The organism is Bacillus sp. 11C (genome assembly GCF_055486375.1).
On the sequence record NZ_JBUPVZ010000006.1, the window covers coordinates 167,158 to 224,828 of the forward strand.

General features: G+C 44.7%; 61 protein-coding genes, 1 other RNA gene, 1 pseudogene and 3 other annotated features (1 of these 66 running past the window's edge). Of the genes and pseudogenes, 52 read left to right on the forward strand and 11 right to left on the reverse strand.

The features are described from left to right. Positions 1–701: LysM peptidoglycan-binding domain-containing protein (locus ACY3LV_RS10950; RefSeq protein WP_464863779.1), on the forward strand; the 701-nt coding region annotated here is incomplete at its 5' end. 32 nt (positions 702–733) lie between these two features. After that, positions 734–1,759: a spore coat protein CotN gene (gene cotN, locus ACY3LV_RS10955; protein WP_464863780.1), complete on the forward strand. Its 1,026-nt coding sequence runs from the start codon at positions 734–736 to the stop codon at positions 1,757–1,759. 18 nt (positions 1,760–1,777) lie between these two features. Here cotN and ACY3LV_RS10960 read toward each other — a convergent pair whose 3' ends face one another. Then, a complete protein-coding gene (locus tag ACY3LV_RS10960) occupies positions 1,778–1,969 on the reverse strand; it encodes a hypothetical protein (protein WP_087992323.1) in 192 nt (63 codons plus the stop codon). 165 nt (positions 1,970–2,134) lie between these two features. Further along, positions 2,135–2,357 (forward strand) — a binding site (T-box leader). A gap of 59 nt (positions 2,358–2,416) precedes the next feature. On the opposite strand from ACY3LV_RS10960, the gene valS reads away from it, so the two are divergent. The 16 genes from valS (at position 2,417) to rpmA (ending at position 16,840) form a co-directional block, all read left to right on the forward strand. Next, positions 2,417–5,059 (forward strand): valine--tRNA ligase, encoded by a 2,643-nt coding sequence (gene valS / locus ACY3LV_RS10965; protein ID WP_464863781.1) that lies wholly within the window; start codon positions 2,417–2,419, stop codon positions 5,057–5,059. Between the two features lie 59 nt (positions 5,060–5,118). Continuing rightward, positions 5,119–6,411, forward strand: coding sequence for a bifunctional folylpolyglutamate synthase/dihydrofolate synthase (locus tag ACY3LV_RS10970; RefSeq protein ID WP_464863782.1), 1,293 nt, complete (start codon positions 5,119–5,121; stop codon positions 6,409–6,411). 135 nt (positions 6,412–6,546) lie between these two features. Beyond that, complete coding sequence (locus ACY3LV_RS10975; RefSeq protein WP_464863783.1) at positions 6,547–7,293, forward strand: prepilin peptidase; 747 nt, start codon at positions 6,547–6,549, stop codon at positions 7,291–7,293. Positions 7,294–7,426: 133 nt separating this feature from the next. After that, on the forward strand, positions 7,427–8,425 hold the full coding sequence (locus ACY3LV_RS10980; protein WP_463325071.1) for an SPOR domain-containing protein: 999 nt from the start codon (positions 7,427–7,429) through the stop codon (positions 8,423–8,425). Positions 8,426–8,576: 151 nt separating this feature from the next. Further along, entirely contained in the window at positions 8,577–9,146 is a 570-nt protein-coding gene (locus tag ACY3LV_RS10985; RefSeq protein ID WP_289347808.1) for a Maf family nucleotide pyrophosphatase, read from the forward strand. Between the two features lie 36 nt (positions 9,147–9,182). Further along, on the forward strand, positions 9,183–9,878 hold the full coding sequence (gene radC, locus ACY3LV_RS10990) for a RadC family protein (protein WP_087992317.1): 696 nt from the start codon (positions 9,183–9,185) through the stop codon (positions 9,876–9,878). 91 nt (positions 9,879–9,969) lie between these two features. Further along, positions 9,970–10,983 (forward strand): cell shape-determining protein MreB, encoded by a 1,014-nt coding sequence (gene mreB, locus ACY3LV_RS10995; protein ID WP_087992316.1) that lies wholly within the window; start codon positions 9,970–9,972, stop codon positions 10,981–10,983. Between the two features lie 30 nt (positions 10,984–11,013). Next, positions 11,014–11,886, forward strand: coding sequence for a rod shape-determining protein MreC (gene mreC / locus ACY3LV_RS11000; protein ID WP_333561386.1), 873 nt, complete (start codon positions 11,014–11,016; stop codon positions 11,884–11,886). After that, entirely contained in the window at positions 11,883–12,401 is a 519-nt protein-coding gene (gene mreD / locus ACY3LV_RS11005) for a rod shape-determining protein MreD (protein WP_464863784.1), read from the forward strand. Before mreC ends, mreD begins: the two co-directional genes overlap by 4 nt. A 51-nt stretch (positions 12,402–12,452) precedes the next feature. Next, entirely contained in the window at positions 12,453–13,133 is a 681-nt protein-coding gene (gene minC / locus ACY3LV_RS11010) for a septum site-determining protein MinC (protein WP_148962239.1), read from the forward strand. Position 13,134: 1 nt separating this feature from the next. Continuing rightward, positions 13,135–13,941 (forward strand): septum site-determining protein MinD, encoded by an 807-nt coding sequence (gene minD, locus ACY3LV_RS11015; RefSeq protein WP_087992312.1) that lies wholly within the window; start codon positions 13,135–13,137, stop codon positions 13,939–13,941. A gap of 154 nt (positions 13,942–14,095) precedes the next feature. Next, on the forward strand, positions 14,096–14,890 hold the full coding sequence (spoIVFA, locus tag ACY3LV_RS11020) for a stage IV sporulation protein SpoIVFA (RefSeq protein ID WP_414956595.1): 795 nt from the start codon (positions 14,096–14,098) through the stop codon (positions 14,888–14,890). Further along, positions 14,883–15,749, forward strand: coding sequence for a stage IV sporulation intramembrane metalloprotease SpoIVFB (gene spoIVFB / locus ACY3LV_RS11025; protein ID WP_464863785.1), 867 nt, complete (start codon positions 14,883–14,885; stop codon positions 15,747–15,749). Before spoIVFA ends, spoIVFB begins: the two co-directional genes overlap by 8 nt. Before the next feature lie 57 nt (positions 15,750–15,806). Further along, positions 15,807–15,880: a sequence feature (ribosomal protein L21 leader region), on the forward strand. A 13-nt stretch (positions 15,881–15,893) separates the two neighbouring features. Next, entirely contained in the window at positions 15,894–16,202 is a 309-nt protein-coding gene (gene rplU / locus ACY3LV_RS11030; RefSeq protein WP_087992308.1) for a 50S ribosomal protein L21, read from the forward strand. 2 nt (positions 16,203–16,204) lie between these two features. Continuing rightward, positions 16,205–16,543 (forward strand): ribosomal-processing cysteine protease Prp, encoded by a 339-nt coding sequence (locus ACY3LV_RS11035; protein WP_003229669.1) that lies wholly within the window; start codon positions 16,205–16,207, stop codon positions 16,541–16,543. A 12-nt stretch (positions 16,544–16,555) separates the two neighbouring features. Further along, positions 16,556–16,840 (forward strand): 50S ribosomal protein L27, encoded by a 285-nt coding sequence (gene rpmA / locus ACY3LV_RS11040; RefSeq protein ID WP_003152662.1) that lies wholly within the window; start codon positions 16,556–16,558, stop codon positions 16,838–16,840. 117 nt (positions 16,841–16,957) lie between these two features. On the opposite strand, the pseudogene ACY3LV_RS11045 reads toward rpmA, so the two are convergent. Further along, a pseudogene (locus tag ACY3LV_RS11045) lies at positions 16,958–17,096 on the reverse strand (hypothetical protein). Between the two features lie 62 nt (positions 17,097–17,158). On the opposite strand from ACY3LV_RS11045, the gene ACY3LV_RS11050 reads away from it, so the two are divergent. Genes ACY3LV_RS11050 through pheA form a run of 4 tightly spaced genes read left to right on the forward strand, consistent with a single transcriptional unit; the run spans position 17,159 to position 20,432 of the window. Continuing rightward, positions 17,159–17,737, forward strand: coding sequence for a Spo0B C-terminal domain-containing protein (locus tag ACY3LV_RS11050; RefSeq protein WP_464863786.1), 579 nt, complete (start codon positions 17,159–17,161; stop codon positions 17,735–17,737). Positions 17,738–17,770: 33 nt separating this feature from the next. Next, the gene (obgE, locus tag ACY3LV_RS11055; RefSeq protein WP_333517230.1) at positions 17,771–19,057 is read left to right on the forward strand and encodes a GTPase ObgE; all 1,287 of its coding nucleotides are present in this window, start codon (positions 17,771–17,773) and stop codon (positions 19,055–19,057) included. Positions 19,058–19,114: 57 nt separating this feature from the next. After that, on the forward strand, positions 19,115–19,558 hold the full coding sequence (thrR, locus tag ACY3LV_RS11060) for a transcriptional regulator ThrR (RefSeq protein ID WP_088326658.1): 444 nt from the start codon (positions 19,115–19,117) through the stop codon (positions 19,556–19,558). Positions 19,559–19,574: 16 nt separating this feature from the next. After that, positions 19,575–20,432, forward strand: coding sequence for a prephenate dehydratase (gene pheA, locus ACY3LV_RS11065; protein ID WP_148962234.1), 858 nt, complete (start codon positions 19,575–19,577; stop codon positions 20,430–20,432). A 24-nt stretch (positions 20,433–20,456) separates the two neighbouring features. Here the strand turns inward: pheA and ACY3LV_RS11070 are convergent, their stop codons facing one another. Continuing rightward, positions 20,457–20,999, reverse strand: coding sequence for a 3H domain-containing protein (locus ACY3LV_RS11070; protein WP_464863787.1), 543 nt, complete (start codon positions 20,997–20,999; stop codon positions 20,457–20,459). Continuing rightward, positions 20,959–22,146, reverse strand: coding sequence for an IscS subfamily cysteine desulfurase (locus ACY3LV_RS11075; protein ID WP_464863788.1), 1,188 nt, complete (start codon positions 22,144–22,146; stop codon positions 20,959–20,961). Before ACY3LV_RS11075 ends, ACY3LV_RS11070 begins: the two co-directional genes overlap by 41 nt. A gap of 102 nt (positions 22,147–22,248) precedes the next feature. On the opposite strand from ACY3LV_RS11075, the gene nadB reads away from it, so the two are divergent. The 6 genes from nadB (at position 22,249) to ACY3LV_RS11105 (ending at position 28,614) form a co-directional block, all read left to right on the forward strand. Then, positions 22,249–23,841 carry an L-aspartate oxidase gene (nadB, locus tag ACY3LV_RS11080; RefSeq protein WP_464863789.1) on the forward strand — a complete coding sequence of 531 codons (1,593 nt, stop codon included), beginning with the start codon at positions 22,249–22,251 and terminating at the stop codon, positions 23,839–23,841. Further along, positions 23,795–24,664, forward strand: coding sequence for a carboxylating nicotinate-nucleotide diphosphorylase (nadC, locus tag ACY3LV_RS11085; RefSeq protein WP_148962231.1), 870 nt, complete (start codon positions 23,795–23,797; stop codon positions 24,662–24,664). Before nadB ends, nadC begins: the two co-directional genes overlap by 47 nt. Further along, positions 24,651–25,757 carry a quinolinate synthase NadA gene (gene nadA, locus ACY3LV_RS11090; RefSeq protein ID WP_464863790.1) on the forward strand — a complete coding sequence of 369 codons (1,107 nt, stop codon included), beginning with the start codon at positions 24,651–24,653 and terminating at the stop codon, positions 25,755–25,757. The genes nadC and nadA overlap by 14 nt, the downstream gene beginning before the upstream one ends. A gap of 114 nt (positions 25,758–25,871) precedes the next feature. Next, complete coding sequence (gene safA / locus ACY3LV_RS11095; RefSeq protein WP_464863791.1) at positions 25,872–27,047, forward strand: spore coat assembly protein SafA; 1,176 nt, start codon at positions 25,872–25,874, stop codon at positions 27,045–27,047. A gap of 146 nt (positions 27,048–27,193) precedes the next feature. Further along, the gene (locus tag ACY3LV_RS11100; RefSeq protein ID WP_333517223.1) at positions 27,194–27,790 is read left to right on the forward strand and encodes a YhcN/YlaJ family sporulation lipoprotein; all 597 of its coding nucleotides are present in this window, start codon (positions 27,194–27,196) and stop codon (positions 27,788–27,790) included. Positions 27,791–27,891: 101 nt separating this feature from the next. After that, entirely contained in the window at positions 27,892–28,614 is a 723-nt protein-coding gene (locus ACY3LV_RS11105) for a YebC/PmpR family DNA-binding transcriptional regulator (RefSeq protein ID WP_333561495.1), read from the forward strand. A 40-nt stretch (positions 28,615–28,654) separates the two neighbouring features. On the opposite strand, the gene ACY3LV_RS11110 is transcribed toward ACY3LV_RS11105, so the two are convergent. From ACY3LV_RS11110 to ACY3LV_RS11120, 3 genes are all read right to left on the reverse strand, one after another. Beyond that, positions 28,655–30,109, reverse strand: coding sequence for an alanine/glycine:cation symporter family protein (locus tag ACY3LV_RS11110; RefSeq protein WP_333517222.1), 1,455 nt, complete (start codon positions 30,107–30,109; stop codon positions 28,655–28,657). 259 nt (positions 30,110–30,368) lie between these two features. Further along, positions 30,369–30,638: a DUF5412 family protein gene (locus ACY3LV_RS11115; RefSeq protein WP_464863801.1), complete on the reverse strand. Its 270-nt coding sequence runs from the start codon at positions 30,636–30,638 to the stop codon at positions 30,369–30,371. Beyond that, on the reverse strand, positions 30,639–30,761 hold the full coding sequence (locus ACY3LV_RS11120; RefSeq protein ID WP_289628032.1) for a hypothetical protein: 123 nt from the start codon (positions 30,759–30,761) through the stop codon (positions 30,639–30,641). It lies immediately after the preceding gene. A gap of 114 nt (positions 30,762–30,875) precedes the next feature. Here ACY3LV_RS11120 and ACY3LV_RS11125 point away from each other — a divergent pair, with 114 nt between their 5' ends. After that, positions 30,876–30,998 carry a hypothetical protein gene (locus ACY3LV_RS11125; protein WP_148962226.1) on the forward strand — a complete coding sequence of 41 codons (123 nt, stop codon included), beginning with the start codon at positions 30,876–30,878 and terminating at the stop codon, positions 30,996–30,998. Positions 30,999–31,043: 45 nt separating this feature from the next. Here ACY3LV_RS11125 and ACY3LV_RS11130 read toward each other — a convergent pair whose 3' ends face one another. Next, positions 31,044–31,691 carry a phosphotransferase gene (locus ACY3LV_RS11130; protein ID WP_087992297.1) on the reverse strand — a complete coding sequence of 216 codons (648 nt, stop codon included), beginning with the start codon at positions 31,689–31,691 and terminating at the stop codon, positions 31,044–31,046. Positions 31,692–31,927: 236 nt separating this feature from the next. Here ACY3LV_RS11130 and iolG point away from each other — a divergent pair, with 236 nt between their 5' ends. The 9 genes from iolG (at position 31,928) to yajC (ending at position 39,381) form a co-directional block, all read left to right on the forward strand. Continuing rightward, positions 31,928–32,953, forward strand: coding sequence for an inositol 2-dehydrogenase (gene iolG / locus ACY3LV_RS11135; RefSeq protein WP_464863792.1), 1,026 nt, complete (start codon positions 31,928–31,930; stop codon positions 32,951–32,953). A 71-nt stretch (positions 32,954–33,024) separates the two neighbouring features. Further along, entirely contained in the window at positions 33,025–34,332 is a 1,308-nt protein-coding gene (locus tag ACY3LV_RS11140) for an MFS transporter (RefSeq protein ID WP_333561376.1), read from the forward strand. Between the two features lie 47 nt (positions 34,333–34,379). Next, positions 34,380–34,892 (forward strand): sporulation cell-cell signaling protein BofC, encoded by a 513-nt coding sequence (bofC, locus tag ACY3LV_RS11145; RefSeq protein ID WP_333561375.1) that lies wholly within the window; start codon positions 34,380–34,382, stop codon positions 34,890–34,892. Positions 34,893–35,030: 138 nt separating this feature from the next. Beyond that, the gene (ruvA, locus tag ACY3LV_RS11150) at positions 35,031–35,636 is read left to right on the forward strand and encodes a Holliday junction branch migration protein RuvA (RefSeq protein ID WP_148962221.1); all 606 of its coding nucleotides are present in this window, start codon (positions 35,031–35,033) and stop codon (positions 35,634–35,636) included. Between the two features lie 10 nt (positions 35,637–35,646). Further along, complete coding sequence (gene ruvB, locus ACY3LV_RS11155; RefSeq protein WP_072183425.1) at positions 35,647–36,651, forward strand: Holliday junction branch migration DNA helicase RuvB; 1,005 nt, start codon at positions 35,647–35,649, stop codon at positions 36,649–36,651. Further along, the gene (locus ACY3LV_RS11160) at positions 36,644–36,844 is read left to right on the forward strand and encodes a DUF2905 domain-containing protein (protein WP_087992292.1); all 201 of its coding nucleotides are present in this window, start codon (positions 36,644–36,646) and stop codon (positions 36,842–36,844) included. The genes ruvB and ACY3LV_RS11160 overlap by 8 nt, the downstream gene beginning before the upstream one ends. Positions 36,845–36,873: 29 nt before the next feature. Then, positions 36,874–37,902 (forward strand): tRNA preQ1(34) S-adenosylmethionine ribosyltransferase-isomerase QueA, encoded by a 1,029-nt coding sequence (queA, locus tag ACY3LV_RS11165; protein WP_148962220.1) that lies wholly within the window; start codon positions 36,874–36,876, stop codon positions 37,900–37,902. Positions 37,903–37,928: 26 nt separating this feature from the next. Beyond that, complete coding sequence (tgt, locus tag ACY3LV_RS11170; RefSeq protein WP_148962219.1) at positions 37,929–39,074, forward strand: tRNA guanosine(34) transglycosylase Tgt; 1,146 nt, start codon at positions 37,929–37,931, stop codon at positions 39,072–39,074. Between the two features lie 40 nt (positions 39,075–39,114). Further along, positions 39,115–39,381 (forward strand): preprotein translocase subunit YajC, encoded by a 267-nt coding sequence (gene yajC / locus ACY3LV_RS11175; RefSeq protein ID WP_087992289.1) that lies wholly within the window; start codon positions 39,115–39,117, stop codon positions 39,379–39,381. A 66-nt stretch (positions 39,382–39,447) separates the two neighbouring features. On the opposite strand, the gene ACY3LV_RS11180 is transcribed toward yajC, so the two are convergent. Continuing rightward, positions 39,448–39,837 (reverse strand): TIGR04086 family membrane protein, encoded by a 390-nt coding sequence (locus ACY3LV_RS11180; protein WP_464863793.1) that lies wholly within the window; start codon positions 39,835–39,837, stop codon positions 39,448–39,450. Positions 39,838–40,034: 197 nt separating this feature from the next. Here ACY3LV_RS11180 and ACY3LV_RS11185 point away from each other — a divergent pair, with 197 nt between their 5' ends. Then, positions 40,035–40,691: a DUF421 domain-containing protein gene (locus tag ACY3LV_RS11185; RefSeq protein WP_333561372.1), complete on the forward strand. Its 657-nt coding sequence runs from the start codon at positions 40,035–40,037 to the stop codon at positions 40,689–40,691. 3 nt (positions 40,692–40,694) lie between these two features. Here the strand turns inward: ACY3LV_RS11185 and spoVB are convergent, their stop codons facing one another. Beyond that, on the reverse strand, positions 40,695–42,251 hold the full coding sequence (gene spoVB, locus ACY3LV_RS11190; protein WP_148962217.1) for a stage V sporulation protein B: 1,557 nt from the start codon (positions 42,249–42,251) through the stop codon (positions 40,695–40,697). A gap of 116 nt (positions 42,252–42,367) precedes the next feature. Between spoVB and comN the strand changes: the two genes are divergently transcribed. The 8 genes from comN (at position 42,368) to dtd (ending at position 51,752) form a co-directional block, all read left to right on the forward strand. Further along, positions 42,368–42,664, forward strand: a complete 297-nt coding sequence (comN, locus tag ACY3LV_RS11195; protein WP_087992285.1) for a post-transcriptional regulator ComN — start codon at positions 42,368–42,370, stop codon at positions 42,662–42,664. A gap of 38 nt (positions 42,665–42,702) precedes the next feature. Further along, positions 42,703–44,916 (forward strand): protein translocase subunit SecDF, encoded by a 2,214-nt coding sequence (gene secDF / locus ACY3LV_RS11200; protein WP_464863794.1) that lies wholly within the window; start codon positions 42,703–42,705, stop codon positions 44,914–44,916. A gap of 159 nt (positions 44,917–45,075) precedes the next feature. Next, complete coding sequence (locus tag ACY3LV_RS11205; protein WP_087992283.1) at positions 45,076–45,573, forward strand: cation:proton antiporter regulatory subunit; 498 nt, start codon at positions 45,076–45,078, stop codon at positions 45,571–45,573. 76 nt (positions 45,574–45,649) lie between these two features. Then, entirely contained in the window at positions 45,650–45,982 is a 333-nt protein-coding gene (locus ACY3LV_RS11210) for a LapA family protein (RefSeq protein ID WP_148962215.1), read from the forward strand. A 66-nt stretch (positions 45,983–46,048) separates the two neighbouring features. Then, on the forward strand, positions 46,049–48,409 hold the full coding sequence (gene recJ / locus ACY3LV_RS11215; protein WP_464863795.1) for a single-stranded-DNA-specific exonuclease RecJ: 2,361 nt from the start codon (positions 46,049–46,051) through the stop codon (positions 48,407–48,409). Positions 48,410–48,414: 5 nt separating this feature from the next. Beyond that, entirely contained in the window at positions 48,415–48,927 is a 513-nt protein-coding gene (locus tag ACY3LV_RS11220) for an adenine phosphoribosyltransferase (RefSeq protein ID WP_148962213.1), read from the forward strand. A 167-nt stretch (positions 48,928–49,094) separates the two neighbouring features. Beyond that, positions 49,095–51,299, forward strand: coding sequence for a GTP diphosphokinase (relA, locus tag ACY3LV_RS11225; RefSeq protein WP_087992279.1), 2,205 nt, complete (start codon positions 49,095–49,097; stop codon positions 51,297–51,299). 12 nt (positions 51,300–51,311) lie between these two features. Then, positions 51,312–51,752 carry a D-aminoacyl-tRNA deacylase gene (gene dtd / locus ACY3LV_RS11230; RefSeq protein WP_464863796.1) on the forward strand — a complete coding sequence of 147 codons (441 nt, stop codon included), beginning with the start codon at positions 51,312–51,314 and terminating at the stop codon, positions 51,750–51,752. Positions 51,753–51,777: 25 nt separating this feature from the next. On the opposite strand, the gene ACY3LV_RS11235 is transcribed toward dtd, so the two are convergent. Further along, complete coding sequence (locus ACY3LV_RS11235; protein WP_333561367.1) at positions 51,778–53,331, reverse strand: SH3 domain-containing protein; 1,554 nt, start codon at positions 53,329–53,331, stop codon at positions 51,778–51,780. A gap of 132 nt (positions 53,332–53,463) precedes the next feature. On the opposite strand from ACY3LV_RS11235, the gene ACY3LV_RS11240 reads away from it, so the two are divergent. The 5 genes from ACY3LV_RS11240 to ACY3LV_RS11260 all read left to right on the forward strand — a co-directional run. Then, positions 53,464–53,634, forward strand: coding sequence for a YrzK family protein (locus ACY3LV_RS11240; RefSeq protein WP_148962211.1), 171 nt, complete (start codon positions 53,464–53,466; stop codon positions 53,632–53,634). A 60-nt stretch (positions 53,635–53,694) separates the two neighbouring features. Beyond that, positions 53,695–53,926: a binding site (T-box leader), on the forward strand. A 91-nt stretch (positions 53,927–54,017) separates the two neighbouring features. After that, positions 54,018–55,292, forward strand: coding sequence for a histidine--tRNA ligase (gene hisS, locus ACY3LV_RS11245; RefSeq protein WP_148962210.1), 1,275 nt, complete (start codon positions 54,018–54,020; stop codon positions 55,290–55,292). A gap of 13 nt (positions 55,293–55,305) precedes the next feature. Continuing rightward, entirely contained in the window at positions 55,306–57,084 is a 1,779-nt protein-coding gene (gene aspS, locus ACY3LV_RS11250; protein ID WP_148962209.1) for an aspartate--tRNA ligase, read from the forward strand. Positions 57,085–57,144: 60 nt separating this feature from the next. After that, positions 57,145–57,337, forward strand: a non-coding RNA gene (gene ssrS, locus ACY3LV_RS11255) — 6S RNA. A gap of 83 nt (positions 57,338–57,420) precedes the next feature. Beyond that, positions 57,421–57,671, forward strand: the 5' portion of a protein-coding gene (locus tag ACY3LV_RS11260; protein ID WP_087992273.1) for a tRNA threonylcarbamoyladenosine dehydratase. Its footprint extends 514 nt past the window's final position; the window shows 251 of its 765 coding nt (coding positions 1–251); it begins with the start codon at positions 57,421–57,423; its stop codon lies beyond the right edge, outside the window.

The following is a 57,671-nucleotide window of genomic DNA, read 5'->3' on the forward strand; positions in this document are numbered from 1 at the left end:
CGGAAGAAGCAGACCAAGCGGAGTACACTGAACCTGTACTTCGTCAAAAAACGGAAAAAGCTCCGGAGACTGTGTCTGAGACCGTTCTGTCCATAGAAGAAAGCAGAACGAAGGAACCAGCGTCAGCTGCATATTTGGAGAATGACGAATCCGTTTCACACCTTCATTTCAATCAAAAAGACAGCTCGGAGGAGACACCTCAAGAAGAGCTTACACCAGTATACCGTACCTTCCTGCCCGAACAAGAAGAGGAAGATTCTTTTTATTCAGCGCCAAAACTGCTGGAAAAGGAAGAACAAGAGGAAGAAAGCTTTGAAATTGAAGTGAGAAAAACACCTCCGGCTGAAGAGCCTGAGAAAGAAACACCTTTTCATTCCTTCCAGCTGCCTGAGACCTCTGAGACAGAAAGGAAGGAAGCAGATGATGTTCCTAAAGTTGCTCCTTCTGCTAAAACAAAGGAACCTCAAACAAAGGAAAGTGATAATTCTCTTTATTTAACAAAACTCTTTACGAGAGAAGAGGATGAGTTTTCGAGAATGAAAATATGCATTGTTCAGCAGGAAGATACGATCGAACGTTTATGCGAACGGTATGAAATTACTTCCCAGCAGCTGATCAGAATGAATTCATTAGCCTTGGACGATGAATTGAAAGCAGGACAGATCCTCTATATTCCGCAATATAACAACAGCCATGCGTAAGCTGTAAGCGATCGGAAAATGTGGTGAATGGAATGGAAGATACCCAATCGGTTCTTCAGGAGTACGGACTGACTGCTCAATTTATTGAGCCTGTCAGTCCTCTTGTGTGGAAAGTGTATACAGACAACGGCGTATTTGCCCTGAAAAAATTGAAATCGGTTCGCGGCAAACAGTTTACAGATCACATGGTGGCGATAGAGGAAAAAGGTTTTCGTTCATTTGTACCCGTTTACAGAACAAATAGCGGAGAGTTTTTCTCAGCCGGCTTACAATCAGGAGATTCCTATTATTTAATGCCTTGGCTTCAATTTGACCAGGAGGAAGAACGGGATCAGAAACATGATTATTTATTTAGAGAAACAGCCCGTCTTCACGAGAGAACCGCGCAGGAAATGAAGGTCAGACGTGATGATATTGAACGTTATTACGGACAAACGAAAAAAAAGTGGGAACATGATAAAATTTTCTATGAACAGTTTGTAGACAGAGCTGAGAAGGAATGGTACCTTTCCCCTTTTGAACTGCAGGCCGCAACCTATTTTTCAGAAACCATTTCCGCGGTGAACTTTGCACTGGAGCGGATAGAGGACTGGTATGAGTCGGCTAAAGAAAATGGTGTCTCAAGGGTTGTCATGAACCACGGCAGTCTGTCTATTCACCATTTTCTATATAATGATGCCGGGACAGGGTATTTGACAAACTTTGAAAGAGCGTCTGTCGGCCCGCCGCAAAACGATTTGCTCGGTTTTTATACAAAGATGTTCAGGGGCTTTCCAAAAGCTTGTCCGGAATGCGCCGAATGGTTTTATGCATATACGAAATCATTCCCTTTGCGTGAAGCGGAAGTCAGCCTTTTTCTTAGCTATATGGCATACCCGGCAGCCATGTACAAGGTGCTCAACCGTTATCAAACAGGGAAAAGACAACTTGAAAAAAATGAATGTACGCAATTATTAAAGGCTTACTGGCAAATGAAAAATATAGAGCCTTTTGTGATGAAAATTCATCAGATTGAACAAGAGAAAAAATTCCAGGCTGAAAACGAGTCCACGTCTTAATGGCGCGGACTTGTTTGTTTATATCCATTCTAAATGAAGGGCGCAAGCTAAAAAGATTAGGATTGCGAGCAGCAAAACATCAAAGGTTGTCGGAAAGAAAATGGTTCTGATTCCTTGAAAAATTGTAATGGGGATAATCACTTGCGCGGATACAAGCCGAATTTGCTTGACCCACGGCGGCAGCGAATAAGAGCTAAAACGTTTCTTCACGGTGCATCCTCCTCTACGCATTTACAAGCATCATATGTAAACTTGGGCAATAGGTGCCTGCCTACCTGTATAGAAAGCGGCGTTTTTGGAAAAGATGATTGACGAATCAAAAACACTTTTACTATAATAAAGAACATAAATAATGTATATAATGAGCTGATAAATACACCTGCTTAGAACGGGAAGAGTACAAAAAAGGCGCATGCAGAGAGAGAAGCCGTTTGCTGAAAGGCTTCTTATGTTGTCTGATTGGAAGGTCGCCCGGGAGCATAATTTCTTGAAAGAAGAGTAGAGAAATTCGGGAAACACCCGTTATCCGTTGTAAGTGCATGAACTGATAGAGTTCATGAAAAAAGGTGGTACCGCGAAAGAGCTTTTCGTCCTTTTACAGGGATGAAGAGCTCTTTTTTCGTTCTCAGTCATTTTTAAACATGCTGGAGGGTTATCATGGAAACGAATGAACAAACAATGCCGACGAAATACGATCCGGCAGCGATTGAAAAAGACCGATATGATTTTTGGCTGAAAGGCAAATTTTTTGAAGCGGGCAGTGACCAGACAAAAGAGCCATATTCTGTTGTCATTCCGCCGCCGAACGTAACAGGAAGACTTCACCTTGGCCACGCGTGGGACACAACGCTGCAAGACATTGTAACAAGAATGAAACGCATGCAGGGCTATGATGTGCTGTGGCTTCCGGGTATGGACCATGCCGGCATCGCGACACAGGCTAAAGTGGAAGCGAAACTTCGTGAAGAAGGCACATCCCGCTACGATTTGGGCCGCGAGAAATTCCTCGAAGAAACGTGGAAGTGGAAGGAAGAGTATGCTGACTTTATTCGCAGCCAGTGGGCGAAATTAGGCCTTGGCCTTGATTATTCCCGTGAACGTTTCACGCTGGATGAAGGCCTAAGCAAAGCGGTTCGTGAAGTTTTCGTTAAGCTTTATAAAAAAGGCTTGATCTACAGAGGCGAATATATTATTAACTGGGACCCTGCGACAAAAACAGCCCTATCCGACATTGAGGTCATTTACAAGGATGTTCAGGGCGCGTTCTACCATATGAGCTATCCGCTCGCTGACGGTTCAGGCTCAATTGAAATTGCGACGACACGTCCTGAAACGATGCTCGGTGATACAGCCGTTGCCGTTCACCCTGAAGATGAGCGCTATAAGCACCTGATCGGAAAAACGGTGATCCTGCCGATTGCAAATCGTGAAATCCCGATTGTCGGTGATGACTACGTTGATATGGAATTTGGTTCAGGTGCTGTGAAAATTACGCCTGCTCATGATCCGAACGACTTCGAGCTTGGCAACCGCCACAATTTAGAACGCATTCTTGTCATGAATGAAGACGGAACGATGAATGAAAACGCTCTGCAATATCAAGGTATGGATCGTTTTGAATGCCGCAAAAAGCTCGTGAAAGATTTACAGGAGGCGGGAGTTCTCTTTAAAATCGAGGATCATATGCACTCGGTCGGCCATAGTGAACGAAGCGGGGTTGTTGTTGAGCCATATCTATCTACACAATGGTTTGTGCGCATGCAGCCGCTTGCTGATGCGGCGATTGATCTGCAGAAGAAAGACGAGAAAGTCAACTTTGTGCCTGACCGTTTTGAAAAAACGTATTTACACTGGATGGAAAACATCCGCGACTGGTGTATTTCCCGTCAGCTGTGGTGGGGCCACCGCATTCCTGCCTGGTATCATAAAGAAACGGGCGAGTTATATGTCGGGCTTGAAGCGCCTGAGGACAGCGAAAATTGGGAACAGGATACAGACGTACTGGATACATGGTTCAGTTCTGCGCTCTGGCCTTTCTCCACGATGGGCTGGCCTGATGTAACAGCTGAAGACTTTAAACGCTACTACCCGACAGACGTTCTCGTGACAGGGTACGATATCATTTTCTTCTGGGTGTCACGCATGATTTTCCAAGGCATTGAATTTACAGGCGAGCGCCCGTTCAAAGATGTTTTAATCCACGGCTTAATCCGTGACGAGCAAGGCCGGAAAATGAGTAAATCTCTTGGCAACGGTGTCGATCCGATGGATGTCATTGACAAGTACGGAGCCGATTCTCTGCGTTATTTCCTTGCGACTGGAAGCTCTCCTGGCCAGGATCTGCGCTTCAGCTATGAAAAAGTGGAATCGACTTGGAATTTTGCCAATAAAATTTGGAATGCCTCCCGTTTTGCATTAATGAACATGGATGGCATGACATACGATGAGCTTGATTTGTCAGGCGAAAAATCAGTTGCTGACAAGTGGATTTTAACGCGATTAAATGAAACGATCGAGCACGTGACCCAGCTTGCTGATCGATATGAATTCGGTGAAGTCGGCCGCCATTTATACAACTTTATTTGGGACGATTTCTGTGATTGGTATATTGAAATGGCGAAGCTTCCTCTTTACGGAGAAGACGAAGCGGCTAAGAAAACAACCCGTTCCATCCTTGCTTACGTACTGGATCAAACGATGCGCCTGCTCCACCCGTTTATGCCGTTCTTAACGGAGGAAATTTGGCAGCACCTTCCTCACCAAGGGGAATCCATTACAGTAAGCCAATGGCCTGTTGCAGTACCGGAGCATACCGATACTGAAGCGGCAGCTGACATGAAGCTTCTTGTTGAGCTGATTCGTTCTGTGCGCAATATCCGCAGTGAAGTCAATACGCCAATGAGCAAGCAGGTTGAACTGTATATTAAAACAAGCACAGACGAAATAGCAGCCCGTCTCGAAGCGAACCGTTCATACGTTGAACGCTTTACGAATCCGAGCGTACTTAAAATCGGCACGGATATCGAGGCCGTTGATAAGGCGATGACGGCTGTTGTTTCAGGAGCAGAGGTTATTCTTCCGCTTGAAGGTTTAATTAATATTGATGAAGAAATTGCTCGTCTGCAAAAAGAATTCGATAAGCTGACAAAAGAAGTCGAGCGCGTCCAAAAGAAACTTGGAAATGAAGGATTTATGAAAAAAGCGCCTGCGCACGTAATTGATGAAGAGCGTGAAAAAGAAAAAGATTATGTGGCAAAGCGTGACGCTGTTCAAAAACGAATGGCTGAGCTGAAGGGCTAATGAAAAGCCGGGGCGGTTTCTAGAGAAACCGCCTTGTCTTATAAAAGAGGGGATTATCATTGTTTAGTGCATATGAAGAAGCGCGCAGCTGGATTCACGGGCGGCTGAAATTCGGTGTGAAGCCCGGACTCGGCCGAATGGAGCAGCTGATGGCGCGGTTAGGGCATCCTGAAAAGAAAATCCGCGCGTTCCACATCGCAGGAACAAACGGTAAAGGATCAACTGTCGCTTTTATCCGTTCTATGCTGCAAGAAGCTGGATATACGGTTGGAACGTTTACGTCACCTTATATCATTACGTTTAATGAACGGATCAGCGTTAACGGGACACCGATTTCAGATGAGGAATGGACAGCACTTGTCAATCAGATGAAACCGCACGTTGAAGCGCTTGATCAAACGAAATACGGACAGCCGACCGAATTTGAAATTATGACGGCGTGTGCGTTTTTATATTTTGCTGAGTTTCATAAGGTCGACTTTGTTATTTTTGAAACAGGTCTAGGCGGTAGATTCGATTCTACGAATGTGGTTGAACCGCTTTTAACAGTGATTACAAGCATCGGGCACGATCATATGAACATTTTGGGAAACACCCTTGAAGAAATTGCAGGAGAAAAGGCCGGAATTATTAAAGAAGGTATTCCAATCGTTACAGCTGTTACCCAGCCGGAAGCCTTACAGGTCATTCGTCATGAAGCTGAACGACATGCTGCGCCGTTTCAGTCATTACATGATACATGTGTTATTTTCAATGGACTGGCTCTGCCTGCCGGAGAACAGTTTTCATTTAAAACGGGCGAGAAGTGCTATGACGATATTCGGACATCTCTGATCGGCACCCACCAAAGACAAAATGCGGCTTTGTCCATTTTGGCTGTTGAGTGCCTCAATAGGGAGAATATTGTTCATATCAGTGATGAAGAGTTAAGAAGCGGGCTGGTAAAGGCTGCTTGGCCGGGACGGTTAGAGCTTGTTCAAGAACATCCGCCGGTATATTTAGACGGTGCACATAACGAAGAAGGCGTTGAAAAGCTGGCGGAAACGATGAAACAGCGTTTCCCTGATTCCCGCATTTCTGTGGTGTTTAGCGCGTTAAAGGACAAACCGTATCACGATATGATTAAGAAATTGGAAACCATAGCGTATGCGATTCATTTTGCTTCTTTTGATTTCCCGCGTGCTTCTCTTGCAAAAGATCTCTATGATGTAAGTGAAATCAGCAATAAAAGCTGGGATGAAGATCCGGACAATGTGATCGAATTCATAGAAAGCAAAAAGGGCTCAAATGAAATTGTGCTGATTACCGGATCGCTCTATTTTATTTCTGACATTCGCAAAAGGTTAAAATAATAGGTCTAGCCCCGGCAGTATCGAAAATGAGATTTTGCCGGGGCTTTTTACGCGTAAAATCGAAAATTCCCGATTAGAGTTTAGGCGCTCATTCTGCTACAATCCATGCCAGTATCTTGTAAAGGTGTGTTGTCTATGCTTCCCATTCTATTTATCCTCGGGCTGATCCTTGGTTCGTTTTATTATACGGCCGGGTGCCGTATCCCCTTGCGTATATCTATTGTCAAGCCTCGTTCGGCATGCTCGTTTTGCCGGCGGACATTAACTCCCGCAGAATTAATTCCCATCCTGTCATTCCTTTTCCAAAAAGGCAAATGTAAAAGCTGCGGGCATAGAATTTCTTTTATGTATCCCGCGGCAGAGCTTGTGACAGCGTGTTTATTTACCGCTGCAGGAATACGCTTTGGCCCATCTCCGGAGCTGTTTCCCGCTGTTGTGTTTACCTCTCTTCTTATCATGGTTGCAGTGACAGATATTCATTTTATGCTGATTCCAAATCGAATATTGATTTTCTTTCTCCCCTTTTTAGCGGCAGCCAGATTGATTTCTCCGCTTGATTCCTGGTATGCCGGCCTGTTAGGTGCGGCAGCCGGATTTCTTTTCCTTGGCTTAATTGCCTTACTCACCCATGGGGGAATAGGGGGAGGAGATATTAAATTATTTGCGGTGATTGGCTTCGTGCTTGGTGTGAAAATGCTGGCAGCTGCCTTTTTCTTTTCTATTTTGATAGGTGCATTGTATGGAGCGGCAGCCGTTCTGGCTGGAAGACTCGCCAAAGGGCAGCCGCTTCCCTTTGCCCCCGCAATTGCGGCAGGGAGCATTTTAGCCTATTTATACGGCGACTCTATTATTTCTTTTTATATGAAGGTGGCATTGGGCTGACCGCTGAAAAATTTGACGAACGTTTTTTGGACAAGACGACAAAAGTCTTGTTCTTTTTTTTTTCGCCTGTGCTAAAGTGTGTAGCATGAAAAGCCGACAAGAACGGTCAAGCAAACGAAGGGAGGAAGCGGAATTGAAAAAAAGGAAGAATAAAAAAAACAATAAAGCCGCAGAAAAAGCCCTCAAGGTGACGATTAATGGAAAAGAAGAGACGGTTTACGAACAAGAAACGCCTGAAACTGAGATGGAAAAAAACATGACATTTTCAAATTGGGAGGAAAAGAGAAAGGCAGAACAAGAGGTCGCGGCATCCCATGAACATCCTGATGAAGATGAATTTAACTGGAATTCCGAAGAGGACAAGGTGTTTAAAGAGGATCCAAAAGTCGTTCCGCCCTATCAAAAGAAGAAAACAAAGCTGTATGCAAAAGGAAAAGCGGGGACGGCCAAACCCGTAAAAAGAGTGGCGGCGACGATTGCCTTTGCAGCTGTCATAGGCACCGGATTAGGCTTATTCGCGTTGAACATCTCGGGCAATAAAGAAGCGGCAGCCCCGGCCTCTTTAGATGATTCACTAGGCAGCCAAACGGCAAAAGCCGGAGATGCTTCTGCTGATAAACAAAGCTCAGGCGCAGAAAAACAGGCGGCACCAGCTGAAGGTACATATGAAACGTACGCTGTACAAGCCGGAAAATTCTCAAATGAAAAGGGTGCCGAAACGTTAACAGAACAACTGACCGAAAAAGGTTATTCCGCCGTGTCACTGTCAAAGGATGACGGGTATACGTATGTCATCGCAGGTTTAGCCAGTGATAAGGACGTGTCACAGCAATTAGGGCAGCTTTTAATCGACAGTGATTTTGAAGCCTGGGGAGGCAAGGAGCTTTCCTTATCAATAGAGTCAGATATGACAGATTCTTTCAAGGAAACAGCTGAGCTTGCAGCAAAGGCGATTCTCGGCGAAGACATTACAAAAGCGAGTGTAGAAAAAATAGAAAAGTCGCTTGGTAAAACAGAAGCATCAGGAGCAGGAGAGAAAAAAGCGATTTTGCAGGCATTAAAGGAATTAGAGGACCCAAGTGCTGAAGCCGGGTGGAAGGCTCAGCAGCAGCTGTTAGCCGTCATTAAATAAGAGAAAGTACCTGAGCCTTCGTCCTTTAGCGACAGGCTTTTTTTATTTTGTCATGAAAAAGTTATTTTTCTGAAATTGTGACAAGCCTCATGATTTGATAGGATAAACGAGTATCTTTTTTTCTTAAGCAAACCCTGAAAGGATGACGAACATGACAAAACCGCTAATACTTGCTTCACAATCTCCACGCAGGAAAGAACTCCTCGATCTTCTCCAGCTGCCCTACTCCATTATTGTCAGTGAAGTAGAGGAAAAATTAAATCGAAACTTTTCACCAGAAGAAAACGTCCAATGGTTGGCAAAACAAAAAGCTAAGGCTGTATCTGATCTCCACCCGCATGCAATCGTTATCGGCGCTGATACAATGGTATGCCTAGACGGCGAATGTCTCGGCAAACCGCAAGATCAAGAAGAAGCTGCTTCTATGCTGCGGAGGCTTTCAGGCCGAAGTCATTCAGTAATCACCGCGGTCAGTATACAAGCTGAAAATCACAGCGAGACGTTTTATGATAAGACAGAAGTTGCGTTTTGGCCCCTCAGTGAAGAAGAGGTTTGGACTTATATTGAAACAAAAGAGCCGATGGATAAAGCAGGTGCATACGGCATCCAAGGAAGAGGCGCGCTTTTTGTAAAGAAAATAGACGGAGATTATTATTCAGTCATGGGACTGCCTATATCAAAAACGATGAGAGCTCTTCGCCATTTTGATATAAAGGCATGACGGTTCTATAAACGGGAAGGGAAAGAAAAGGAGTGCTTGATCATACACGATCTGCCATTAAAACTTAGAGATTTCCCAACGAAAGATAAGCCAAGAGAACGGCTTCTGAAAGTCGGAGCCGAGAACTTAGCCAATCATGAACTTTTGGCTATATTATTACGGACAGGCACGAAACACGAATCTGTTATGGACCTGTCAAACCGGCTCCTGCTCACTTTTGACGGACTGCGTCTGCTGAAAGAAGCATCAGTTGAAGAGCTGTCGAGCATCCCGGGAATCGGTATGGTAAAAGCGGTTCAAATACTGGCGGCAGTTGAGCTTGGAAGCCGTATTCATAAATTAGCCAACGAAGAACATTTCGTCATTCGCTCCCCGGAAGACGGCGCAAATCTTGTCATGGAGGATATGCGCTTTTTAACCCAGGAGCATTTTGTCTGTTTATACTTAAATACAAAAAATCAAGTCATCCATAAACGCACCGTATTTATCGGAAGCCTGAATTCATCTATTGTCCACCCGCGGGAGGTGTTTAAAGAAGCGTTTAAACGATCTGCCGCTTCCTTTATCTGTGTTCATAATCATCCTTCTGGAGATCCGACGCCGAGCAGGGAAGATATTGAAGTGACAAGACGCCTGTTTGAATGCGGAAACCTGATTGGTATCGAGCTGCTTGACCATTTGGTGATCGGGGATAAAAAATTTGTGAGTTTAAAGGAAAAAGGATATTTGTAACACTTTTTTTTTCGTCGAATTAAGCTATAATAGAGTTTATGAGTTTTTCCCTTTAGGGTATTTTTGCTTTAAGAAAGGAAGATACATACATATGTTTGGAATTGGTGCAAGAGACCTTGGTATAGATCTTGGAACTGCGAATACGCTTGTTTTTGTAAAAGGAAAAGGAATTGTCGTGAGAGAGCCGTCAGTAGTCGCTTTGCAAACGGATACGAAGTCGATTGTTGCTGTCGGAAATGATGCGAAAAATATGATCGGACGGACACCGGGCAACGTGGTGGCCCTTCGCCCGATGAAAGACGGCGTTATCGCTGATTATGAAACAACGGCTACAATGATGAAATATTACATCAATCAAGCCATTAAAAATAAAGGCATGTTTGCCAGAAAACCATATGTCATGGTTTGTGTCCCATCAGGCATTACAGCTGTTGAAGAACGCGCTGTCATCGATGCGACAAGACAGGCGGGAGCGCGTGACGCGTATCCGATTGAAGAGCCGTTTGCCGCAGCAATCGGAGCCAATCTGCCGGTTTGGGAACCGACTGGAAGCATGGTAGTTGATATCGGAGGCGGTACGACAGAGGTTGCGATTATTTCCCTTGGCGGCATTGTAACGTCACAGTCAATCCGCGTAGCCGGTGATGAGATGGATGATGCGATTATCAACTACATCAGAAAAACGTACAACCTGATGATCGGTGACCGTACGGCTGAAGCGATTAAAATGGAGATCGGATCTGCAGAAGCTCCTGAAGAATCCGATAAAATGGAAATCCGCGGACGCGATTTATTGACAGGTCTGCCGAAAACAATCGAAATTACAGGAAAAGAAATTTCTGGTGCTCTGCGCGACACTGTATCTACAATTGTGGAAGCGGTGAAGAGCACACTTGAAAAAACACCGCCTGAGCTTGCAGCTGATATTATGGACAGAGGCATTGTGTTAACCGGCGGCGGAGCGCTTCTTCGCAACTTGGACAAAGTCATCAGCGAAGAAACAAAAATGCCGGTCCTTATCGCCGAAGACCCGCTTGATTGTGTAGCGATCGGAACAGGAAAAGCACTGGAGCACATCCATCTTTTCAAAGGGAAAACTAGATAATCGGGAGTTCAATAGAAGAGGTGTAACACGATGCCGAATAAACGGTTAATGCTATTACTTCTGTGTATTATCATATTGGTGGCTATGATTGGGTTTTCGCTGAAGGGCGGCCGCAATACCACCTGGCCTGAGAAAGTGATCGGCGATACGACGGGAGTATTTCAAAATATTTTTCATACGCCTGCCGAATTTTTTGCAGGGATATTTGAGAACATTAATGATTTAAAAAACACATACAAAGAAAACGAGCGTCTGAGAGAGAAGCTTGACGGACAGACACAATATGAAGCCAAACTTCAAGAACTTGAAGAAGAAAACAAATCCTTGCGTGCCGAGCTTGGCCATGTCAATTCGATTAAAGATTACAAGCCGATTTTAGCGACGGTCATTGCCAGAAGCCCAGACAATTGGGCGAAACAGGTCACCATTAATAAGGGGACTCAGCAAAACGTAGCGAAAGATATGGCTGTTACAAACGAAAAAGGCGCATTAATCGGCAAGATCAAAAGCTCCGGACTTAACAATTTTACGTCTGCTGTTCAGCTTTTAAGCGATACTGACCGCAATAACAGAGTCGCGACGAAAATTTCCGGAAAAAAAGGCGGCAAAGGCTACGGATTGATCGAAGGCTATGACAGAGACAAGAAACGGCTTAAGATGTCAATTATTGAGCGCAAGGATAAACAAGACGTGAAAAAAGGCGATCTTATTGAAACATCTGGAACAGGCGGAGTTTTCCCAGAGGGGCTGACAATCGGTGAAGTGACGGATATTGAGTCAGATTCCTATGGATTAACGAAAGTTGCTTATGTAAAACCTGCAGCTGACCTTACCGATTTAAATAATGTGATCGTTGTTAACCGTGATGTGCCGACAGTCGATACAGAGGAGGAAGGATCGTGAAACGTTTCCTTCTCCCTTTCGTTATGATGCTTGTTTTTTCTGCGGAAAGCATTTTTACAGATCTGGTGCATTTTCCGTTCGTTACAGATGATCAGGTGCTTGTCCCGCGTTTTCTGATGCTAGTATTGATATTCATGTCGGCTTTCATCAATCAAAAACACGCGATGATTTACGGATTTATTTTTGGCCTTCTATATGACATGAACTATACAAGTCTATTAGGCGTTTATATGTTTGGGTTTGCCGGGTTATGCTATTTGGCTTCAAAAGCGTTTAAAGTACTGCATACAAACGCATTTGTGGTAATATTGATAGCTGTTCTCGCTGTCTGCGTGCTCGAGTTTTTCGTGTTCGGCATCCAGTCTTTGATTCATAAAGACATCATGACGTTTAACGGATTTGTGCTTGACCGGTTTATACCGACAGTTTTATTAAATATTGCAGCCGCTCTTATTCTGGTTCTGCCATTTAGATTATTTTTTAAGAGTCTAAAGAAAGAATTGAGAGATGAGTAAAAAGGATTTTATCTTTTTTTGACGAAATAAGTATGTTGTTGAGGTGATATTGTGAAGACCAAAAAGCAGCAATATGTAACAATAAAAGGAACAAAGAATGGGTTAACATTGCATCTGGATGATGCGTGTTCTTTTGATGAGCTTCTCGATGGTCTTCAGAATATGCTGTCAATTGAACAATATACGGATGGTAAAGGCCAGAAAATCAGCGTCCATGTTAAGCTGGGAAATCGCTTTTTATATAAAGAGCAAGAGGAACAGCTGACCGAGTTGATCGCGTCAAAGAAGGATTTGTTTGTTCATTCTATTGACAGTGAAGTCATTACTAAAAAAGAAGCACAGCGTATGAAAGAGGAAGCTGAAATTATTTCTGTTTCAAAAATTGTCCGATCAGGCCAAGTGCTGCAGGTGAAAGGCGACTTGCTTCTGATCGGTGATGTGAATCCCGGCGGAACAGTCAGGGCCGGAGGGAACATTTTTGTTCTGGGCTCACTGAAAGGTGTCGCGCACGCGGGATATAACGGAAATAATCAAGCGGTCATCGCCGCCTCTGAAATGCTGCCGACACAATTAAGAATCAATCACGTGTTAAATCGCTCCCCAGACCACATTCAAAAAGGGAACGAAATGGAATGTGCTTACTTAGATACAGACGGAAATATGGTCATTGAACGCCTTCAACATTTGGCTCATTTAAGACCTGATCTAACAAGGCTTGAGGGAGGAATGTGAATTGGGTGAGGCTATCGTAATAACTTCGGGAAAAGGCGGAGTAGGTAAAACGACAACATCTGCGAACCTCGGTACCGCCTTAGCCATTTTAGGGAAGCGTGTATGCTTAGTAGATACTGATATAGGACTACGCAACCTAGATGTTGTAATGGGGCTTGAAAATAGAATTATTTACGATCTTGTAGACGTTGTAGAGGAAAGATGCAAAATGCATCAGGCGCTCGTAAAAGACAAACGTTTCGATGATCTGCTCTATTTAATGCCTGCTGCTCAAACGAGCGATAAGACGGCTGTTGCTCCTGAACAAATTAAAAATATGGTCCAACAGCTCAAACAGGAATTTGATTATGTCATCATAGACTGTCCTGCCGGAATTGAACAAGGATACAAAAATGCCGTTTCCGGAGCTGATAAAGCAATTGTGGTCACAACGCCTGAAATCTCAGCTGTTCGTGATGCTGACCGTATTATAGGGCTGTTGGAGCAAGAGGAAAACATTGAACCGCCGCGGCTCGTTGTAAACAGAATCAGAAATCACCTGATGAAAAACGGTGACACGATGGATATCGACGAAATTGCACAGCATTTGTCGATCGATTTGCTCGGAATCGTGGCTGATGATGATGAAGTCATTAAAGCTTCCAACCATGGCGAACCGATTGCAATGGACCCGAAAAACCGCGCTTCCATTGCATATCGCAATATTGCCCGCCGCATTTTAGGCGAATCTGTTCCTTTGCAGGTGCTTGAAGAGCAAAACAAAGGAATGATGGCTAAGATTAAGTCGTTTTTCGGAGTAAGATCTTAATGTGATAGAATCAAAGAGAAGAATCTGACAAAGCAAATGCTGTGTCAGATTTTTTTGTTTTTGTCTGCTTTGTGCTTGAGTAAGAGTAAAATGAATATTTGCCATGGACAAGACATATGATGTACAAACCCAACGAATGCAAAGGATGATGGCAATGAGTCACAGAGCAGATGAAATCAGAAAACGATTAGAGAAAAGAAGAAAACAGCATTCCGGCTCAAAACGTTTCTCTACTCAGACAGTTTCTGAAAAGCAGAAACCCCCGTCTTGGGTGATGGTAACGGATCAGGAAAAGCATGGAACTCTTCCGGTCTATGAAGATAATATTTCGAAATTCAACGGAAAACACCCTTTGGTTAAAACAGATTCAATTATCCTAAAATGTCTTCTGTCAGCCTGCCTTGTTCTCGTTTCCGCCATAGTCTATAAAACGAATATTGGACCCGTCAGCCAGATTAAACCCGTCGTTGCCAAAACCTTCGAAACTGAATTTCAATTTGCCTCAGCAAGCCATTGGTTTGAAACGAAATTTGGCAATCCGCTTGCTTTTCTGGCTCCTGAACATAAAAATAAGGAACAGCAGATCACAGTGGGTCAAGATCTGATCGCGCCTGCATCCGGGAAAGTGCAGCAGGATTTTCAGGACAATGGGGAAGGGATTAAAGTTGAAACAAGCAGCGATACAATTGATAGCATAAAAGAAGGCTATGTAGTTGAAGTCAGCAAAGACAGCCAGACGGGACTGACAGTTAAGGTGCAGCATGCTGACAACACCTATAGTATTTATGGCAAGCTCAAAGATGTCGAAGTTGCGTTATATGATTTTGTAGATAAAGGCAAAAAGCTCGGTTCGATTAAACTGGATGATCATAATAAAGGGGTCTATTATTTCGCCATGAAAGACGGCGATAAATTTATTGATCCGATTCAGGTGATTTCATTTGAATAAATGGCTCGACCTTATCTTGAAAATACATGTGCATCCTTTTCTTTGGATTATCGCTGCGCTGGGGCTAGTCACAGGCCATATGAAAGCATTGTTATGCCTGCTTCTGATTGTGCTGATCCATGAGCTGGGGCATGCTGCTCTGGCCGTGTTTTTTTCTTGGAGAATCAAGCGAGTTTTTTTGCTGCCGTTTGGCGGGACGGTTGAAGTGGAAGAGCACGGGAATCGGCCGTTAAAGGAAGAGTTTGCGGTGATTATTGCCGGTCCTCTTCAGCACATCTGGCTTCAGCTTGCAGCCTGGATGTTTGCAGAATTCTCATTGATTCATCAGCATACCTTTGAACTCTTCACCTTTTATAACCTTTCTATTTTATTTGTCAATCTGCTGCCGATCTGGCCTCTTGATGGCGGAAAGCTGTTATTTTTGTTGTTTTCCAAGCAGCTTCCTTTTCAAAGAGCTCACAGGCTGAATTTAAAAACATCGCTCTGCTTCTGCCTGCTGCTTGGGTGCTGGGTTTTATTTATGGTTCCTCTGCAAATCAGTGCATGGATTTTGTTTGTCTTTCTGGCTGTTTCTTTGTTTGAGGAATACAGGCAAAGGCACTATATCCATGTGAGATTTCTGCTTGAACGGTATTACGGAAAAAATCGTGAGCTCGAAAAACTGCTGCCGCTCAATGTAAAGGCAGAGGACAAAGTCTATCATGTGATGGCCGAGTTCAAGCGCGGCTGCAAACATCCGATTATTATAGAGAAATCAGGGCAGAAACTCAGTCAGCTTGACGAGAATGAAGTGCTGCATGCTTATTTTGCCGATAAGCGGACGAATTCCTCCATGGAAGAACTGCTGCTGCCTTACTAAAATGGATTGACAAACGTCTTGTGTTTTGGTATATTTTTTAATGTTATGGATGTAGCACCATTGCTACAACCGCTCAGTACAGGTGTTAAGAGCTTAAAGCCCCCTGGTATCTGGCGAGTCTTAGTCTAATAGGAGGTGCAGAGAATGTACGCAATCATTAAAACAGGCGGTAAACAAATCAAAGTTGAAGAAGGCCAAACTGTTTTCATCGAAAAACTTGCTGTTGAAGCAGGTGAAACAGTTACTTTTGAAGACGTTTTGTTTGTTGGCGGAGACAACGTGAAAGTCGGCAACCCTACAGTTGAAGGCGCGACAGTAACGGCTAAAGTTGAAAAACAAGGCCGCGCGAAAAAAATCACTGTTTTCAGATACAAAGCAAAGAAAAACGTTCATAAAAAACAAGGTCATCGTCAGCCTTACACTAAAGTGACGATCGAAAAAATCAACGCGTAAGCATGATTCAGGCAACAATCAGAAGGTCTCATGATAAAGGCATATTGTCTTTTGAAATGACAGGCCACGCGAATTTTGCTGAACATGGACAAGATCTTGTTTGTGCCGGAGTAACAGCCGTTGTGTTTGGAGCTGTTAACGCAGTCATTGTGCTCGCGGGCTTCGAGCCGCTTCTTGATATAGGGGAGGACGGGGGTTATTTTTACTTTGAATTCCCTGAATCACTTGATCCGGAGGCGCGCCAAAAAGCTCAGCTGCTGATTGAAGGCATGATTGTTTCGTTGGAGACAATTGAACGGGATTACAAAGATAACTTGCGTGTGACCACAAACATAATATAGGAGGTGAGCTACATGCTTAGATTAGATCTTCAGTTTTTCGCTTCTAAAAAAGGAGTAGGTTCTACAAAGAACGGACGTGACTCTGAGTCTAAACGTTTAGGTGCTAAACGTGCTGACGGTCAATTCGTAACAGGCGGTTCTATCCTTTACCGTCAACGCGGAACAAAAATTTACCCAGGTGAAAACGTGGGCCGCGGCGGAGATGACACTCTATTTGCGAAAATCGACGGAACTGTTAAATTCGAACGTTTCGGCCGTGACCGCAAAAAAGTGAGCGTATATCCTGTAGCTCAATAATGATTCAAAAACTCCGGTCGATGACTGGAGTTTTTTTTGCAATAATGCGGAGTAAACACCAAGAATGAAATGCAGAGTATGTGCGAGCAGACCCCGCCAAGAATGAGAATAAACGTCTCAAACCCACTGGATATGTTCCCCAAGCAGTAATACATAAAATGTTCTGCCTGGCTGCAAATCAACCTTAGCCAGAAAAAAAGGAACATGATATTTCTGGGAAAAACAATTGTTTTTCTAATAAAGCCTTCTCTGTTATAATTCATAATACACACTTATACAGACTCCTAAATAAGAAATTAAATGATTGGGAGTGCGAAAATGAAGGATGTTTCAAAAAAACAAGAAGAAAATATAAGCGACACGGCATTAAAAAATGAACTGATTCATCTGCTTGCCCATTCCCGGCATGATTGGATGAATAAGCTGCAGCTGATTAAAGGAAACTTAAGCTTGCAGAAGTATGACCGCGTCTTTGAAATGATTGAAGAAATGGTTATAGACGCAAAGCACGAATCAAAGCTCTCAAACCTGAAAACACCGCACTTGGCGTTTGATTTTCTTACGTTTAATTGGAAAACCCATTATATGACGCTTGAATATGAAGTTCTTGGAGAAATTAAGGATTTATCGGCTTATGATCAAAAGCTGACGAAACTGATGAGAAAGCTGTTCTATCTGTTTGATCAAGCAGTCAGCAGAGAGAGCGAAAATCATTTAACGGTTTCACTGCAAACGGATCATCCTGACAGACAGCTCATTCTGTATCTTGATTTTCACGGCGCTTTTGCCGATTCATCTGCTTTTGACGATATTCGGCAAAATGAATATGTGGACATTGATATCATACGTTTTGAGATCACAAGTCACGAATGTATGGTTGAAATTGGGTTGGACTAGCGGAGTTTTTAACGGTTTAGAACGGAGGACATTATGTTTATAGATCAGGTGAAAGTTTATGTAAAAGGCGGCGACGGCGGCAACGGAATGGTTGCGTTTCGCCGTGAAAAATATGTGCCGAAGGGCGGCCCTGCCGGCGGTGATGGAGGAAATGGAGGAGACGTTGTTTTTGAAGTGGACGAAGGTCTCCGCACCCTGATGGACTTTAGGTACAAAAAACACTTTAAAGCGATTCGCGGCGAGCATGGCATGTCCAAAAACCAGCATGGGCGAAATGCCGATGATATGGTTATTAAAGTTCCGCCAGGCACCGTTGTGACAGACGATGATACAAAGCAGGTCATTGCTGACTTAACAGAGCACGGCCAGCAGGCTGTCATCGCAAGAGGCGGAAGAGGCGGAAGAGGGAATTCCCGCTTTGCTACACCGGCTAATCCCGCGCCTCAGCTTTCAGAAAACGGCGAGCCAGGAAAAGAGCGTTATATTGTTCTTGAATTAAAAGTGCTAGCGGATGTCGGCCTTGTCGGGTTCCCGAGTGTTGGAAAATCCACTTTGCTGTCTGTTGTCTCATCTGCAAAACCGAAAATTGCGGACTATCACTTTACAACGCTTGTCCCGAATCTCGGCATGGTTGAAACGGATGACGGACGCAGCTTTGTTATGGCCGATTTGCCTGGACTGATTGAAGGTGCACACCAAGGCGTCGGACTTGGTCACCAGTTTTTGCGCCATATTGAACGGACGCGGGTTATTGTTCACGTTATTGACATGTCCGGATTGGAAGGACGCGATCCGTATGAGGATTATGTCACGATTAACCAGGAACTGAGCGAGTACAATCTGCGTCTCACTGAACGTCCGCAAATTATCGTTGCAAATAAAATGGACATGCCACAGGCTGCGGAAAATCTGGAAGCCTTTAAAGAAAAGCTGACGGATGATTATCCGGTATTCCCGATCAGTGCGGTGACAAGAGAAGGTCTTCGTGAGCTGCTGTTTGAAGTCGCCAATCAGCTGGAGAACACGCCGGAATTCCCACTGTATGACGAGGAAGAGCTTACGCAAAACCGTGTCATGTACACGATGGAGAATGAAGAAGTGCCATTTAACATCACACGCGATCCAGACGGTGTATTCGTGCTTTCAGGAGACAGTCTTGAGCGGTTATTCAAGATGACTGATTTCTCCCGTGATGAATCGGTTAAACGGTTTGCAAGACAGATGCGCGGAATGGGTGTTGATGAAGCGCTCAGAGAACGCGGAGCCAAGGATGGAGATATTATCAGGCTTCTGGAATTCGAATTTGAATTTATTGATTAATGAGGACTGAGAGGAGAGCCTGGATGTCAGGCTCTCTATTTTAAAGGGGGGATGCAAATGAAAGAGGAGACATTTTATCTTGTCCGTGAAGATGTATTGCCCGATGCGATGAGAAAAACATTGGAAGTCAAAAAGCTGCTTGATCGAAAAAAAGCAGATTCAGTGGCAGATGCCGTTCAAAAGGTGGATTTAAGCAGAAGCGCGTTTTATAAATACAGAGATGCTGTTTTTCCGTTCTACACTATGGTTAAAGAACAAATTATCACACTTTTCTTTCATTTGGAGGATAGGTCAGGCGCGTTATCTCAGCTCCTGCAGGCGGTAGCTGATTCTGGAAGCAACGTTCTTTCCATTCACCAGACCATACCGCTTCAAGGCAGGGCGAATGTGACACTGTCTATCAGTACGTCTGCAATGGAAGAGGACATTCATACGTTAATGAATAAACTCAAGAAGTTTGATTTTGTAGAAAAGGTTGAGATATTAGGTTCAGGTGCATAAGGGAGAGAATATCGTCATGAAAGTCGGTTATTTAGGTCCAGCAGCAACATTCACACATCTAGCAGTTAGCTCTTGTTTTCAAAACGGCGCCGAACATGTTGCCTACCGCACCATACCGGAGTGTATAGATGCGGCAGTTGCAGGCGAAGTTGATTTCGCTTTTGTTCCTTTAGAGAATGCATTAGAAGGATCGGTCAATTTAACGATAGACTATTTAATACATGAACAGCCCTTGCCAATCGTGGGTGAAATGACGTTGCCGATTCATCAGCACTTGCTCGTCCATCCTTCAAGAGAGAATGCATGGAAAGAGCTCGACAAAATTTACTCGCACTCACACGCGATCGCGCAATGCCATAAATTTCTCCATCGTCAATTTCCTTCCGTACCTTATGAATACGCCAATTCAACCGGGGCGGCAGCGAAATTTGTCAGTGACCATCCCGAGCTCAATATCGGGGTAATTGCCAACGACATGGCCGCTTCTACATACGAATTAAAAATCGTGAAACGAGATATACAGGATTACAGGGACAATCATACGAGATTTGTTATCCTGTCTCCTGATGAAAACATATCATTTGAAGTGAATTCAAAATTGAGTTCAAGGCCCAAAACGACACTGATGGTAATGCTTCCGCAGGATGATCAATCTGGGGCGCTGCACAGAGTGCTGTCTGCATTTTCTTGGAGAAACTTAAACTTGTCGAAGATTGAGTCACGTCCGACGAAAACCGGATTAGGCCATTATTTCTTTATTGTTGATATTGAGAAAGCGTTTGATGAGGTATTGATTCCAGGTGCCATGCAGGAGCTCGAAGCGCTCGGCTGTAAAGTGAGGCTTCTTGGTGCATATCAGTCTTACCAATTATAAAAAAAGCCCAATAAAGGGCTTTTTTTAATCTTTAATTAAAATGCCGGCCTCCTCGAGTGCTTGGCAGGCTTGGTCGATACGATATTCATCGGGTGCTGTCAGTGTATGAAGATGCACGCCGTCAGTCAGCTGTGATAAATAGGAGGCATTCGTAGAATTGATTTTTTTAATGAAATGGCTAACTTCCTTCCGAGTGCCTACTTGGATGGCTGCAGTTAAATCTCCGTATACTGGATGTTCGATTTTTACGTCTTTTACGGCAACACCTTCGTCCACGATGATCTGCAGTTCCTCTTCTGTCCGTTCAGGACCGTGCAGACAAGCTATGATTCTTTCTGCCTGCTGGTGCTGCTGAGCGGCTGCATCCATGTACACATATCCCTGGCTTGTGGCGATAATTGGTTCATTTTTCGCTTTCAAGAGCGATATATCCTGAACAATTACCTGTCTTGAAACGTTCGCTTTTTTTGCGAGTTCTCCTCCTGTCAGCGGTGATACGGATTCCTTCAGCCACAGAAGAAGCTGGTCACGCCTGTTGGCGCCCATGAGCTTTAATTCTTCGGTCAATATCAAATTCTCCTTTCTTTTGTTCCCAAAGCGCTGTAAACGTATGTAATAACTTATCCAGCTGTTCAGCCGTTGTATGCCTTCCAAAAGAGATGCGGATAAATTGCAGGGCTTCTTGTTCTGTTTTTCTTAATGCTTTCATCGCTTCAGACGGCCCGTGATAACCGGCAGAACAAGCGCTGCCCGTTGAAATGCAAATATTACTCCGATTACATTCTAACATAACATATTGTCCTTCAAATGAGTGAAAAAAACACCCGACAATATGGGGAAGACATTCCGTTTGTGAAGTGTCAGCCGCAAGGGTTACAGGGAGAGACCGAATGCTGATTTGGTCTAAAAAGTATGTTCTTAATGTCTCATTGCGGGATATCTGTTTATCCATTTCGCTTATAATCAGCTCTGCAGCGGCAGTGAAGGCTCCGATCCCTGGAACATTCACCGTGCCGGCTCTGAATCCTTGTTCGTGAGCGGTAAGAGGGTAAACGGGTTTCCAAGGCACACCTGGCCGAATATAGACCGCACCCACTCCTTTAGGTCCGTGGACTTTATGGCTGGACACTGAGAGTGCAGCCACCCCCAGTTGTTCTGTATGAATCGGGATTTTTCCAAACGTTTGCACAGCGTCGCAATGGAGAAGAATGTCCTGTTCGTGCAGATAGGAAGACAGTCGTTGAATAGGCTGAATGATCCCGGTTTCAGAATTGGCATGCTGAATAGATATCAGGCCTGTTTCCGGGCGGATATGAGCTGCTAATATTTCCTCGGTAATAAGACCGTATTCATTCGGTTCAATGATTGTTACATCGAATCCATGCTGTTCCAGAAAAGCGGCACAGTTATGAATGGACTGATGTTCCATGGCAGTTGTAATAAAATGTCTTTTTGTTTTTGGCAGGCCGTTTAGCAATGATTGAATGGCCAGAAAATTGGATTCCGTGCCGCCGCTGGTAAAATAGATGCCACTTGCATCTCCGCCAATGATGTCAGCGATTTTTTCACGGCAGTACTCCAGGATGTGCTTTGCATTTCCTCCTGCGTCATGCAGGCTGCTGGCATTTCCGTACATATCCATACTGAGCTTCTGATATACGTTAAGGGCTTCCTTGCAAATAGGCGTTGTCGCTGCATAATCTAAATAAATCATCCGGTCGTCCTCCATCCGTTCTCCATAAAAAACTCTTGAGTTTATTTTATCCTTGTGTAAATATAGGTGTCAAGACAGGTGTAAACAACAGGAGGGTGGCATATGTCTAAAAAGACGGTTGTAGTCATCGGTTCAGGGGCGGCGGCACTTTCCTTAGCGTCAGCGTTCCCGCCCTCATATGAAGTGACTGTCATCACAAAGAAAAGGGCCAAAAACAGCAATTCAGTCTATGCGCAAGGCGGGATTGCTGCGGCTTATGCAAAGAGTGACTCGATTGAAGCCCATCTAGAGGATACGTTATATGCAGGTTGCGGACATAACGATCTAGCTATTGCAGCAGACGTTTTACACGATGGGAAAATCATGATTCAAAACTTATTGGAGAATGAATTTCCATTCGATCGAAATGAGCAAGGCGATGTTTGTCTTGGCAGAGAAGGAGCTCACTCGTACAACCGCATTTTTCATGCAGGCGGAGACGCAACAGGAAGGCTGCTTGTCGAGTATTTGCTGAAACAGATCAACAGCAAAATCGAGTTAATCGAGCATGAAACAGCGGCAGATTTGCTTATGGAGAATGGACGCTGTATCGGAGTCATGACAAAAAACAGCCAGGGGCGGATCAAGGTAAGGCATGCGGATGAAGTGGTGCTGGCAGCCGGCGGATGCGGAAGCCTGTTTCTTCACCATACAAACGATCCATCCGTCACAGGTGACGGCCTTTCTTTAGCTTACCGGGCCGGAGCGGAGTTAACTGATTTAGAGTTTACTCAATTTCATCCGACACTGCTTGTGAAAAACGGTGTTTCCTATGGGCTTGTTTCAGAAGCTGTAAGAGGGGAAGGCGGATGTTTAGTTGATGAACACGGCCGCCGTGTTATGGCTGGACGGCATCCTTTGGGTGACCTGGCTCCAAGAGACATCGTCTCACGGATTATTCACGAAGAAATGACAAAAGGAAACCGTGTTTTTATCGACTGCAGTGCGATTTCTAATTTCGAAGCGCGCTTCCCTACCATCACCGCTATATGTGAAAAAGCAGGGGTTGATATTCAAAGTGGGAAAATACCTGTTGCCCCGGGAATGCACTTCTTGATGGGAGGTGTTTGTGTTAATCGATGGGGGGAAACAACAGTGCCGGGGCTTTATGCAATTGGCGAGACCTCATGCACCGGTTTGCACGGAGCCAATCGGCTTGCGAGCAATTCCTTACTTGAGGCGTTGGTATTTGGAAAAAGAACAGCAGAGCATATTATGCAAAAACCGGTTTATAACAGCCAATATCAATCATCTCCAGAAACCGTCGTCTACGAGGTGCCGAATACAGAGGTGTATGAATTGAAAAGCAGAATGACAAGCCACATGTCTATCTTACGAGAAAAAGGCAGTCTGATTGAGCTGAGCATCTGGCTTCATACGCTGACTTTTCAAAAAGTGAATGTGAAGGATATCACAATACCGCAGCTGGAACTTTCTCATTTATGGCAAACTGCAAAGCTGATGACGTTTTCTGCGCTTTTGCGGGAGGAAAGCAGAGGGGCGCACTTTCGCACCGATTTTCCTCAAGCTGATGAGCGCTGGCAAGGAAGACAAATTGTCCATACAAAAAAAGGAACGAAGATTAGAAAAAACGGGGGGATTTGGAGAAATGAATCATTTACACCTGAAAAAATTGCTGAATCACTTTTTTCTTGAGGATATAGGTACGGGGGATTTAACATCGCAGGCTATCTTTGGAGAACAGAGCTGTGAAGCGGAGATTGTTGCAAAGTCAGACGGCATCTTTGCCGGAGCTGCGGTGATAAAAGAAGGCTTTGCTTTATTAGACGAAAATGTTCAAATCCATTTACATAAATCAGATGGGGACATGTTGCGAAAAGGGGAAGTGATTGCCGTTTTACGCGGTCCGGCGGCTGCGCTTCTTTCAGGAGAGCGGGTTGTATTAAATCTTATTCAGAGGCTGTCTGGAATTGCGACGATGACAAGCGAGGCTGTGCGACGGCTGGATGATGAACAGATAAAAGTCTGTGACACGAGAAAAACAACACCGGGGCTGAGAATGCTGGAAAAACACGCTGTCAGAGCCGGGGGCGGATATAATCATCGATTCGGATTGTATGACGGCATCATGATTAAAGATAATCATATTGCAGCATGCGGCTCTATTGCAGAGGCGTGCCAAAAAGCGCGTCAAGCCGCCGCGCATATGGTAAATATCGAGGTGGAAATTGAAACGGAGGAACAGCTGCGAGAAGCAATTGAAGCAGGAGCGGATGTTATTATGTTTGACAACTGTGCGCCTGATACGGTCCGCCATTTTGCAAACCTCACACCGGACCATATAAAAACTGAAGCTTCAGGCGGAATTACGTTAGAATCTTTAGCTGCTTTTAAAGGGACGGGTGTGGATTATATTTCATTAGGATTCCTGACGCATTCCGTCAAAAGTTTAGATATCAGCATGGATGTTACATTATCAAATGAATCTATGGAGGAATGCCATTATGTCAATTCTTGATGTGATCAAACAATCGAATGATATGATGCCTGAAGGTTATAAAGGAATATCAAGAAAGGATATGGAAACGCGGGTTGCAGCCATTAAGAAAAAATTTGGGAGCAGGCTCTTTATACCAGGCCATCATTATCAAAAAGACGAAGTGGTGCAATTTGCTGACCAAACAGGCGATTCCCTTCAGCTGGCCCAAATAGCGGAAAAAAACAAAGAAGCGGATTATATTGTTTTTTGCGGTGTGCACTTTATGGCAGAGACCGCTGATATGCTGACAGGCGAGGAACAAACGGTCATCCTGCCTGATATGAGAGCGGGGTGTTCTATGGCTGACATGGCTGACATGCAGCAGACCAATAGGGCGTGGGAGAAACTTCAGCATACATTCGGAGATACGATCATACCTTTAACTTATGTAAACTCCACTGCGGAGATCAAGGCTTTCGTCGGTAAGCATGGCGGAGCGACTGTGACTTCTTCGAATGCGAAAAAGGTGCTTGAATGGGCGTTTACACAGAAAAAACGAATTTTATTTTTGCCTGATCAGCATTTAGGGAGAAATACGGCTTATGATCTGGGCATCGCGCTTGAGGATATGGCTGTGTGGGATCCGATAAAAGATGAATTAGCGGCTGAATCTGAGCATAAGAATGTGAAAGTGATTTTGTGGAAAGGGCATTGTTCTGTTCACGAAAAATTCACCGTAAAAAATATCCGTGATGTGAAAGAACGTGACCCTGACATTCGGATCATTGTGCATCCGGAATGCTCACATGAAGTCGTGACGCTAAGTGATGACAGCGGATCAACGAAATATATTATCGATACGATCAATCAGGCTCCGGCGGGAAGCAAGTGGGCAATCGGCACAGAAATGAATCTTGTTCAGCGGATCATTCACGAGCACCCTGATAAACAAGTCGAATCACTCAATCCGAACATGTGCCCGTGCTTGACAATGAACCGAATCGATTTGCCGCATTTGCTATGGTCTTTAGAACAAATAGAAAAAGGAGTACCTTCAGGCGTGATTAAGGTGCCAAAAGCTATTCAGCAAGATGCCCTCCTTGCCCTGAATCGTATGCTTTTGATTACGTAAATCAGAAATATTTCTCCTCCTGACTCATAACTTCTTTTGTTCGGGCATATGTTGTGAAGAAACATATTGTAATCTCAGCTGAACTGTTCACGTTTTGCATAGGAGGGGAAAACGTTGAAAATCCATATCGTTCAAAAAGGCGATTCGCTCTGGAAAATAGCTGAAAAGTACGGAGTTGATATTGAGGAAGTGAAGAAACTCAATACGCAGCTTAGCAATCCAGACTTAATCATGCCTGGAATGAAAATAAAAGTGCCGTCTGAAGCTGTCCCGGTCAGAAAAGAGCCAAAAGCAGGCAAAAGTCCGGCTTCGGCCGGGAGTATGAAGCAAGAGCATCCATATGCGAAAGAAAAACCTAAATCCGTTGTTGATGTAGAAGACACAAAGCCGAAAGAAAAGAAGTCTGTGCCGTATGTCCCGCCGATGCCTAATTTGCAGGAAGATGTGTATCCTGAAGCTGATGTGAACGATTATTATGATATGAAACAGCTTTTCCAGCCTTGGTCGCCTCCTAAACCGGAGGAGCCGAAAAAACATCATGACGGAAATATGGATCATATGCATCACATGCAAGATCAATTTCCACAACAGGAGGCTATGAGTAATATGGAAAATGCAAATTATCCGAATATGCCTAATATGCCAAAGGCGCCAGAGGTAGGCGGTATGGAAGAAGAAAATATTCATCACACAGTTCCGAATATGCCGGCTGTTCAGCCTTATTATCATTATCCAGCTCATTTCGTACCGTGTCCGGTCCCTATTTCACCGGTCCTTCCAGGATCAGGATTATGCTACCCGTACTATCCGGCTCAAGCTTACCCAATGGTTCAGCCTTATGGATACCAGCCAAGCTTTGTATCGCCTCAGTATGATCCGGGTCAATATGAAAACCAGCATCATGAAAACAGCCACCACGGACATTACGGTTCATACGGAGCGCCTCAATACGCATCTCCGGCTTATGGATCTCCGTATGGACAAATGCCGTATGGCCCTCATTATGGCACTCCTCAAGTGATGGGAGCATACCAGCCGGCTGCGGCCTCTGGCTACATGCCGTACAAAGATCCTGACGACTGCGGCTGTGACGATGATCATCAGCCATATTTCTCTGCACCTGACTATTCGGGAGTTGGAGCTTATGGAAGCCCTTATATGCCTTACGGCGCAGCTAACCCAAACCCAAATCCAAACCCAAATCCATATGCGGCCGGAGCTTCTATGCCAATGTCGAATCAGCCTTCTGTCAACCAAATGTTTGGCCGGCCGGAAGAAGAAAATGAGTGATGATTCGGAACGATGCAAATCGTTCCTTTTTTTGTTTTGCGCAGATCTCCGCCAAATGGACAGAACTGACAAGCTTAACATGTCCCTCGAACGCACATGATAAAACAGAGCAAACATGCTCAATTCGTCCACGGGGGGTTTTTCCATTGGGTAAAAAAATGACGATCGCGAGCTTGATTCTAATGACAGCCGGCTTAACTGCATGCGGAGCAAACGATAATGCTCAGAATGATACGCGTAATAACGGCAATACCCGTCCAATTGGATATTATACAAATGAAAATGATGCTGACAGACAGGGAGAAGGAATCGACAACGATGGTCCTGTTACTGAATTAATGGAGGACCAGAACGACGGTAACCGAAACACTGCTAATGTGAATAACCGTAACGGTGTTACTGCTGATGATCGCGTTCCTTTGGCAACTGATGGAACATATAATAACACGAATAACAGAAACATGAATCGGAACGTGACAAACAACGGATATGACAACCAAGAAAACAGAAGACTAGCTGCGAAGATTGCCAACCGTGTGAAACAAGTAAAAAACGTCAATGACACACAAGTAATGGTAACGGATGAAAAAGTAGTTGTCGCAGTCAGAAGCCACAGAGACTTCACAAAGTCCGACAAGGATAACGTTACAAAAGCCGCACGCAACTATGCGAATGACCGTGACGTTCAAGTGTCCACAGATAAAGGGCTGTTCAGAAGACTGCATAAAATGAACACCCGCTAGGAGTGACAGGCTGCCGGAAAATATTCGGCAGCCTTTTTCTTTGCATCAGCGAAAAATACCTATTAAAGTGTACATAGAAAATGTCAAAAGAAGGTGAAAGCATGGCAGGCCATTCCAAATGGAAAAACATACAAAAAAGGAAAAATGCGCAGGATGCAAAGCGCGGGAAAATATTTATGAAGCTTGCAAAAGAAATTTATGTGGCAGCCAAAGAAGGCGGAGCTGATCCTGAAGCGAATTCAGCATTGCGTCTTGTCATCGAAAAAGCTAAAGGCGCCAATATGCCGAATGAAAATATTGACCGCGCCATTAAAAAAGCCGCGGGGAACCAAGACGGAAGCAGCTATGAGGAAATCACCTATGAAGGCTACGGCCCATCAGGGATTGCTGTTATGGTTGAATGTGTAACAGATAACAAAAATCGTACGGCATCAAATGTGCGGACCGCATTTAATAAAAATGGCGGGAGTCTGGGGGAAAGTGGATGTGTGTCCTTTTTATTTGAACGACAGGGATTTATGACAATTGACCGTACAGAACATCAAATAGATGAAGATGAGCTCATGCTTGATGTGCTGGAAGCAGGGGGAGAAGAGATGCAGACAGAAGAAGATCAATATGTGGTATTAACGGAGCCTGAGCGTTTTGAAGACGTAAAAACAGCTCTTGAATCGACATATCCAATTTCTTCGGCAGAGGTGACCATGCTTCCGAAAACCTATGCGGATGCCGATGATCAGGCTGTTGAGAAGCTGGGAAAATTGATCGACATTCTTGAAGATGACGATGATGTTCAAGAAGTATATACAAATTACCGCTCATGAAAAACGGGACCGATGTCATATCGGTCCCGTTTTGGTGTATTCAAGAGACACGCTCATTTTCCTGTGTGTATTCTTTCTCCCAGAAATCAGCGTTTTTGATGCCCAGCGCTTTCGGATCAAAGACGGGGTCTAAGCCCTGCTTCTTTTGGCGCTCATAATCCTTTAAAGCGAGAAGCGCCGGTCTGGCAAGCAGCACAATCGCAATGACGTTCAGCCATACCATAATGCCAAGCCCTGCATCACCTAATGCCCAAGCAAGTGAAGCGGTTTTTACAGTTCCGTAGAACGTCGCGGCTAAAATAATCAGTTTTAAACCAAACATTGCCCATTTGCTTTTTCTGCCTCGGGCTAAATAGGCGATATTTGTTTCTGCGATGTAGTAATATGCCATAATCGTTGTAAATGCGAAGAAGAATAAAGCGATGGCAACAAAACCAGCGCCAAATCCGGGAAGGACATTGTCAATGGCCGCTTGAGTGAAACCAGGTCCAGCCTCTACGCCTTTAAGGTGATGTACGATAAAAGAACCATCTGCAGTCTGGGTATTGTACATGCCGGTAAATAAGATCATGAAAGCTGTAGCCGAGCATACAAATAAGGTGTCAATATAAACCGAAAATGCCTGAACCAGCCCCTGCTTGACCGGATGGGAAACTTCTGCGGCGGCCGCCGGATGCGGGCCTGTTCCCTGGCCGGCTTCGTTTGAGTAAATGCCTCGTTTGACACCCCAAGAAATCGCCATGCCGATCAGGCCGCCAAAAGCGGAATCCAATGCAAAAGCGCTTTTGAAAATTAATAAGATCACAGCAGGCAATTCAGAAACATTCATGACAATAATGATCAAAGACAGCAGGATATAGCCAATGGCCATAAACGGAACAATCATTTGCGCGGCATTGGCAATACGTTTGACACCGCCAAAAATGATAAATCCTAACAATAAAACGAGAACACCGCCTGTAATAGCAGGAGAGATGCCGAATGCATTTTTGACGCCGGCCGCAATGGAGTTGGACTGGACGCCCGGCATCAGAAGGGCCATTGCGATAAGGGCAGCAGCGGCAAATAAGACGGCAAACCACTTAATGCCTAATCCTTTTTCTATATAATAAGCGGGGCCTCCTCGATATTGGCCGTCTTGTTTCACTTTGTAAATTTGGGCAAGAGTTGATTCAACAAAGGCGCTCGCCGCACCGATAAAGGCAATCGTCCACATCCAGAACACCGCACCGGGTCCGCCGAAGGCGATTGCTGTCGCCACACCCGCGATGTTTCCTGTTCCCACTCGGCCGGACAGCGCAATCGATAATGCTTGAAAAGAAGAAACGCCGGCTTCAGAGCTCTTACCTTTGAACATCAGAACAATCATTTCTTTCAAATGCCTGACTTGTAAAAAACGAGTCATAATAGAAAAGATCAATCCAATTCCCAATAAAATATAAATAACGGGTGTACTCCATAAGACAGCAGTTAAACTCGTAACAAAATCTTCCATCAAGCTTCCTCCTCACTTCATTTCGAATACATGTATAAAAAGGATTTTGGGCTAATCGAACTATTTCTACAATTGGTTTGTCACATTATATGACACGTATTTATCAATAAGAAGAGGAAGGAAAAAAAAGAAAACGCCGCGTTTTTCTTATAGAGGCAAACTGAGGGAAATTGTCATAAGATCCTTTAGCAACAAATGGCAAGTTCTGTCAGTTGTTGGTTCGTTTTTCACTAGTTCCGTTCATATCATTCATATTTCATCATCTCAATGGCGCCTGCGGCGGTTCTTCACGTAACCAATGATCATCCTTTCGCCAATCATACGTTTCATGAATAGCAGGGTGTAAAGTCTGATTGTCGATTTTCATTGTATTGGATTGATCTATGTGACTTGGGCTGCTGTCCGGATCATTCCAGTAAGTTGTTTCCTTGACAAGTGTTTTTTCATTCACAAGTTCGCCTCGGGCCGCATCTAAGCTAAAGGTATTGCGGGATACATAAGTGTGAAACGTATACTGCCATCCGGCGATTCAACCGATTGTTCGAAATGGCCTTTCGGAACGCTCTTCAGTGAACATAACATCCAATAGACGGCGGCGCCGAAGAATATCAGAAGTGCAAATAGGATAAGCGGATTTTACTGCGTGTAACATGTAATGCTCCCCTTTTTTACTCTCATGTTCATACGATCTTTACATTTCCTTAAAATTCACTCAATAAAGCGGTGGTATGATGGACTAATCAAATAAAGGGTGGGGGAGACAGAAATGGAGAAAATATTTTGTCATTCCTGGGAGAAAGACTCAGAAGCGGTTTACTTAACTGTGAGAGGCTATCGAATTAAGCTGTCACCTGAACAAATGAAACTGATTTCTGCTGTCAGAAAGTAAATATAAACCGACAAAGGCAGCCGCTTGTGCGGCTGCCTTTTCATTTTAAGAATATTTTCTTTTCCGTTGTGCGAAATGCTTTTGGAACCAATCTTTCTTATATAAAAATGCGATGACCTCCAGCCAAAAACCCGGAATCTTTTTGGGGAATATCGGTTTTTTGTAGAGTGCATGATACGCTGATTTTAAATCGTCCCACTGGGTGCACGTTTTGGTCTGTTCGAATCTTGCAACATCAATCACTCGCACTGCCCCGGTTTCTGTCAAAATCAGATTCCGCAAATGAATGTCTGACGGGTTCAGAGCGGCGGCCCGGGCGTCAGAAAGTGCTTCCTCAACCTGCTGAATCATGTCATCACTGATCGCGATGCCTTTCTTCAGACAGTTATAAAAGGTTTCACCTTTAATATATTCCATGAGAATAAATGAATCACCAGTTTCGTAGATGTCAGGGTAGAACGCGGACCCGGCTAATTTTTCATAGATCGCAGCTTCTTTGACGGCTGTCGCTTGATACTCCGGGAAAAATACTTTCAGCGCCAATTTTCGATCGCCCTCTGTTAAGGCAAACACATAGGCGCTTCTTCCCTTGCCGATGAGTGTCAATTCCCCGGGCTTTTCTTTGACTTTATCAAATCTGCTGTTTTTGTGGTATATGACTGAATGGGCCAGTGCCTCTGCTTTTGTCAGCATTTCATTCACCTTCTTTGCTCTATTTTATGCAGCTGTTTATAGGAAAATCATAAACTGTTCAGGAAAAAGAGCCTATATCTAGTGTATCTGGTCTTGAAGAAGAAGGCTACCTATAAACCTCGATTGTGATAAAAGAGACATAAAGCGATCATTTCCATTCTTGAAAAGCGCTTACAAATGGGATAGTATTAATTTAAAATAAAGCGCTTTCGTAAATGTTCAAGGGGGAACAAGCTATGACAAAACAGATTGTAACAGGGATTATCGGTGCAGGTCGCATCGGCAAACTTCATGTTCAAAATATACGCCGGATTCCTCATATGAAAATAAAGGCGGTCTCTGATATTCAGGTAAGCCGTATAAAAAGCTGGGCTGACAGTCATCAAATTGAAAACATAACCTCTGACTATCGTGATTTATTGCATGACTCTGATATTGACGCTGTTTTTATTTGCTCACCGACAAACGCACATGCACAGATGATCAGAGAAGTGGCTGAGGCGAAAAAGCATATTTTTTGTGAGAAGCCCATCAGTTTTTCTTTAGATGAAACAAAAGAAGCGCTTGCTGCCGTACGGAAACACGGGGTTGCACTTCAAGTCGGTTTTAACCGCCGTTTTGATCCTCATTTTAAAAGAATCAAAACCATTGTTGAAAAAGGTGAAATCGGAACGCCCCACTTATTAAAAATCACATCGCGGGACCCAGAACCCCCGAATATAGATTATGTCCGCACTTCTGGCGGTTTGTTTATGGATATGTCGATCCATGATTTTGATATGGCCAGATATATTATGGGAAGCGAAGTGACGGAAGTGTATGCAAAAGGGGCGGCTTTGGCGAATCCTTCCTTTTCAGAGCTGGGAGATATTGATACGGCTGTCATTACGCTGACTTTTGAAAACGGTGCCATGGCTGTGATTGACAACAGCCGCCAAGCTGTTTACGGATATGACCAGCGAATCGAGGTTTTCGGGACGAAAGGCTCGGCAGCGGCGGACAACAGCAGGCCGACGACAGTCGAAGTGTCAACTGCTGATTTTGTGATGAAAGATAAACCGCATTTCTTTTTCCTTGAACGCTATAAGGATGCGTATGAGGAGGAGATGATTCGGTTTGCAGAAGCGATCTGCACAAACCGGGAAACTGCGTGTACCGGAAACGACGGTTTTCAGGCGGAACGGATCGCCAGAGCGGCTCAGCAGTCGCTCGCTATCGGCATGCCTGTCAGTGTCGAGCACAATGAAAAAATCGCTTTTTGATCAAGCAGGATTACAATTCAGAAAGCTTGGGTATATAACCTCCATTGATACTTTAAGTAGGCGGTGGAGAAATGGATCCAGCACAAGATAAAGGAAATTTTTTGAACAAAATCGGAATTCCTTCTCACATGATTTGGGGTTATATTGGCGTTGTTATCTTTATGGTTGGAGACGGACTCGAACAAGGCTGGCTGTCTCCTTTTCTCGTTGAACATGGTCTCAGCATGCAGCAATCCGCATTGTTATTTACCATGTACGGCATTGCTGTCACCATCTCGGCTTGGCTTTCAGGCACGTTTGTCCAAACTTGGGGGCCGAGAAAAACGATGATTGTCGGCTTGCTTGCATTTATCCTCGGTTCGGCCGCTTTTATCGGCTGGGCAATTCCTCATATGCATTATCCGGCTCTCCTGGGCAGCTATGCACTTAGAGGCTTGGGATATCCGCTGTTTGCATACTCTTTTCTCGTGTGGGTGTCATACAGCACTTCTCATCATATTCTCGGAAAAGCCGTCGGCTGGTTTTGGTTTATGTTTACGTGCGGCTTAAATGTGCTCGGTCCGTTCTATTCCAGTTATGCGGTTCCGGCCTTTGGAGAAATCAATACGCTTTGGAGCGCTTTGCTGTTTGTCGCGGCAGGGGGATTCCTCGCCCTATTTTTAAACAAAGATCAATTCACACCGGTACAACAACAAGATCAGCCGAAATGGAAAGAACTATCGAAGGCATTTACAATTATGTTTGAAAACCCTAAAGTCGGCATCGGCGGTGTGGTCAAGACAATTAATGCCATAGGACAATTTGGATTTGCGATTTTTCTCCCAACTTATTTAGCGCGTTACGGGTATTCCGTTTCAGAATGGCTGCAAATATGGGGAACGCTGTTTTTCGTGAATATTGTGTTTAATATCATTTTCGGTGCAGTCGGAGATAAACTTGGCTGGCGCAATACCGTGATGTGGTTTGGCGGTGTCGGGTGCGGTGTTTTTACGCTGGCGCTTTATTACACGCCTCAGTTGATCGGGCATCAGTATTGGGTGCTGCTGATTATCGCCTGCTGCTACGGTGCAGCATTGGCCGGCTACGTGCCATTGAGCGCGCTTTTGCCGACACTTGCACCTGATAATAAAGGCGCTGCCATGTCAGTCTTGAACTTAGGGTCCGGTTTATGTGCGTTTATCGCGCCGGGCATCGTCAGTCTTTTCATTGGACCGCTCGGTGCAGGCGGTGTCATTTGGATCTTTGCGGCATTGTATTTTTTCAGCGCTTTTCTGACACAATTTTTAACGATTTCTGAGCAAAACGCTGATATGTATACGGAGGAAAGGCTTGTCACGGAAAACATGCAAACAAATTTCGAGAAAACGGTTAAGCAGTAGCCTCTTTGGTCAAACTAGCCATAAACGTGTGCAAAGAGGTGTAGAGGGTGAAACGATTCAGCACGGCGTATCTTTTGCTGGGCATTCTTTGCTCAGCCGCAGCATTTCTATTAGGTGCTCCTCCCCACGCGCTAGGGGCGGAAGTGGAGCACTATGAACCGCTGCAGGTGCATGTGCAGCTTGAAAAAGTGTATTTGGACGGAGATGTCAGCATTGAGCATAAGCGTGAAAAAGTGCTTTCTATGGATGAGTTTTGGGCAGCTTATACCGGCTGGACGCTTGTCGAACAAAGTAAGGGATATGTGCTCTTCCGAAAGCAAATGGACGATATTTCTCCGCTCAGCAAGGTCAACGGATATATCGGTGTATCGGATAATGGCGTGATATCCACTTTTCATGGGCGGCCTGAGTCAGCTTCCGAACCGATTCAGTCTTTTTTTCAAATTGATTTAGAAAGGCTGGAAAGCCATATGCAAAAAAATCTGCTGAAAGGCATTCCATTTCGGACAAAAGCGGAGTTTGAGGACGTCATAGAACATATGAAGACATACAGCGGGTGACGTCCGCTGATTGAAGACATGTATTCATGTCTTTTTTTTCGTGGGAGAATGAGAGAGAAGCGAACGTATGTTAACTTTTCTATAAGACTTTGGCTGTTTTTATGGTACAATGAAGAACAGTCAAAGAGGTGAATTTGCGTGATTGAATTTGTTAAAGGGACGATTGATTATGTATCTCCCCAATATATTGTGATAGAGAACGGCGGCATTGGCTATCAGATTTTCACGCCGAATCCGTTTATATATAAGGAGAGAAACCAAGAAACGATTTTTACGTACCACCATATCAGAGAGGATGCTTTTTCGCTCTACGGTTTTTCAACAAGGGAGGAGAAGGCGCTCTTTACAAAGCTGTTAAACGTGACCGGAATCGGTCCAAAAGGGGCTCTCGCTATTTTAGGCTCAGGTGATCCGGGAGCGGTTATCCAAGCAATTGAAAATGAGGATGAAGCCTTTTTGGTCAAGTTTCCTGGTGTAGGAAAGAAAACTGCGCGCCAGATTATTCTTGATTTAAAAGGAAAGCTCGCTGATGTTGTGCCTGAAATGATTGGAAATCTGTTTAATCATGAAGAAAGGCTTGAAAAGCAAACAGCAGAAACCGCTCTCGAAGAAGCGCTTGAGGCTCTCAGGGTTCTAGGATATGCTGAAAAAGAAATCAAAAAGGTGCTTCCTCACTTAAAAGAAGAAATAGGGCTGACAACAGACCAATATGTGAAAAAAGCATTACAAAAACTATTGAAGTAAGGTGATGTTCATGGATGAACGGCTCGTCTCAAGTGAAGCAGACAACCATGAATCAGTGATAGAGCAAAGTTTGAGGCCGCAAAATCTGGCGCAGTATATCGGACAGCATAAGGTGAAAGAAAATTTGCGTGTGTTTATAGATGCGGCGAAAATGAGACAGGAGACGCTGGATCATGTTCTTCTGTACGGGCCGCCCGGACTCGGGAAAACCACGCTTGCTTCCATCGTTGCCAATGAAATGGGAGTGGAATTGCGGACGACATCAGGGCCCGCGATTGAAAGACCTGGTGATTTGGCTGCCATATTAACGGCGCTGGAACCGGGTGATGTATTATTTATTGATGAAATACATAGACTGCACAGATCGATAGAAGAGGTGCTGTATCCGGCGATGGAGGACTTTTGTCTGGATATTGTGATTGGAAAAGGCCCCTCTGCCCGCTCGGTTCGGCTCGACTTGCCGCCTTTTACGCTGGTAGGCGCAACGACGAGGGTAGGGCTTTTGACGGCGCCGTTAAGAGATCGGTTCGGCGTGATGTCGCGCCTTGAGTACTATACGCAAGAAGAGCTGGCCGATATCGTCACAAGAACCGCTGATGTATTCGAGGTTGAAATTGATAATCCGTCAGCTCTTGAAATTGCGAGGAGATCGAGAGGTACGCCCCGCGTAGCGAACCGCCTGCTGAGGAGGGTCCGCGATTTCGCCCAGGTGCTGGGTGACAGCCGGATCACGGAAGAGATTTCGCAGGATGCGCTGGAGCGGCTCCAGGTTGACCGCCTCGGTTTGGATCATATTGATCACAAGCTGCTGATGGGTATGATCGAAAAGTTTAATGGCGGCCCGGTGGGTCTTGACACCATTTCAGCCACTATCGGTGAAGAACCTCATACGATTGAAGACGTATACGAACCGTATCTGCTGCAAATCGGTTTTATCCAAAGAACGCCGCGTGGAAGGATCGTGACACCGGCCGTGTATCATCATTTCCAAATGGAGGCTCCACGATATGATTGAATTCCCTAAGATCATTATGATTCTTGGTGCTGTTTTGCTTATCATCGGAGCAGTATTGCATTTTGTCGGCAAGATGCCGGGAGATATTTTTGTGAAAAAGGGAAATGTCACGTTTTTCTTCCCGGTTGTCACTTGTATTATCATAAGTGTGGTATTATCAATTTTGCTTAATCTTTTCGGCAGAATGAAATAACAAAAGACTAGAATAAAGGTGAAATCATCATGAAAGTCGATTTATTTGATTTTGAACTACCGGAACGTTTAATTGCACAAGTGCCGTTGGAGCAGCGTGATGCTTCAAGGCTGATGGTGCTTGATAAACATACAGGAGAGCTGACTGACAGCTCGTTTAAACACATTATCAGCTTCTTTAAAGAAGGAGATTGTCTTGTGCTGAACAATACCCGTGTGCTGCCTGCGCGGTTATTCGGAACAAAAGAGGATACCGGCGCGAAAGTGGAACTGCTTTTGCTGAAACAAGAAGCTGGTGACAAGTGGGAAACGCTTGTCAAACCGGCGAAACGGGTGAAAAAAGGAACCGTAGTGACGTTTGGAGACGGAAGGTTAAAGGCAGTCTGCACGGAAGAGCTTGAGCATGGCGGCAGAAAAGTGGAATTTCACTATGAAGGCATTTTCTACGAGGTGCTGGAATCTCTTGGAGAGATGCCGCTCCCGCCATATATCAAAGAACAGCTTGATGACAGAGAGCGCTACCAAACAGTGTTTTCAAAAGAAATCGGCTCTGCCGCGGCGCCTACAGCAGGCCTTCACTTCACCGAAGAAATCTTACAGCAATTGAAAGACAAAGGCGTGCAAATTGAGTTCATCACACTGCACGTAGGCCTTGGAACGTTTCGCCCTGTGAGTGCCGATGACGTTGAAGAGCATAATATGCATGCGGAGTTTTATCAAATGTCAGAAGACACGGCTGCGGTCTTAAACAAAATAAGGGGAAATGGCGGCCGGATCATTTCTGTCGGTACGACTTCGACCCGCACGCTTGAAACGATTGCCGGGGAGCATGACGGGCAATTTAGAGCATCAAGCGGCTGGACATCTATTTTTATTTATCCGGGCTATGAATTTAAAGCCATTGACGGAATGATTACAAACTTCCATTTGCCGAAATCGTCATTGATTATGCTGGTCAGCGCGCTTGCGGGAAGAGAAAACGTTCTGCGCGCCTATAACCATGCGGTGGAAGAGGAATACCGTTTCTTCAGCTTCGGAGACGCGATGCTGATCCTATAATTCGAGAACAGGAGGCCTCATCAAAAGTGGCTGAACAACCAATACGCTATGAATTTATAAAAGAATGCAAACAAACAGGGGCGCGGCTGGGCAAAGTGCATACGCCTCATGGCTCCTTTGAAACGCCTGTTTTTATGCCGGTCGGCACACTGGCGACAGTCAAAACGATGTCGCCTGAAGAGCTTAAAGCAATGGATGCGGGCATCATTTTAAGCAACACGTATCACCTATGGCTCCGCCCGGGTCAAGATATTGTCAAAGAAGCGGGCGGGCTCCATAAATTTATGAACTGGGACCGCGCGATTTTAACAGATTCAGGCGGTTTTCAGGTCTTTTCTTTAAGCAAGTTTCGTAATATAGAGGAAGAGGGCGTCCATTTCCGCAATCACTTAAATGGAGACAAGCTGTTTTTATCTCCGGAAAAAGCGATGGAGATCCAAAACGCACTTGGTTCTGATATTATGATGGCGTTTGACGAATGCCCGCCATATCCGGCAGAGTACGATTATATGAAGCGCTCAGTTGAGCGGACAAGCCGCTGGGCGGAACGCTGCCTCAATGCCCATACCCGTCAGGATGAACAGGGGCTGTTTGGCATTGTGCAAGGCGGAGAATATGAAGATTTGCGCACGCAAAGCGCGAAGGACTTGATTTCTCTTGATTTCCCGGGATATGCTATAGGCGGATTATCTGTCGGTGAACCGAAGGATGTCATGAATCGTGTGCTCGAGTTTACAACACCGCTCTTGCCGAAGGATAAACCGAGATATCTGATGGGAGTCGGTTCTCCGGACGCGCTGATCGACGGAGCGATCCGCGGGGTCGACATGTTTGACTGTGTGCTGCCTACGCGGATTGCTAGAAACGGTACGGTGTTTACAGCTGAAGGCCGTCTCAATATGAAAAATGCGAAATTCGAAAGAGATTTCCGTCCGATTGATGAAGAGTGTGATTGTTATACATGTAAAAACTACACTCGCGCGTATATCAGACATTTGATCCGCTGCAACGAAACATTTGGCCTTCGATTAACAACTTACCATAACCTTCATTTTCTGTTACACTTAATGGTGCAGGTAAGACAGGCTATTCGTGAGGATCGTCTGGGTGATTTCAGAGAAGAGTTCTTTGAGCGTTACGGCTATAACAAGCCAAATGCGAAAAGCTTCTAAATAAAAATAAATCACAGGCTTACAGAAAGGGGTGAAAATCATGACAGGCACTTTAGGCACATTGGTTCCTATTATTTTAATGTTTGCGGTCCTTTACTTCTTGCTGATTCGTCCTCAGCAAAAACAGCAAAAGGCAGTACGCCGAATGCAGGAGGAACTGAAAAAAGGCGATTCAGTAGTGACAATCGGGGGATTGCACGGTACTGTTGACTCTATCGACGAAAGCAAAGTCGTCGTTAAGACTGGTGAAAACACACGTCTTACGTTCGACCGCCGCGCGATCAGAGAAGTTTCTGCTGCTGAATAACAGCAGGAGCTGTACATAGCAAACAAGAAAAGAGCGGATGATCCCGCTCTTTTTTTGTCATCTTTTTTATGTGGAAGACCTGTTTCCCCTCATGTTCACGCCGAAAATCCCGCCCAGCATGCATACCCCTAAAAATCCCAGATGGTAGAGCAGCTGCTCCGCTGTAAATGTTTTTCCGAATCCTAAATACTGAAACAATAAAATAATTATAGAAAAGCTCAAGGCAGTCAATGCCCCGATCATCCAGCCTCTTTCCTTCCCTTTTCCTCCTGAAATAAACCCGCCGATGAATAAAGAAAGAAATGAGATGGCAGTGATCAGCCAGTTGAATGATGACTCTTCCAGCGAGGTTGCCGTCAGTAAAAGTGAAACGGCTAAGCTCGTCAGGAGCATAGCTGAAAAAATGGCGATTAAGCCGTAAAGAATGCCTTTTCCAACTTGTTTCGTTTCCTCCATGAATGTCTCCTCTCTGCCTGTATTAAAAGGCTTCTGTTCTTTTTGAACAAAGCCGTCAGACATGCTGATGGCTCGTCTTTGTAAAAATGTATTCCCTTGCCCCATGAATTAGACGTAAAAGCTTTATGAAATACGATCCATTCATCTTACATAAATTGTTCGTTTTGTTGCATCCTATGATGAGTTGGAGGTGTATGATGGAAGAGCTTCTCACTATTACGTTTCGCACAATCATATTGTATTTTGTGATATTGGTCATTTTTCGTTTCATGGGCAAACGGGAGATCGGGGAGCTTAGCATTTTAGACCTCGTTGTCTTTATTATGATGGCTGAAATTGCCGTTTTAGCTATAGAAAACGTAGAAGATCATCTATTTCACACCATTTTGCCAATGCTTGTTTTAATGATCATTCAAGTGACATTCGCCTACTTTTCTTTAAAAAACCGAAAAATCCGCCAGCTTCTGGACGGCAAGCCGACCATTATTATTAAATATGGAAAAATTGACGAAAACGCCATGAAATCACAGCGTTATAATTTTGATGATTTAATGGTTCAGCTCAGAGAAAATAATATCGACAGAGTAGCTGATGTATCATTTGCCATTTTAGAACCGTCAGGTAAACTGACTGTTGTAAAGAAAGAAAACAGCGGGGAGCATCGGCAGCTCGAAATACCGCTCATTATAGACGGTTCTATTCAAACAGAAAACCTATCCAGAATAGGTAAGGATAAACAATGGCTGGTTGAAAAATTAAGAAAACACGGATATACAAATCCTTCAAACATTTCATTTTGCTCGTTTACTGACGGAGAATTATTTATTGATGAAAAAGATGGGCCCCGCACGTGACCTTTATCGGACAATCAGACGTCCGATAATAGGAATACGGCGAAGCTCATCTTTTTTAATTAAACGGAAAACAAGCAGGAGGATGATATAGACAGCAGCACTCGTCGCAATCCATCCGGCGACATTCACAACCTCGGACGCTCCAAAGGTAACATATTGCTTGATGGCGGAGCTGATGAATCCGCATATCGCAATCACAGCGAAACTGAGTGCGTACTCCTTGATTTTGATACTGATCGGCAGCACCTTGCTGACTGTTGCCGCGTGCAAAAGCGTAACAAGCACCATGCCTGTTACGATCGCTAATGCCGCGCCCATGATGCCGAGAGACGGTCTGGTGGCCAGAACGAAAATTAGGCCTGTTTTGACAAGTGCTCCGATTAAGCTGTTCATCATCGCAGCACCCGCTAAATTAAGCGCCTGCAGCACAGCTTGAAGAGGGCCCTGGAAATAATAAAGCAGAAAAAACGGGGCCATGACTTTTATAAATACAGCTGCGCCTGAGGAACCATACATCACCCTCATCAGCTCATCCGCAAAAACATATAAAATGACAACCGCAATGCCTCCGCTGAGCAGGCATAGACGCATAGCCTGTTCCAGCCGGTATTCCACCACCTGCAGTTTTTTCTGCTCCATTCCTTCACTGATCGCAGGAACAAGTGCAGTCGACAAAGAATATGTAATAAAGCTGGGCAGGGTCAGCAGCGTCATGGCAAAGCCGGTAAGTTCCCCGTATTGCTTCGTGGCGGCAACTGTTGCCACACCGGCGATGGCAAGACTTTGAGCGACGACAATCGGCTCGAAGAACCAAGAGAGGTTGCCGATAAACCGGCTTCCGGTCGTTGGAAGGGACACGCTCATTAATTGGGTAAAGGTTTGTTTTCCGTTTTTAATTGACTGGAAAAAATGCTTTCTGATTTTAATCGTCTTTTTATACTTAAAGCAAATGAACAAATAAAGAAGTGACGCCAGTTCACCTGCGACCGAGGATATCATTGCTCCCGCTGCGGCATATTCAATTCCGTAAGGGAGAAAAATCGTCGTGCATACAGCGACAAGTGAAATGCGGACGACCTGTTCAAGAACTTGTGACACGGCAAGCGGGTTCATATTCTGTTTTCCTTGAAAGTATCCCCTCAGCACACTCGATATGGCAATAATCGGCACAACCGGCGTAATGGCCAGGAGCGGATACAGTGTTCTCTTATCTGTCAGCATCGTTTCCGCCATAACCGGGGCGAAAAACAGAAACAGCGGTGTAAAGATCAGGCTGAGCACTCCTGTGATGGTCAGAGACATGACTAAAATATTTTTTGTTTTTTGATGATCCCCGCGCGCGCTGGCTTCAGCGACAAGCTTGCTGATCGCGACCGGCAGACCGAATTGAGTTAATGTAGTGGCCAAGAAGAAGGTAGGCGCCGCCATCATGTAAAGCCCGACTCCTTCTTCACCGATAAAACGGGCGATAACCACCCGGTTGACAAACCCGAGCATTCTTGTAACCATTCCTGCTGCGATCAGGATAAGAGTGCCCCTTAAAAACGTCTGTTTCGCCATTTTTACCCCCTGCCTTCTCAAACTACCTGTAATCATATACAATAAAGATATGCGTATATATCGTCCAAGCATGACAAGTCTTCTTGAAAAACAATAAAAAAAGGAGCGTGGAATTCATGGAGAAGCATCCCGCCGATCTATATAAAGACCACGTCAGGCCGTTTCTTTACAGCAAACTGGAAGAGTTTAAGATTCTCGGGTATGATGATGTTGAACTCGAAAGTTTGTGGTCATACTTAACACATAAGAAGTGGAAAAAGAAAACGGAACTGCACATTTATGAACTGACGAGCGATATTTTATCAGTGAAAATTGGCGAATTTATGAACTATGCAACCGTTGAGTCATTTAAAACGTCTAATTGGCTGGGAAGTGAAGAAGGCCAGGAAGCATTGGAAGAACTGCTGAGATAGCAGGCTGATTCACATAGGTTTAAGGGAGGATATACATAATGAAAAAAGGACGCTTGATTGCGTTTTTCCTTCTCGTTTTATTGATCGGCACGGGCTTGGGCTACTTTACGAAGCCTGCCGCTAACAATATTACGTTAGGATTGGATTTGCAAGGCGGATTTGAGGTGCTGTATGATGTACAGCCCGTAAAAAAAGGTGACAAAATCACAAAAGACGTTCTGGTCAGCACAGTAGAGGCGTTGAACCGCAGGGCCAATGTACTCGGTGTCAGCGAACCGAACATTCAAATTGAAGGAAATAACCGGATTCGCGTTCAGCTAGCTGGGGTGACAAACCAAAACAGAGCACGTGAAATCTTGGCCACTGAAGCTCAGCTTTCTTTCAGAGATACAAATGACAAAGAATTGCTGAACGGCTCTGACCTCGTGGAAAACGGGGCTAAACAAACATATGACGCCAAAACAAATGAACCCATTGTCAGCATTAAATTGAAAGACGCTGATAAATTCGGTGAAGTGACCAAAAAAGTCATGAACATGGCGCCAAACAACCAGCTTGTCATTTGGATGGATTACGAAAAAGGAGACTCCTTTAAGAAAGAAGTTCAAAAAGAGCATCCTAAATATGTATCCGCTCCGAATGTAAGTCAAGAATTAAACACAAAAGATGTTACAATTGAAGGCCAATTTACAGTTCAAGAAGCGAAAGATTTAGCCAGCATTTTAAACGCCGGCGCGCTTCCTGTAAAACTGACTGAAAAATATTCAACATCAGTAGGCGCGCAATTTGGACAGCAGGCGCTGCAGGATACGGTGTTTGCAGGCATTATCGGAATCGCAATTATTTTCTTATTTATGCTTTTCTATTATCGCCTGCCTGGATTTATTGCGGTGATTACGCTGTCAGTCTACATCTATATTACACTCCAGGTCTTTGACTGGATGAACGCTGTACTCACACTTCCGGGAATTGCCGCGCTTATATTAGGTGTCGGGATGGCTGTTGATGCGAATATCATCACCTATGAACGGATTAAAGAGGAGCTTAAGCTAGGAAAGTCAGTCCGCTCTGCCTTCCGTTCAGGAAACAGACGGTCATTCGCGACGATTCTTGACGCGAATATTACAACAATTATTGCGGCCGTTGTGCTTTTCATCTTTGGGACAAGCTCTGTAAAAGGGTTTGCGACAATGCTGATTCTGTCGATTTTAACAAGCTTTATCACAGCGGTTTTCTTATCTAGATTTTTGCTGTCGCTTCTTGTGGAAAGCAGATGGTTTGATCGGAAAAAAGGCTGGTTCGGCGTCAAAAAGAAACATATCATGGATATTCAGCATACAGATGAAAATACCGAACCGTATACGCCGTTCCAAAAATGGGATTTCACAAGCAAACGTAAATTTTTCCTCATATTATCCAGTGCCATCACTGTTATAGGGATTGTGATTCTGCTTGTGTTTAAGCTGAATCTGGGCATTGATTTTGCAAGCGGCGCACGAATTGAAGTGCAAAGCGACCATAAGCTGACGACAGAGCAGGTGGAGAAAGATTTTGCATCACTTGGCATGGACCCTGATACGGTTGTTCTTTCTGGTGACAAGAGCAATATTGGGGTTGCGCGTTTTGTCGGGGTTCCAGATAAAGAAACGATTGCCAAAGTAAAAACGTATTTCAAAGACAAATACGGAACAGAGCCGAATGTCAGCACAGTTTCACCGACAGTCGGTAAAGAGCTGGCAAGAAGTGCTCTGTACGCAGTCGCGATCGCTTCTATCGGTATCATTATTTACGTTTCGATCCGGTTTGAATACAAAATGGCGATTGCTGCTATTGCTTCACTGTTATACGACGCTTTCTTCATCCTCACCATTTTCAGCATTACAAGGCTGGAAGTAGATGTGACGTTTATTGCCGCCGTCCTGACAATTATCGGTTATTCGATAAACGATACAATTGTTACATTTGACAGGATTCGCGAGCATATGAAAAAACGCAAGCCGAAAACGTTTGCTGACCTGAACCTTATCGTAAACCTAAGCCTGCAGCAAACCTTTACGCGTTCAGTTAATACTGTACTGACTGTAGTTATTGTTGTAGTGGCGCTGTTGATCTTTGGAGCGGCCTCTATTACAAACTTCTCAGTCGCACTGTTAATCGGGCTGTTAACAGGTGTATATTCATCCCTCTATATCGCCGCACAAATTTGGCTTGTATGGAAAGGGAAAGAACTGAAAAAAGATTCGGTGCAATAAAAAAATGTCAGGCTGTCCTTTGCAGGGCAGCTTGTTTTTTTAAAGTTTCATTGAACTTAAAATAGACATTTGCTATAATGACATGCGCTTACATTTAAACATATAAATGGTGTTAAGAGTATTTGTGGCTGGTTTTCAGATATGTGGGAGGGTTTATCTATGAGGGTTCGTGAATCAGTGCTGCCGGGCATAGGGCATAAAGTTGAAATCATCACTAGAAACTGCGATAAAATTTCAATTATCATTCATCATGACGGCCGGAGAGAGTTGTACTATTTTGACGAAAATGATCATGAAGAATGTGTGGCCTCCGTGCAATTTGATGATGCTGAAGCCAGGCAAATTTCTGCCATTCTCGGCGGAATGGCATATAAACCGAAAGCATTAGAAAGCGTCGAGGCAGCCCTTAATGATTTAATCATAGAGTGGTGTAAAGCAGAGGCGGGAGCGCCTGCCATTCATCATACAATTGGTGATTTGAATGCAGGACAGGAATATCATGTGACTGTTATTGCGATCATTAAGAAGAATCAGGAAAAACAATTGAATCCGGGATCGGAAATAGTTATTGATGAGGGAGATACCCTTGTGATTTCCGGTGAGGGAAACGGATTGAAGAGGTTGATCCGGGAAAAATTAACTGCAAATGAGGCTTGACCTAGTGTCAAGCCATGTTTAAAACAAGCCTTGACAGGGAAAGTTACCTCATATTCTGAAGTTTTGGGGGAAGAGAATGAATAAACAATGGACCATTATTTTCGCACTTATTTTTACCTTAATTGTCGCTATTTTTGCAGTGATTAATGTAAGATCGGTAGAAGTTGATTACCTGTTTGGCAGATCGGAGTGGCCGCTTATTTTAGTTATTTTGGGCTCAGTTTTAATGGGCGCGCTGATCGTATTTTCTGCCGGCGTTTTTCAGGTGATGAAACTAAAGCGGGAAATAAAAGCGCTGCGGAAAGAAAAGAAAACTGTACAAGGAACGATACATAAACAAGAGGATACGTTGCATGATGACCTGAATGACACACAGGATGCATCAGCCAGACTTGAGAAAAAAGACTAGTTTTCGAATAATATTTGAAACCCCTCAGCCTGCTCTAGTATAATAGGGTGGTTGAGGGGTGAATTTATGTTAGCGTCAAAAATGCGATGGGAAATCCAGCGACCAGATCAGGATAAGGTCAAATCACTCACAGAACAATTGCATATAACACCTCTTGTTGCGTCCCTGCTTGTAAAAAGAGGCTTTGATACAGCAGAAAGCGCAAGGCTGTTTTTACATACAAAGGATGCCGATTTTAATGATCCTTTTGAAATGAAGGGCATGAAAGAAGCGGCAGAGCGAATAAAACAGGCGATTGCACAACAAGAACAGATTATGATATATGGCGATTATGATGCCGATGGAGTTACCAGTACGTCAGTGATGCTGCACACACTGCAAAAGCTGTCGGCTCAAGTTGATTTTTATATACCTGACCGCTTTAAAGAAGGCTACGGCCCTAATGAACAGGCATTTCGTTCGATTAAGGAACGGGGTTTCTCTCTGATTATTACGGTTGATACAGGAATTGCCGCTGTACATGAAGCAAAGGTGGCAAAGGAACTCGGACTGGATGTCATCATTACAGATCACCATGAGCCGGGACCGGAACTTCCGGATGTTTACGCGATCGTCCACCCGAAGCAGCCGGGCTGCACCTATCCGTTTAAAGAACTGGCCGGAGTCGGAGTCGCGTTTAAGCTTGCCCACGCTTTATTGGGCGAACTCCCAGATGAATTGCTTGACCTGGCGGCAATCGGCACCATTGCCGATCTTGTCCCGTTGCATGACGAAAACAGATTAATTGCAACACTGGGACTTGAAAGGCTTCGTTGGACGAATCGGCTGGGCTTAAAAGAGCTGATCAAGCTGTCAGGCGGAGACATCGGAGAAGCGAACGAAGAAACAGTCGGGTTCCAGCTTGCACCAAGGCTGAATGCCGTCGGAAGAATTGAACAGGCGGATCCCGCTGTTCATTTGCTCATGACAGAGGATTCGTTTGAAGCGGGAGAGCTTGCCGCTGAAATTGACCAGCTGAACAAAGAGCGCCAAAAGATGGTCAGCAAAATGACGGATGAAGCGATTGAAATGGTTGAACAGCAAAGCCTCGATCAAACTGCAATCGTCGTGGCCAAAGCCGGATGGAATCCAGGAGTCGTCGGAATTGTGGCTTCAAAGCTTGTGGACCGTTTCTACCGCCCGGCCATTGTGCTTGGCATTGATGAAGAAAAAGGGATCGCTAAAGGTTCGGCCCGGAGCATCAGGGGCTTTAATTTATTCGAAAGCCTTTCTGAATGCAGAGATATTCTTCCTCATTTCGGCGGCCATCCAATGGCGGCGGGGATGACGCTGAATGCCGAAGATGTGCCGGATTTGCGAAACAGGCTGAATCAAATAGCGGACAATACGCTTACGGAAGAGGATTTTATTCCTGTACAGGAAGTCGATCTCGTCTGCGGTGTCGAGGACATTACGGTTGATAGCATTACAGAAATGAACCTGCTGTCCCCCTTTGGCATGCTGAATCCGAAACCGCACGTTCTCGTAGAAAACGCTGTGCTGGAAGATGTCCGGAAGATTGGAGCAAATAAAAATCATGTCAAAATGACGGTCAGAAACGAGTCATCTCAGCTTGATTGCGTCGGTTTTAATAAAGGTGAGCTTGAAGAAGGCATCGTCCGCGGCTCAAGAATTTCAATTGTCGGTGAGATGTCTATCAACGAATGGAACAATAGAAAAAAACCGCAGCTTATGATTAAGGATGCCGCTGTTTCTGAATGGCAGCTGTTTGATTTAAGGGGGAAACGGATGTGGGAAGACACAGTTTCTGCCCTTCCATCTGCTAAACGGGCCATTGTCTCTTTCAAAGAAGACTCAACAACACTTCTTCAGACTGAAGATCTTCGCGGCGAAGTGCACGTCATCAGTTCTGAAGATCAGGCGAAGGCGTTAGATCTCGATGGTGCTTATATTGTATTACTGGATCCGCCGCCTTCGTTGGACATGCTCGCACATTTGCTGGAAGGCAAGATGCCTGAGCGGATATATTTTATTTTTCTTAATCAAGAGGATCACTTTTTATCAGCTTTTCCAGCAAGAGACCACTTTAAATGGTATTATGGGTTTCTTCTGAAAAGAGGTTCTTTTGACGTGAAACAACACGGCTCAGAGCTTGCGAGACATAAGGGCTGGTCCGTTGAAACAATCAATTTCATGACAAAGGTGTTTTTTGATCTCGGTTTTGTTAAAATAGAGAATGGTGTGCTGTCTGTGATTAGCGGAGTCAAGAAACGCGACTTAACAGACTCACAAACCTATCAGGCGAAGAAGCAGCTGATGGAATTGGATCAAAAGCTGAATTATTCTTCTGCTGAAGAGCTGAAGGAATGGCTGAATAAGCTGATGAAACAAGATTCAGAGGCTTATGAAAGTACGAGGAGGACATAAAACAGATGGATTTAAAACAATACGTAACAATTGTACCGGATTACCCGAAAGAGGGCGTGCAATTTAAAGATATTACGACATTGATGGATAAAGGCGATGTATACCGCTATGCCACAGACCAAATTGTTGAATATGCGAAAGAAAAACAAATTGATTTGGTCGTCGGCCCTGAAGCGCGCGGCTTTATTATTGGCTGTCCCGTTGCTTACGTGCTTGGCGTAGGTTTTGCGCCGGTCCGCAAAGAAGGCAAGTTGCCTCGTGAAGTGGTTAAAGTGGATTACGGCTTGGAATACGGAAAAGACGTATTAACGATCCATAAAGATGCGATTAAACCGGGTCAGCGTGTGCTCATTACAGATGACCTGCTTGCGACAGGCGGCACAATTGAAGCCACAATTAAACTTGTTGAAGAACTTGGCGGCATTGTTGCTGGTATCGCTTTCTTAATCGAGCTTTCTTACCTTGACGGCAGAGAAAAGCTTAAAGATTATGACATGTTAACATTGATGAAATACTAAGGATAATCGCATAACGAAAAAGCACTCCATGTCAGGGTGCTTTTTTCCTATTGTTTTGCATTTATTTTATATAATATTTGGCGATTTGAACTTCTGCTCTTTACATCTTTCGTTTTTTTCTTGATAATAAACTACAATACAGTTTACATTCTAAAAAAGGTGATTCCATGGCGAACGAACAAGTATTGACTGCCGAGCAAGTTATTGATAAAGCGCGCAGCTATTTATCTGATGAGCATATCGCATTTGTCGAAAAAGCATATCTGTACGCTGAGGATGCTCATCGCGAGCAATACCGCAAATCGGGCGAGCCATATATTATTCATCCGATTCAGGTTGCGGGAATTCTCGTGGATCTTGAAATGGATCCTTCCACAATCGCGGGCGGATTTCTTCACGATGTCGTGGAAGATACAGATGTGACGCTTGATGACCTGAAAGAAGCATTTTCCGAAGAAGTGGCAATGCTTGTGGACGGCGTAACGAAGCTCGGCAAAATTAAATATAAATCTCAAGAGGAACAGCAGGCGGAAAATCATCGCAAAATGTTTGTCGCTATGGCTCAAGATATCCGGGTCATACTGATCAAGCTGGCGGATCGTCTTCACAATATGCGGACGCTGAAACATCTCCCTCAGGAAAAACAGCGGAGAATTTCCAATGAAACGCTGGAGATTTTTGCTCCTTTGGCGCATCGACTCGGGATTTCCAAAATTAAGTGGGAATTGGAAGACACGGCGCTCCGTTATTTGAATCCTCAGCAATATTACAGAATTGTCAACCTCATGAAGAAGAAACGCGCTGAACGTGAGCTTTATGTCGAAGAGGTAGTCGATGAAGTGAAGAAACGTGTCGAAGAAGTGCACATCAAAGCTGACTTCTCGGGACGTCCGAAACATATTTACAGCATTTATCGCAAAATGGTGCTGCAAAATAAGCAATTTAACGAAATTTACGATTTATTGGCTGTCCGCATTCTTGTGAATAGCATAAAGGACTGCTACGCGGTACTCGGCATCATTCACACATGCTGGAAACCGATGCCCGGCAGATTCAAAGATTATATCGCAATGCCAAAGCCGAATATGTATCAATCGCTTCATACAACGGTTATCGGGCCTAAAGGCGATCCGCTGGAAGTGCAGATCCGCACCTTTGAAATGCATGAAATTGCGGAATACGGAGTTGCGGCTCACTGGGCTTATAAAGAAGGGAAAGCGGCCACCGAAGGCGCAACCTTTGAGAAAAAGCTTTCTTGGTTCCGTGAAATTTTAGAATTTCAAAATGAATCAACAGATGCTGAAGAATTTATGGAATCGCTCAAAATCGATTTGTTTTCTGACATGGTGTATGTCTTTACACCGAAAGGAGATGTAATCGAGCTTCCGTCCGGTTCTGTTCCGATTGATTTTTCTTACCGGATTCACTCTGAAATCGGCAATAAAACAATCGGTGCCAAAGTAAACGGAAAAATGGTAACGCTGGATCATAAGCTTCGGACAGGTGATATCGTTGAAATTCTGACGTCTAAGCATTCCTATGGTCCGAGCCAGGATTGGGTGAAGCTTGCTCAAACCTCTCAGGCGAAGCATAAAATTCGTCAATTCTTTAAGAAACAGCGGCGCGAAGAAAATGTCGAAAAAGGCCGTGAGCTGGTAGAAAAAGAAATTAAAAATCTGGATTTTGAAGTGAAGGATGTCTTAACACCGGAGAATATCCAGAAGGTTGCTGACAAGTTTAATTTCTCAAATGAAGAGGATATGTACGCAGCGGTCGGCTATAACGGCATTACAGCCTTGCAGGTCGCAAACCGCCTGACGGAAAAAGAGAGAAAGCAGCGCGATCAGGAAGAACAGGAAAAGAGCGTTCAGGAAGTCACTGCGGAATCTAAGCCGTACCCACAAGGCAGGAAACGGGAAGCGGGCGTTCGCGTCAAGGGGATCGACAATCTTCTTGTCCGTTTATCAAAATGCTGCAATCCTGTACCGGGTGACGATATTGTCGGATTTATCACAAAAGGCAGAGGGGTTTCGGTCCATCGTGAAGATTGCCCGAATGTCAAAACGAATGAAGCCCTGGAGCGGCTGATTCCGGTAGAGTGGGAACATGAGTCGCAGGTTCAAAAGCGCAAGGAATATAATGTTGAGATAGAGATTCTTGGGTATGACCGCCGCGGATTGCTGAACGAGGTGCTTCAGGCAGTGAATGAAACGAAAACAAATATTTCATCTGTTTCTGGCAAATCGGATCGCAATAAAGTGGCAACTATTCATATGGCGATTTTTATTCAGAACATCAATCACTTGCACAAAGTCGTCGAGCGTATTAAACAGATAAGAGATATCTATTCTGTGCGCCGCGTCATGAACTAAAGGGGTTAGAAAATGAGATTAGTTGTTCAGCGAGTAACTGAAGCAAGCGTAACAGTGAATGAAGAGGTTGTCGGTCAAATTGGACAAGGCATCATGGTGCTGGTCGGCATCACTCACGATGATACAGAAGAGGATGCAGCTTATTTGGCCGATAAAATGGTTCATCTTCGTATATTCGACGACAGTGAAGGGAAAATGAATCTGTCTCTTTTAGATATAGGAGGAGAGATTTTATCCGTCTCACAGTTTACGCTTTACGGAGATACGAAAAAAGGGCGCCGGCCGAACTACATGAACGCCGCAAAACCTGATAAAGCTTTAGGTCTCTATGAAAAATGGAACGACCTGCTTCGTAAAAAAGGAATCAAAGTGGAGACCGGAATGTTTGGAGCGATGATGGATGTTCAGCTTACAAACTCAGGACCGGTCACGCTCATGATGGATTCAAAATAAAAAAGCTGCCAAAAGGCAGCTTTTTTTATTGGAAATATTTCTCCAATCCGCTCTCGATACTGTCTGTTACTTTTTCTTGGTAAGAGCTGCTATGTACGATGGCCTCTTCCTGCGGATGGCTTACATATCCAAGCTCATACAGCATAGCGGGCTGTCTGTTTTCCCGAAGCACATAATAATCTCCGAATAACACGCCGCGGTCAGGAATGGAAGAACGCTTCACCACTTCAGAATGTACATCTGACGCCAATCCCTGATCTTTGGCAGGGCTGTAGTAGTAAGCGGTGCTGCCTCTCGTGGAAGCATCCGCATAGCTGTCATAATGAATGCTGATAAAGGCGTCAGCGTTGCGATAGTGAGACGTAGAGACCCGTGACTGTAAGCTGACAAAGGTATCATCCTGGCGTGTCACATACACATCTGCTCCAGCCGATCTAAGTTTGCCGGCGAGCAGTTTTGCTGTTTTAATCGTCAGGTTTTTCTCGAATTTACCCGAGTAGCCGATCGTTCCGCTGTCTTTTCCTCCGTGTCCCGGATCAACAATAATCGTTTTATTGTTTAGAGAGCCGTTTCCGGACGGGGAATCAGCGACAGGCGGTTCTCCTGACTCTTCCGCACTTTTAGACGTTTGGACCACCCAGTTGGCGACATAAGCAGTCTGTCCGTTATCAAGCTTTATCTCATACCAGCTGCCCTTTGAACCGGTTATCGGATAGGAATCGCCTTTGGCAGCACGTTCTACGATCGAAGATGATGTTGACGCATCACTTCTTACGTTTGTTCCTCCGTATACGATATAGGCTTTTTTAGCGGAGGAGGAACTGCCGGCATTTGCTGAATCTTCAGCTGGATCAGAACTAGTCAAAAGGTAATGGCTTGCAACCCAGCCTTTCAACCCGTTCACTTCGATGTGAGCCCAGCCATTTTTCTCGTTGAGAATTGTCACTTTCGTTCCGCGATCCAGTTTCGTTATAATCGCCGTGTCATGTGAGGCGGAGGCTCTTACATTTAGTGAGGAGACACCGACCGTGCCGGTTGATGCACCGGGAGATTCAGTTTGATCATTCCCATCAGATACTGAACTGCTGCCGACTGACGTGACATATTCAGATGACACCCATCCGGTGGCATTTTGATAGGATATCTTGATCCAGCCCGAATCTTTATCAATGACAGACGCTTGGCTGCCTTGCGGGAATTTGCCGATGACGTCGTATGAAGTGCCCGGTCCGGTTCTCATTCGCAGATCGGGATCTGTTGATGTAACAGTATCACTGCTTTCCGAAGAGCTTGAGCTGCCCTGATCTTCTTTTGTAATAAGCCATGACACCACCCATCCTTTGTCTCCGGAACCAAGCTGTATCTGCACCCAGTCTCCTTCTTCTTTTAAAATCGGGTAATGCTCTCCCTTTTTTACTTTCGCTGTAATCCCGTAGCTAAGCCCCGGGCCGCTTCTGACGTTCATTTCATCTGTTGCGATGACCGCTTCTCCCTGAGCAGCTGTAACGGAAGAAAAAGGCGGGAAAAGCGCCCCCGCGACGATAATACATACAATAAGAACAAAGTATTTCTTGCTCATTGTGTCCTCCTTTCAGATGATCATAAAAAAAGCTTTCTTGCTTAATATCGTAAAGTCCTTTCTGATTTTTAAATAAAAATAAAATGATTTGTTTATACTAGGCGTAAATACAATCAAAAAGGTGTGCAAATCATGAAATATCATCCAAAAATGGGCCGCGCGTTTCACGACGGTGAAGCAAATCTGCATTACAGCGATCACGCTGAACCTGATACGACTGGTTATCTTACTGAAACGGCATCTGAATTTGGTCTTATGTCCAAAGAAGCAGCGATGAGGAAAAACAACCGGAATAAAGCTTGACAGAGAACCTCAATCCCATTATTATAATAGAAATTGAGTACATAGCAAAATGATGAAAGATTTGAACCAATAATGGAGAAGAGTAGGTCAGATTGCATGGATAGAGAGGAACCGCCCCAGGCTGAAAGCGGATCCCATTGCGTCTTTCTCGAAACAACACTCCGGAGGTTTCCTGCTGAACGCGTTAATCCCGTCATTAGGCAGTGAACGTGAACCTGCGTTAAAGGATCGAGCGGGAATATGAACATATTCCAACTAGGGTGGCACCACGGGTATAACTCTCGTCCCTACTATACATGTATAGTAGGGACGGGAGTTTTTTTATTTTCATCATGAATGATCATTGTATATTTTTTATAAGGAATACATAAGGAGGTCTACATATGGGATATAACATTCCAAGAGGAACACAGGATATTCTGCCCGGAGAATCAGATCGCTGGCAGTTTGTTGAACAAATTATGAGAGACACTTGCCGCACTTATCAATATAAAGAAATCCGCACACCGATTTTTGAGCATACAGAACTGTTTGCCAGAGGTGTCGGAGAGTCTACAGATATCGTACAAAAAGAAATGTATACCTTCCAGGACCGCAAAGGCAGAAGCCTGACGCTTCGACCAGAGGGAACAGCTGCGGCGGTTCGCGCTTTTAATGAAAATAAGCTATTTGCAAATCCTGTCCAGCCGACAAAGCTTTATTATGTCGGGCCGATGTTCCGTTATGAACGTCCGCAGACGGGCCGGTACCGCCAGTTCTATCAGTTTGGAATTGAAGCAATAGGCTCGAGTGACCCTGCGATTGATGCCGAAGTCATGGCACTTGCGATGAGTATTTATCAAAAAGCAGGTTTGCAAAACGTCAAGCTTGTCATAAACAGTCTCGGCGACCAGGAAAGCCGCAAAAGCTACAGAGAAGCGCTCGTGAAACATTTTGAGCCTCGCATCGAAGAGTTTTGTTCAGACTGCCAGTCACGTCTGCACACAAACCCGCTCAGAATCTTGGACTGCAAAAAAGACCGCGATCATGAACTGATGAAATCAGCACCTTCGATTTTGACATATTTAAATGAAGAATCAGCCGCTTATTTTGAGAAAGTAAAGCAATATTTAAACGATCTTAACATTGCGTATGAAATTGATCCTAACCTTGTGAGAGGGCTGGATTATTACAATCATACCGCATTTGAAATCATGAGCAATGCGGAGGGTTTTGGCGCGATTACGACACTTGCAGGCGGCGGACGCTACGATGGTTTGGTCGAACAGATCGGCGGGCCTGAAGCGCCGGGCATCGGGTTTGCGATGAGCATTGAACGCTTGCTTGCCGCAATTGATGCTGAAAAAAGAGAACTGCCTGTTGATCAGGGAATCGACTGTTATGTCGTCACGCTCGGAGAAAAAGCAAAGGATTATTCTGTTTCATTGGTGTACAAACTGAGGGAAGCAGGCATCTCCAGCGAAATCGATTATGAAAATAAGAAAATGAAAGGCCAGTTCAAAACAGCTGACCGCCTAAATGCCAGATTTATTGCGATTTTGGGTGAAGATGAGCTAGCCCAAAATAAAATCAATGTTAAGGATGCACAGACGGGCGAACAAATTGAAGTGGCACTTGATGAATTTATACATGTGATGAAGGCAAATCAAAAGGGATAAGGAGTGGAATGTATTGTTTGGAAGAACATATTATTGCGGCGAAATAACTGAAAAAGCAATTGGTGAATCTGTAACGCTGAAAGGCTGGGTCCAAAAAAGACGGGACCTCGGCGGACTGATTTTTATTGACTTGCGCGACCGTACGGGGATTGTTCAAGTCGTTTTTAACCCTGATGTGTCAAAAGAAGCGCTTGCTATTGCAGAAGGCATCAGAAACGAATACGTGCTCGACATTCAAGGAAAAGTGGTGGCGCGTGAAGAAGGAACAGTCAATCAGAATTTAAAAACAGGCGCGATCGAAATACACGCTGATGGAGTGGCCGTATTAAGTGCTGCAAAGACACCGCCGTTTGCGATTTCTGATCAAGCGGAAGACGTATCAGAGGATGTCCGTTTAAAACACCGTTACTTAGATTTACGCAGACCGGCTATGTTTCAAACGATGCAGATGCGTCATAACGTGACGAAAGCTGCCCGCAGCTTTTTAGATGAAAAAGGGTTTCTTGATATTGAAACGCCGATTTTAACAAAAAGCACACCTGAGGGCGCACGTGACTACTTGGTTCCGAGCCGAGTGCATGAAGGTGAGTTCTATGCGCTGCCTCAGTCCCCGCAGCTATTTAAACAGCTTCTGATGGTATCCGGCATTGAACGCTATTATCAAATTGCCCGCTGTTTCCGAGATGAAGACTTGCGTGCGGACCGCCAGCCTGAGTTTACGCAAATTGATATTGAAATGTCCTTTATGAGCCAGGAAGATATTATGTCATTGGCTGAGGATATGATGGCAAAGATTATGCGCGAAACAAAAGGTGTGGAGCTCAAGCTTCCTCTTCCTCGAATGACGTATGATGAGGCGATGAACAGTTATGGTTCTGATAAACCGGATACTCGATTTGATATGCTTTTGACAGATGTGTCTGACATTGTGAAGGATACAGAGTTTAAAGTATTCTCATCAGCTGTGGCAAACGGCGGCGTGGTAAAAGCAATCAACGTAAAAGGCGGAGCGGGCGATTACTCCAGAAAAGATATTGACGCTCTTGGCGCTTTTGCTGCAAACTACGGGGCAAAAGGACTTGCCTGGGTGAAAGTTGAGGCAGACGGAGTGAAAGGCCCGATCGCCAAATTCTTTGATGAAGACAAGCAGTCCAAGCTGATTGAGGCGCTTGATGCTGCTGAAGGTGATTTGCTGCTGTTCGGGGCGGATAAATTCGAAGTGGTTGCCGCATCGCTCGGCGCCCTGCGCTTAAAGCTTGGGAAAGAACGCGGACTGATTGACCAAAACCTGTTCAATTTCTTATGGGTTATCGACTGGCCGCTTTTAGAGCATGATCCGGAGGAAGGCCGTTTTTACGCAGCCCACCATCCGTTCACAATGCCTGTCCGTGAAGACCTTGAACTGATTGAAACAGCGCCTGAAGACATGAAAGCACAAGCCTATGACCTCGTCTTAAACGGCTATGAGCTTGGAGGCGGTTCGATTCGTATTTTCGAAAAGGACATTCAGGAAAAAATGTTTGCGCTTCTTGGCTTCTCACAAGAAGAAGCGGCTGAGCAGTTCGGGTTCTTACTTGAAGCATTTGATTACGGCGCTCCTCCGCACGGCGGAATCGCGCTTGGCTTAGACCGTCTCGTCATGCTTCTCGCAGGACGTACGAACCTAAGAGATACGATTGCATTCCCGAAAACGGCAAGTGCAAGCTGCCTGATGACAGAAGCGCCAGGCGAAGTAAGCGACGCCCAGCTGGACGAGCTTCACCTTTCTATCAAGAAAAAAGTAAAGAGCTGAATGAGCAGTTCGATTCTTGAAAATCAAAATCGTCTATGATATGATTTTGACAAGTTAAATAAAGTCCTGATGTGTTAGTTGTACACCTAGTTTTGACCGAACATTTTTTTGATTTGGGAGCCCGTATTTTTAAATGGCGTACATGCCTCTTTTCATTCGGTAAAGAGGACTTACAAGATTTGAAAGAGGGCACCCACCTGCTGAGAGCGGGTTCAAAACAAAGGAAAGCTGCAACGGCACTATTGGGACTTTATTTTTTGTGCGCAGAAAAAAACGGCTGTTCCTGGATCAGCCATTTTATAGATGAAACCAGAATACGAATGTGGAGTGAGGTTCTTGTTACACCAGTTTTCACGCAATGAATTAGCTATCGGAAAGGAAGGCCTTGAAACGCTGAAAAACAGCACGGTTGCTGTGCTTGGGGTCGGAGGAGTCGGATCGTTCGCGGCGGAAGCTCTCGCGAGGTCAGGCGTCGGCCGCATTTTGCTTGTCGACAAAGATGATGTGGACATTACAAACGTAAACCGTCAGCTTCACGCGCTTCTTTCAACAGTCGGACAGCCGAAAGTGGATTTAATGAAAGCGCG

What these genes read in the sequence shown, in the direction of transcription:
- nadC (WP_148962231.1), top strand. Translation starts at nt 23,795, where the DNA reads ATGAATCATTTACACCTGAAAAAATTGCTGAATCACTTTTTTCTTGAG.
- obgE (WP_333517230.1), top strand. Translation starts at nt 17,771, where the DNA reads ATGTTTATAGATCAGGTGAAAGTTTATGTAAAAGGCGGCGACGGCGGC.
- nadA (WP_464863790.1), top strand. Translation starts at nt 24,651, where the DNA reads ATGTCAATTCTTGATGTGATCAAACAATCGAATGATATGATGCCTGAA.
- valS (WP_464863781.1), top strand. Translation starts at nt 2,417, where the DNA reads ATGGAAACGAATGAACAAACAATGCCGACGAAATACGATCCGGCAGCG.
- ACY3LV_RS11240 (WP_148962211.1), top strand. Translation starts at nt 53,464, where the DNA reads ATGAAATATCATCCAAAAATGGGCCGCGCGTTTCACGACGGTGAAGCA.
- ruvB (WP_072183425.1), top strand. Translation starts at nt 35,647, where the DNA reads ATGGATGAACGGCTCGTCTCAAGTGAAGCAGACAACCATGAATCAGTG.
- spoIVFA (WP_414956595.1), top strand. Translation starts at nt 14,096, where the DNA reads ATGAGTCACAGAGCAGATGAAATCAGAAAACGATTAGAGAAAAGAAGA.
- ACY3LV_RS11130 (WP_087992297.1), bottom strand. Translation starts at nt 31,691, where the DNA reads ATGCTGACAAAAGCAGAGGCACTGGCCCATTCAGTCATATACCACAAA.
- ACY3LV_RS11120 (WP_289628032.1), bottom strand. Translation starts at nt 30,761, where the DNA reads ATGTTACACGCAGTAAAATCCGCTTATCCTATTTGCACTTCTGATATT.
- ACY3LV_RS11075 (WP_464863788.1), bottom strand. Translation starts at nt 22,146, where the DNA reads ATGATTTATTTAGATTATGCAGCGACAACGCCTATTTGCAAGGAAGCC.
- ACY3LV_RS11140 (WP_333561376.1), top strand. Translation starts at nt 33,025, where the DNA reads ATGGATCCAGCACAAGATAAAGGAAATTTTTTGAACAAAATCGGAATT.
- ACY3LV_RS11185 (WP_333561372.1), top strand. Translation starts at nt 40,035, where the DNA reads ATGGAAGAGCTTCTCACTATTACGTTTCGCACAATCATATTGTATTTT.
- mreB (WP_087992316.1), top strand. Translation starts at nt 9,970, where the DNA reads ATGTTTGGAATTGGTGCAAGAGACCTTGGTATAGATCTTGGAACTGCG.
- ACY3LV_RS11180 (WP_464863793.1), bottom strand. Translation starts at nt 39,837, where the DNA reads ATGGAGGAAACGAAACAAGTTGGAAAAGGCATTCTTTACGGCTTAATC.
- ACY3LV_RS11160 (WP_087992292.1), top strand. Translation starts at nt 36,644, where the DNA reads ATGATTGAATTCCCTAAGATCATTATGATTCTTGGTGCTGTTTTGCTT.
- ACY3LV_RS11210 (WP_148962215.1), top strand. Translation starts at nt 45,650, where the DNA reads ATGAATAAACAATGGACCATTATTTTCGCACTTATTTTTACCTTAATT.
- ACY3LV_RS11235 (WP_333561367.1), bottom strand. Translation starts at nt 53,331, where the DNA reads ATGAGCAAGAAATACTTTGTTCTTATTGTATGTATTATCGTCGCGGGG.
- ACY3LV_RS11050 (WP_464863786.1), top strand. Translation starts at nt 17,159, where the DNA reads ATGAAGGATGTTTCAAAAAAACAAGAAGAAAATATAAGCGACACGGCA.
- pheA (WP_148962234.1), top strand. Translation starts at nt 19,575, where the DNA reads ATGAAAGTCGGTTATTTAGGTCCAGCAGCAACATTCACACATCTAGCA.
- queA (WP_148962220.1), top strand. Translation starts at nt 36,874, where the DNA reads ATGAAAGTCGATTTATTTGATTTTGAACTACCGGAACGTTTAATTGCA.
- yajC (WP_087992289.1), top strand. Translation starts at nt 39,115, where the DNA reads ATGACAGGCACTTTAGGCACATTGGTTCCTATTATTTTAATGTTTGCG.
- relA (WP_087992279.1), top strand. Translation starts at nt 49,095, where the DNA reads ATGGCGAACGAACAAGTATTGACTGCCGAGCAAGTTATTGATAAAGCG.
- comN (WP_087992285.1), top strand. Translation starts at nt 42,368, where the DNA reads ATGGAGAAGCATCCCGCCGATCTATATAAAGACCACGTCAGGCCGTTT.
- rplU (WP_087992308.1), top strand. Translation starts at nt 15,894, where the DNA reads ATGTACGCAATCATTAAAACAGGCGGTAAACAAATCAAAGTTGAAGAA.
- ACY3LV_RS11205 (WP_087992283.1), top strand. Translation starts at nt 45,076, where the DNA reads ATGAGGGTTCGTGAATCAGTGCTGCCGGGCATAGGGCATAAAGTTGAA.
- rpmA (WP_003152662.1), top strand. Translation starts at nt 16,556, where the DNA reads ATGCTTAGATTAGATCTTCAGTTTTTCGCTTCTAAAAAAGGAGTAGGT.
- dtd (WP_464863796.1), top strand. Translation starts at nt 51,312, where the DNA reads ATGAGATTAGTTGTTCAGCGAGTAACTGAAGCAAGCGTAACAGTGAAT.
- ACY3LV_RS11125 (WP_148962226.1), top strand. Translation starts at nt 30,876, where the DNA reads ATGGAGAAAATATTTTGTCATTCCTGGGAGAAAGACTCAGAAGCGGTT.
- thrR (WP_088326658.1), top strand. Translation starts at nt 19,115, where the DNA reads ATGAAAGAGGAGACATTTTATCTTGTCCGTGAAGATGTATTGCCCGAT.
- ACY3LV_RS11110 (WP_333517222.1), bottom strand. Translation starts at nt 30,109, where the DNA reads ATGGAAGATTTTGTTACGAGTTTAACTGCTGTCTTATGGAGTACACCC.
- ACY3LV_RS11220 (WP_148962213.1), top strand. Translation starts at nt 48,415, where the DNA reads ATGGATTTAAAACAATACGTAACAATTGTACCGGATTACCCGAAAGAG.
- mreC (WP_333561386.1), top strand. Translation starts at nt 11,014, where the DNA reads ATGCCGAATAAACGGTTAATGCTATTACTTCTGTGTATTATCATATTG.
- recJ (WP_464863795.1), top strand. Translation starts at nt 46,049, where the DNA reads ATGTTAGCGTCAAAAATGCGATGGGAAATCCAGCGACCAGATCAGGAT.
- cotN (WP_464863780.1), top strand. Translation starts at nt 734, where the DNA reads ATGGAAGATACCCAATCGGTTCTTCAGGAGTACGGACTGACTGCTCAA.
- hisS (WP_148962210.1), top strand. Translation starts at nt 54,018, where the DNA reads ATGGGATATAACATTCCAAGAGGAACACAGGATATTCTGCCCGGAGAA.
- nadB (WP_464863789.1), top strand. Translation starts at nt 22,249, where the DNA reads ATGTCTAAAAAGACGGTTGTAGTCATCGGTTCAGGGGCGGCGGCACTT.
- ACY3LV_RS10975 (WP_464863783.1), top strand. Translation starts at nt 6,547, where the DNA reads ATGCTTCCCATTCTATTTATCCTCGGGCTGATCCTTGGTTCGTTTTAT.
- spoVB (WP_148962217.1), bottom strand. Translation starts at nt 42,251, where the DNA reads ATGGCGAAACAGACGTTTTTAAGGGGCACTCTTATCCTGATCGCAGCA.
- ACY3LV_RS11105 (WP_333561495.1), top strand. Translation starts at nt 27,892, where the DNA reads ATGGCAGGCCATTCCAAATGGAAAAACATACAAAAAAGGAAAAATGCG.
- ACY3LV_RS11035 (WP_003229669.1), top strand. Translation starts at nt 16,205, where the DNA reads ATGATTCAGGCAACAATCAGAAGGTCTCATGATAAAGGCATATTGTCT.
- iolG (WP_464863792.1), top strand. Translation starts at nt 31,928, where the DNA reads ATGACAAAACAGATTGTAACAGGGATTATCGGTGCAGGTCGCATCGGC.
- secDF (WP_464863794.1), top strand. Translation starts at nt 42,703, where the DNA reads ATGAAAAAAGGACGCTTGATTGCGTTTTTCCTTCTCGTTTTATTGATC.
- ACY3LV_RS10985 (WP_289347808.1), top strand. Translation starts at nt 8,577, where the DNA reads ATGACAAAACCGCTAATACTTGCTTCACAATCTCCACGCAGGAAAGAA.